The sequence below is a fragment of the Streptomyces sp. NPDC023723 genome (assembly GCF_040639815.1).
Classification (GTDB): Bacteria; Actinomycetota; Actinomycetes; order Streptomycetales; family Streptomycetaceae; genus Streptomyces.
The window spans coordinates 1-55,327 of the sequence record NZ_JBFAAP010000026.1 but is presented as its reverse complement, the minus strand read 5'-3'; the positions used below and the strand labels follow the sequence as shown (position 1 = coordinate 55,327).

At 74.1% G+C, this 55,327-nt stretch carries 55 protein-coding genes and 1 pseudogene (1 of these 56 cut by a window edge); 27 read left to right on the top strand and 29 right to left on the bottom strand.

Going from position 1 to position 55,327, the window contains the following annotated elements; genetic code table 11:
* The 3 genes from AB0G32_RS24810 to AB0G32_RS24800 form a co-directional block, all read left to right on the top strand.
* Positions 1-471 carry the 3' portion of an acyltransferase gene (locus AB0G32_RS24810; protein WP_361167223.1) on the top strand. Its footprint begins 294 nt before the window's first position, so the window shows 471 of its 765 coding nt (coding positions 295-765); its start codon lies beyond the left edge, outside the window; it ends in the stop codon at positions 469-471.
* Positions 472-538: 67 nt separating this feature from the next.
* A complete protein-coding gene (locus AB0G32_RS24805) occupies positions 539-1,111 on the top strand; it encodes an XRE family transcriptional regulator (protein WP_361167220.1) in 573 nt (190 codons plus the stop codon).
* Positions 1,112-1,131: 20 nt separating this feature from the next.
* Positions 1,132-1,689 carry a YbaK/EbsC family protein gene (locus AB0G32_RS24800; RefSeq protein WP_361167217.1) on the top strand — a complete coding sequence of 186 codons (558 nt, stop codon included), beginning with the start codon at positions 1,132-1,134 and terminating at the stop codon, positions 1,687-1,689.
* A gap of 7 nt (positions 1,690-1,696) precedes the next feature.
* Here AB0G32_RS24800 and AB0G32_RS24795 read toward each other — a convergent pair whose 3' ends face one another.
* Together AB0G32_RS24795 and AB0G32_RS24790 are read right to left on the bottom strand one after the other, a co-directional pair.
* Positions 1,697-2,908, bottom strand: a complete 1,212-nt coding sequence (locus tag AB0G32_RS24795) for a 4-hydroxybenzoate 3-monooxygenase (protein WP_361167214.1) — start codon at positions 2,906-2,908, stop codon at positions 1,697-1,699.
* Between the two features lie 7 nt (positions 2,909-2,915).
* Positions 2,916-3,338 carry a CoA-binding protein gene (locus AB0G32_RS24790; protein ID WP_361167364.1) on the bottom strand — a complete coding sequence of 141 codons (423 nt, stop codon included), beginning with the start codon at positions 3,336-3,338 and terminating at the stop codon, positions 2,916-2,918.
* A gap of 119 nt (positions 3,339-3,457) precedes the next feature.
* Here AB0G32_RS24790 and AB0G32_RS24785 point away from each other — a divergent pair, with 119 nt between their 5' ends.
* The 4 genes from AB0G32_RS24785 (at position 3,458) to AB0G32_RS24770 (ending at position 9,076) form a co-directional block, all read left to right on the top strand.
* A complete protein-coding gene (locus tag AB0G32_RS24785; protein WP_361167211.1) occupies positions 3,458-4,171 on the top strand; it encodes a hypothetical protein in 714 nt (237 codons plus the stop codon).
* Positions 4,172-4,201: 30 nt separating this feature from the next.
* Positions 4,202-4,828 (top strand): YigZ family protein, encoded by a 627-nt coding sequence (locus AB0G32_RS24780; protein WP_361167208.1) that lies wholly within the window; start codon positions 4,202-4,204, stop codon positions 4,826-4,828.
* Between the two features lie 97 nt (positions 4,829-4,925).
* Complete coding sequence (locus AB0G32_RS24775; RefSeq protein WP_361167205.1) at positions 4,926-6,089, top strand: exonuclease SbcCD subunit D; 1,164 nt, start codon at positions 4,926-4,928, stop codon at positions 6,087-6,089.
* On the top strand, positions 6,086-9,076 hold the full coding sequence (locus tag AB0G32_RS24770) for an SMC family ATPase (RefSeq protein ID WP_361167202.1): 2,991 nt from the start codon (positions 6,086-6,088) through the stop codon (positions 9,074-9,076). The genes AB0G32_RS24775 and AB0G32_RS24770 overlap by 4 nt, the downstream gene beginning before the upstream one ends.
* 12 nt (positions 9,077-9,088) lie before the next feature.
* Here the strand turns inward: AB0G32_RS24770 and AB0G32_RS24765 are convergent, their stop codons facing one another.
* Positions 9,089-9,535 carry an Lrp/AsnC family transcriptional regulator gene (locus tag AB0G32_RS24765; protein ID WP_361167199.1) on the bottom strand — a complete coding sequence of 149 codons (447 nt, stop codon included), beginning with the start codon at positions 9,533-9,535 and terminating at the stop codon, positions 9,089-9,091.
* Between the two features lie 120 nt (positions 9,536-9,655).
* Here AB0G32_RS24765 and AB0G32_RS24760 point away from each other — a divergent pair, with 120 nt between their 5' ends.
* From AB0G32_RS24760 to AB0G32_RS24750, 3 genes and pseudogenes are all read left to right on the top strand, one after another.
* Complete coding sequence (locus AB0G32_RS24760; protein ID WP_361167196.1) at positions 9,656-10,105, top strand: rhodanese-like domain-containing protein; 450 nt, start codon at positions 9,656-9,658, stop codon at positions 10,103-10,105.
* Positions 10,106-10,126: 21 nt separating this feature from the next.
* Positions 10,127-10,642: an immunity 21 family protein gene (locus AB0G32_RS24755; protein WP_361167193.1), complete on the top strand. Its 516-nt coding sequence runs from the start codon at positions 10,127-10,129 to the stop codon at positions 10,640-10,642.
* Positions 10,643-10,764: 122 nt separating this feature from the next.
* Positions 10,765-10,845: pseudogene (locus tag AB0G32_RS24750) on the top strand (3-ketoacyl-ACP reductase); the annotation flags it as partial.
* A gap of 10 nt (positions 10,846-10,855) precedes the next feature.
* On the opposite strand, the gene AB0G32_RS24745 reads toward AB0G32_RS24750, so the two are convergent.
* The 3 genes from AB0G32_RS24745 to AB0G32_RS24735 form a co-directional block, all read right to left on the bottom strand.
* The gene (locus tag AB0G32_RS24745; RefSeq protein WP_361167190.1) at positions 10,856-12,544 is read right to left on the bottom strand and encodes a DUF885 domain-containing protein; all 1,689 of its coding nucleotides are present in this window, start codon (positions 12,542-12,544) and stop codon (positions 10,856-10,858) included.
* 90 nt (positions 12,545-12,634) lie between these two features.
* Positions 12,635-13,897 (bottom strand): GNAT family N-acetyltransferase, encoded by a 1,263-nt coding sequence (locus AB0G32_RS24740; protein WP_361167187.1) that lies wholly within the window; start codon positions 13,895-13,897, stop codon positions 12,635-12,637.
* A gap of 170 nt (positions 13,898-14,067) precedes the next feature.
* Positions 14,068-15,648, bottom strand: a complete 1,581-nt coding sequence (locus tag AB0G32_RS24735; RefSeq protein ID WP_361167184.1) for an alkaline phosphatase D family protein — start codon at positions 15,646-15,648, stop codon at positions 14,068-14,070.
* A gap of 249 nt (positions 15,649-15,897) precedes the next feature.
* On the opposite strand from AB0G32_RS24735, the gene AB0G32_RS24730 reads away from it, so the two are divergent.
* The 9 genes from AB0G32_RS24730 to AB0G32_RS24690 all read left to right on the top strand — a co-directional run bounded on the left by AB0G32_RS24730 (position 15,898) and on the right by AB0G32_RS24690 (position 24,721).
* Entirely contained in the window at positions 15,898-16,407 is a 510-nt protein-coding gene (locus AB0G32_RS24730) for a hypothetical protein (protein ID WP_361167181.1), read from the top strand.
* Complete coding sequence (locus AB0G32_RS24725) at positions 16,391-17,359, top strand: DUF2156 domain-containing protein (RefSeq protein ID WP_361167178.1); 969 nt, start codon at positions 16,391-16,393, stop codon at positions 17,357-17,359. The genes AB0G32_RS24730 and AB0G32_RS24725 overlap by 17 nt, the downstream gene beginning before the upstream one ends.
* Before the next feature lie 56 nt (positions 17,360-17,415).
* Positions 17,416-18,552 carry an acyl-CoA dehydrogenase family protein gene (locus AB0G32_RS24720; RefSeq protein ID WP_361167175.1) on the top strand — a complete coding sequence of 379 codons (1,137 nt, stop codon included), beginning with the start codon at positions 17,416-17,418 and terminating at the stop codon, positions 18,550-18,552.
* Between the two features lie 57 nt (positions 18,553-18,609).
* The gene (locus AB0G32_RS24715; RefSeq protein WP_361167172.1) at positions 18,610-19,737 is read left to right on the top strand and encodes an SDR family oxidoreductase; all 1,128 of its coding nucleotides are present in this window, start codon (positions 18,610-18,612) and stop codon (positions 19,735-19,737) included.
* On the top strand, positions 19,734-21,008 hold the full coding sequence (locus AB0G32_RS24710; protein ID WP_361167169.1) for an aminotransferase class III-fold pyridoxal phosphate-dependent enzyme: 1,275 nt from the start codon (positions 19,734-19,736) through the stop codon (positions 21,006-21,008). The genes AB0G32_RS24715 and AB0G32_RS24710 overlap by 4 nt, the downstream gene beginning before the upstream one ends.
* Before the next feature lie 38 nt (positions 21,009-21,046).
* Positions 21,047-21,514 carry an aromatase/cyclase gene (locus tag AB0G32_RS24705; RefSeq protein WP_361167166.1) on the top strand — a complete coding sequence of 156 codons (468 nt, stop codon included), beginning with the start codon at positions 21,047-21,049 and terminating at the stop codon, positions 21,512-21,514.
* Positions 21,486-22,043 (top strand): flavin reductase family protein, encoded by a 558-nt coding sequence (locus AB0G32_RS24700; RefSeq protein WP_361167163.1) that lies wholly within the window; start codon positions 21,486-21,488, stop codon positions 22,041-22,043. The genes AB0G32_RS24705 and AB0G32_RS24700 overlap by 29 nt, the downstream gene beginning before the upstream one ends.
* Complete coding sequence (locus tag AB0G32_RS24695; protein ID WP_361167160.1) at positions 22,040-23,404, top strand: FAD-binding oxidoreductase; 1,365 nt, start codon at positions 22,040-22,042, stop codon at positions 23,402-23,404. The genes AB0G32_RS24700 and AB0G32_RS24695 overlap by 4 nt, the downstream gene beginning before the upstream one ends.
* A 66-nt stretch (positions 23,405-23,470) precedes the next feature.
* Positions 23,471-24,721, top strand: coding sequence for a wax ester/triacylglycerol synthase domain-containing protein (locus AB0G32_RS24690; RefSeq protein WP_361167157.1), 1,251 nt, complete (start codon positions 23,471-23,473; stop codon positions 24,719-24,721).
* Position 24,722: 1 nt separating this feature from the next.
* On the opposite strand, the gene AB0G32_RS24685 is transcribed toward AB0G32_RS24690, so the two are convergent.
* From AB0G32_RS24685 to AB0G32_RS24660, 6 genes are all read right to left on the bottom strand, one after another.
* On the bottom strand, positions 24,723-25,598 hold the full coding sequence (locus AB0G32_RS24685) for an SAM-dependent methyltransferase (protein ID WP_361167154.1): 876 nt from the start codon (positions 25,596-25,598) through the stop codon (positions 24,723-24,725).
* 35 nt (positions 25,599-25,633) lie between these two features.
* Positions 25,634-27,205, bottom strand: coding sequence for an AarF/UbiB family protein (locus AB0G32_RS24680; protein WP_361167151.1), 1,572 nt, complete (start codon positions 27,203-27,205; stop codon positions 25,634-25,636).
* Between the two features lie 108 nt (positions 27,206-27,313).
* A complete protein-coding gene (locus AB0G32_RS24675; RefSeq protein ID WP_361167148.1) occupies positions 27,314-27,964 on the bottom strand; it encodes a hypothetical protein in 651 nt (216 codons plus the stop codon).
* Between the two features lie 86 nt (positions 27,965-28,050).
* Entirely contained in the window at positions 28,051-28,647 is a 597-nt protein-coding gene (locus AB0G32_RS24670; RefSeq protein WP_361167145.1) for a sigma-70 family RNA polymerase sigma factor, read from the bottom strand.
* A gap of 87 nt (positions 28,648-28,734) precedes the next feature.
* Complete coding sequence (locus AB0G32_RS24665) at positions 28,735-30,555, bottom strand: tryptophan 7-halogenase (protein ID WP_361167142.1); 1,821 nt, start codon at positions 30,553-30,555, stop codon at positions 28,735-28,737.
* 47 nt (positions 30,556-30,602) lie between these two features.
* Positions 30,603-31,190, bottom strand: coding sequence for a hypothetical protein (locus tag AB0G32_RS24660; protein WP_361167139.1), 588 nt, complete (start codon positions 31,188-31,190; stop codon positions 30,603-30,605).
* A 337-nt stretch (positions 31,191-31,527) separates the two neighbouring features.
* Between AB0G32_RS24660 and AB0G32_RS24655 the strand changes: the two genes are divergently transcribed.
* Positions 31,528-32,070: an SRPBCC family protein gene (locus AB0G32_RS24655; RefSeq protein ID WP_361167136.1), complete on the top strand. Its 543-nt coding sequence runs from the start codon at positions 31,528-31,530 to the stop codon at positions 32,068-32,070.
* 135 nt (positions 32,071-32,205) lie between these two features.
* Positions 32,206-33,075: an alpha/beta fold hydrolase gene (locus tag AB0G32_RS24650; RefSeq protein WP_361167133.1), complete on the top strand. Its 870-nt coding sequence runs from the start codon at positions 32,206-32,208 to the stop codon at positions 33,073-33,075.
* Here the strand turns inward: AB0G32_RS24650 and AB0G32_RS24645 are convergent.
* On the bottom strand, positions 33,027-33,905 hold the full coding sequence (locus AB0G32_RS24645) for an alpha/beta fold hydrolase (RefSeq protein ID WP_361167130.1): 879 nt from the start codon (positions 33,903-33,905) through the stop codon (positions 33,027-33,029). The two genes, AB0G32_RS24650 and AB0G32_RS24645, sit on opposite strands and share 49 nt — an antisense overlap.
* Before the next feature lie 204 nt (positions 33,906-34,109).
* On the opposite strand from AB0G32_RS24645, the gene AB0G32_RS24640 reads away from it, so the two are divergent.
* Positions 34,110-34,871, top strand: a complete 762-nt coding sequence (locus tag AB0G32_RS24640) for a GntR family transcriptional regulator (protein ID WP_361167127.1) — start codon at positions 34,110-34,112, stop codon at positions 34,869-34,871.
* A 219-nt stretch (positions 34,872-35,090) separates the two neighbouring features.
* On the opposite strand, the gene AB0G32_RS24635 is transcribed toward AB0G32_RS24640, so the two are convergent.
* From AB0G32_RS24635 to AB0G32_RS24625, 3 genes are all read right to left on the bottom strand, one after another.
* Positions 35,091-36,245 (bottom strand): ROK family transcriptional regulator, encoded by a 1,155-nt coding sequence (locus tag AB0G32_RS24635; protein ID WP_361167124.1) that lies wholly within the window; start codon positions 36,243-36,245, stop codon positions 35,091-35,093.
* Between the two features lie 93 nt (positions 36,246-36,338).
* On the bottom strand, positions 36,339-37,001 hold the full coding sequence (locus tag AB0G32_RS24630) for a response regulator transcription factor (RefSeq protein WP_361167121.1): 663 nt from the start codon (positions 36,999-37,001) through the stop codon (positions 36,339-36,341).
* A 14-nt stretch (positions 37,002-37,015) separates the two neighbouring features.
* Positions 37,016-38,179, bottom strand: a complete 1,164-nt coding sequence (locus AB0G32_RS24625; RefSeq protein WP_361167118.1) for a histidine kinase — start codon at positions 38,177-38,179, stop codon at positions 37,016-37,018.
* A gap of 107 nt (positions 38,180-38,286) precedes the next feature.
* Between AB0G32_RS24625 and AB0G32_RS24620 the strand changes: the two genes are divergently transcribed.
* From AB0G32_RS24620 to AB0G32_RS24610, 3 genes are read left to right on the top strand one after another with little or no spacing between them, the layout of a single operon-like run.
* Complete coding sequence (locus tag AB0G32_RS24620) at positions 38,287-39,210, top strand: ATP-binding cassette domain-containing protein (RefSeq protein ID WP_361167115.1); 924 nt, start codon at positions 38,287-38,289, stop codon at positions 39,208-39,210.
* A 2-nt stretch (positions 39,211-39,212) separates the two neighbouring features.
* Positions 39,213-39,938 (top strand): ABC transporter permease, encoded by a 726-nt coding sequence (locus tag AB0G32_RS24615; protein WP_361167112.1) that lies wholly within the window; start codon positions 39,213-39,215, stop codon positions 39,936-39,938.
* A 40-nt stretch (positions 39,939-39,978) separates the two neighbouring features.
* The gene (locus AB0G32_RS24610; protein WP_361167109.1) at positions 39,979-40,395 is read left to right on the top strand and encodes a hypothetical protein; all 417 of its coding nucleotides are present in this window, start codon (positions 39,979-39,981) and stop codon (positions 40,393-40,395) included.
* Here AB0G32_RS24610 and mug read toward each other — a convergent pair.
* From mug to bioB, 11 genes are all read right to left on the bottom strand, one after another.
* The gene (gene mug, locus AB0G32_RS24605) at positions 40,373-40,945 is read right to left on the bottom strand and encodes a G/U mismatch-specific DNA glycosylase (protein WP_361167106.1); all 573 of its coding nucleotides are present in this window, start codon (positions 40,943-40,945) and stop codon (positions 40,373-40,375) included. The genes AB0G32_RS24610 and mug overlap by 23 nt on opposite strands.
* A gap of 13 nt (positions 40,946-40,958) precedes the next feature.
* On the bottom strand, positions 40,959-42,401 hold the full coding sequence (gene purB, locus AB0G32_RS24600; RefSeq protein WP_361167103.1) for an adenylosuccinate lyase: 1,443 nt from the start codon (positions 42,399-42,401) through the stop codon (positions 40,959-40,961).
* 78 nt (positions 42,402-42,479) lie between these two features.
* Positions 42,480-43,319, bottom strand: coding sequence for an SGNH/GDSL hydrolase family protein (locus AB0G32_RS24595; RefSeq protein ID WP_361167100.1), 840 nt, complete (start codon positions 43,317-43,319; stop codon positions 42,480-42,482).
* Between the two features lie 301 nt (positions 43,320-43,620).
* Positions 43,621-44,634 carry a hemolysin family protein gene (locus tag AB0G32_RS24590; protein WP_361167097.1) on the bottom strand — a complete coding sequence of 338 codons (1,014 nt, stop codon included), beginning with the start codon at positions 44,632-44,634 and terminating at the stop codon, positions 43,621-43,623.
* A complete protein-coding gene (locus AB0G32_RS24585; protein ID WP_361167095.1) occupies positions 44,631-45,980 on the bottom strand; it encodes a hemolysin family protein in 1,350 nt (449 codons plus the stop codon). Before AB0G32_RS24585 ends, AB0G32_RS24590 begins: the two co-directional genes overlap by 4 nt.
* A gap of 226 nt (positions 45,981-46,206) precedes the next feature.
* Positions 46,207-46,632 (bottom strand): GNAT family N-acetyltransferase, encoded by a 426-nt coding sequence (locus tag AB0G32_RS24580; protein ID WP_361167092.1) that lies wholly within the window; start codon positions 46,630-46,632, stop codon positions 46,207-46,209.
* Positions 46,633-46,815: 183 nt separating this feature from the next.
* Complete coding sequence (locus tag AB0G32_RS24575) at positions 46,816-47,619, bottom strand: ABC transporter ATP-binding protein (protein WP_361167089.1); 804 nt, start codon at positions 47,617-47,619, stop codon at positions 46,816-46,818.
* A gap of 315 nt (positions 47,620-47,934) precedes the next feature.
* Entirely contained in the window at positions 47,935-48,633 is a 699-nt protein-coding gene (locus AB0G32_RS24570; protein ID WP_361167086.1) for a class I SAM-dependent methyltransferase, read from the bottom strand.
* A gap of 227 nt (positions 48,634-48,860) precedes the next feature.
* Complete coding sequence (gene bioD / locus AB0G32_RS24565; protein ID WP_361167083.1) at positions 48,861-49,577, bottom strand: dethiobiotin synthase; 717 nt, start codon at positions 49,575-49,577, stop codon at positions 48,861-48,863.
* A 172-nt stretch (positions 49,578-49,749) separates the two neighbouring features.
* Entirely contained in the window at positions 49,750-51,030 is a 1,281-nt protein-coding gene (locus tag AB0G32_RS24560) for an adenosylmethionine--8-amino-7-oxononanoate transaminase (RefSeq protein WP_361167080.1), read from the bottom strand.
* Complete coding sequence (gene bioB / locus AB0G32_RS24555; protein ID WP_361167077.1) at positions 51,023-52,132, bottom strand: biotin synthase BioB; 1,110 nt, start codon at positions 52,130-52,132, stop codon at positions 51,023-51,025. The genes AB0G32_RS24560 and bioB overlap by 8 nt, the downstream gene beginning before the upstream one ends.
* A gap of 160 nt (positions 52,133-52,292) precedes the next feature.
* On the opposite strand from bioB, the gene AB0G32_RS24550 reads away from it, so the two are divergent.
* Complete coding sequence (locus AB0G32_RS24550; protein ID WP_361167074.1) at positions 52,293-53,420, top strand: 8-amino-7-oxononanoate synthase; 1,128 nt, start codon at positions 52,293-52,295, stop codon at positions 53,418-53,420.
* A 42-nt stretch (positions 53,421-53,462) separates the two neighbouring features.
* On the opposite strand, the gene AB0G32_RS24545 is transcribed toward AB0G32_RS24550, so the two are convergent.
* Both AB0G32_RS24545 and AB0G32_RS24540 read right to left on the bottom strand, forming a co-directional pair.
* Positions 53,463-53,693: a DUF397 domain-containing protein gene (locus AB0G32_RS24545; RefSeq protein ID WP_361167071.1), complete on the bottom strand. Its 231-nt coding sequence runs from the start codon at positions 53,691-53,693 to the stop codon at positions 53,463-53,465.
* 9 nt (positions 53,694-53,702) lie between these two features.
* A complete protein-coding gene (locus tag AB0G32_RS24540; RefSeq protein WP_361167068.1) occupies positions 53,703-54,563 on the bottom strand; it encodes a helix-turn-helix transcriptional regulator in 861 nt (286 codons plus the stop codon).
* Positions 54,564-54,777: 214 nt separating this feature from the next.
* Here AB0G32_RS24540 and AB0G32_RS24535 point away from each other — a divergent pair, with 214 nt between their 5' ends.
* On the top strand, positions 54,778-55,242 hold the full coding sequence (locus AB0G32_RS24535; RefSeq protein ID WP_361167065.1) for an ATP-binding protein: 465 nt from the start codon (positions 54,778-54,780) through the stop codon (positions 55,240-55,242).
* Positions 55,243-55,327 lie beyond the last annotated feature (85 nt).

Genomic DNA, 55,327 nt, shown 5'->3' with positions numbered 1-55,327 from the left:
GACGGCGTCGTCCTCGGCCGGGGCAGCCACGTCATCGCCGACACCACCGTCACCATCGGCAGCGACTGCTACTTCGGCCCGTACGTCTACGTCACCTCCACCAACCACTCCTACGACGATCCGCACCAGCCCATCGGCAAGCAGTGGCCCCGGATGGAGCCGGTCGAGATCGGCCCCGGCTGCTGGATCGGCACCGGCGCGGTGATCCTGCCGGGCGCGCGGATCGGCCGGAACGTGGTGGTGGCCGCCGGCGCCGTGGTCCGGGGCGCGGTGCCCGACCACGCCGTGGTGGCGGGCGCGCCCGCCCGCGTCGTACGGCGCTGGACGCCCGACGACGGCTGGCAGCCCCCGCTGCGCACGCCGGCCCCGGTGCCGATCCCGGACGGGGTGACGCCGGGCCAGTTGCGCGCGCTGTCGGACCTCGACGATGCGGCCGTCGCGCACCTCGCCCGGCTGGAGACGGAGTCCTGACCGGCCCCGCCCCGCAGTACAGTGCACTGAACGAACTGGTACAGCCACGCACCACCCTGGACGGAACGTGTCGGACCTCGACCTGCTGACCCAGTCGCTCGCGCGCAACGTCAGACGCTGGCGCACCGAGCGCGGCTTCACCCTGGACGCCCTGGCCGGCCGGGCCGGGGTCAGCCGCGGCATGCTGATCCAGATCGAACAGGCCCGGACCAACCCCAGCCTCGGCACCGTCGTCAAGATCGGCGACGCGCTCGGCGTCAGCATCCCCACCCTGCTCGACCACGAGCAGGCCGCCACGGTCCGGGTCGTCCCCGCCGGCGAGGCGGTACGGCTCTGGCACACCGAGGCCGGCAGCTACAGCCGGCTGCTGGCCGGCACCGAGGCGCCCGGCCCGCTGGAGATGTGGGACTGGCGGCTGATGCCGGGCGAGCACAGCCCCTCCGACCCGCACCCGGCCGGCACGGTCGAGCTGGTGCACGTCACGGCCGGCGAACTGACCATCACCGTGGACGGCACGGAGTACCGGGTGCCGGCCGGGGCGAGCGCCTCCTTCGCGGCCGACACCGCGCACACGTACGCCAACACGGGCGGCGTACCGATGGAGATGGTGATGGCGGTCTCGGTGCCACCGGTGCGCTGATCCCTTGTTACCGTGCGGGCATGCAGCCACCCATCGGAAACTTCGACCGGGCCACCCCCGCGCCCGACTGCCTCGACGACCTGACCCGCCCGGTCGCCGACGCGGTCCGCCACTGGCGCGGCGGCGTCCCCGCCGAGCAGATCCTCTACGTCGACACCGACCCGGAGTGGGCCGACACCGCCACCTTCGTCGAGCACTACGGCCGCGACCTGCTGGAGCAGTCCGCCAACTGCGTCGTCGTCAGCGGCAAGCGGGGCGGCGAGGCCACCCTGGCCGCGTGCCTGGTGCTCTCCACCACCCGGGTCGACGTCAACGGCGTGGTCCGCCGTCACCTCGGCGCCCGCAAGGCGTCCTTCGCCCCGATGGACACGGCCACCGGCGAGACCGGCATGGAGTACGGCGGCATCACGCCGGTCGGCCTGCCCGGCGACTGGCCGCTGCTGGTGGACTCCGCCGTCGTCGACCTGCCGTACGTCCTGGTCGGCAGCGGCCGGCGGCGCGGCAAACTGCTGGTGCCCGGCAAGGCGTTCGCGGAATTCCCGGGCGCGGTCGTCCTGGACGCGCTGGGCGTCGCCTGAGCGTGCCCTACTCGCCGGTGCGGGTGCCGAGGTACTGCTCGGCGAAGGCCGCCGCGGCGACCGGGGAGTCGAACAGCCGGCGCAGCCGGGCGAGCGCGCCGCCCGCCCGGTACGGGTCGCCCGACGCCGTGCCGTGGTACACCTCCGACAGCCAGCCGCTGAACTCCTGGTAGTCCCAGACGCGTTCCAGACAGCGGTCGGAGTACCCGTTGAGGACGCCGTCGTCCCCTCTGGTCAGCCGCGCGACCAGCCCGTCGGCCAGCAGGAAGGCGTCGTGCAGGGCGAGGTTCATGCCCTTCGCGGCGATCGGCGCGGTGAGATGGGCGGCGTCCCCGGCCAGGAACAGCCGCCCGGACACCATCGGCTCGACCACGTAGTTGTGCATGTCGAGGACGCGCTTCTCGATCAGCCGCCCCTCGTTCAGCGGCGGCGCGTCCGCCGCGCGCAGCCGCTCCCGCAACTCGTCCCACACCCGCTGGTGCGACCAGTTCGCCGGATCGTCGCCCGGCGGGCACTGGAGGTAGTACCGGGTGACGTCGGCGCTGCGCTGCATGTGCCCGGCGAACCCGCGCGGGTGCATCCCGAACACCACGCTGCTCGCCGACGGCGGCGCCTCGGCGAGCAGCGCCAGCCAGCCGATGCCGTAGTCGAACCGCGCGATCCGCAGCCGCCCGGCCGGCACCGCGGCCCGCGTCACCCCGCGCGCCCCGTCGCACCCGGCGACGAACGCGCACTCCACCACCCGGCGTTCACCGGTCCCGGCGCAGGTGTACGACACCGCGGGCCGCTCGCTGTCCAGGCCGCGCAGCCGCACGTCCCGCACCCCGAACCGCACCGCGCCGCCCCGCACGTCCACGTACTCCCGCACGAGGTCGGTCACGAGGAAGTGCTGCGGATACACCCAGTGGTGACGCCCCGTCAGCTCGCGGTACCGGAACCGGTACCGCTCCCCGCCGAACCGGAACTCGCACTCGGTGTGCCGCTGCGCCCGCTCCAGCAGCCGCCCGGCCAGCCCGCGCCGCTCCAGCCCGCGCACCGCCCACTCCTCGATCACCCCGGCCCGCGGCCGCTGCTCGACGGACCGCCGGCTCTCGGCCTCCAGCACCAGACAGTCCACCCCGGCGGCCCGCAGCACACAGCCCACGGTGAGCCCGGCGGGACCGGCGCCGACGACGACGACCGGGAAACGCTCGGCGGGGCGCGACGATGAGGTGGTCACCCGCGCATTATGACGGCGGGCGCTGTCCCAGGCGAGGTATCTCGATCGCCGGGCAGCGGTCCATCACCATGTCGAGCCCGGCGCCCCGGGTCCGCTCGTACGCCGCCTCGTCGACCACTCCGAGCTGGAACCACACCGCTCGTGCGCCCTTGGCGACCGCCTCGTCGGCGACCGCCCCGGCCAGCTCGCTGTTGACGAAGACATCGACCACGTCCACGTCGAAGGGAATGTCCGCGAGCGAGGCGTACCCCGGCTCGCCGTGCACCGTCTCGGCCTTCGGGTGCACCGGCACGATCCGCTTCCCGAACCGCTGGAGCACCGCCGCGACCCCGTGGGCGGCCCGCCGCTGGTTGGCGGAGAGTCCCACCACCGCCCAGGTGCCACCGGTCCCGGTGAGAATCCTGCGGACGGTTGCCTCGTCGCCGTACATGCCGCTCTCCTCGCACTCCCCGACTTCCTGGACCGGTTCCATACCGCACAACGGATCACGGCGGACGGAGATTCCCGTGCCGTCCGGCCGCGGCGGCGGACAGGCCCTAGGCTCGCACCGTGCTCCGCATCACCGACGCCCGGACCGGCGAAACGGTCGCAGCCGCCCCCGCCCGCCGGGGCCTGACCCGTGTGCACGCGCACGTGGCGCGGCGTGACGCCACCGCGCTGCGCGTGCTGCTCGTCACCGATCTGCTCGTGCGCGCGCTGGAACTCGGCGGTACGCCCGTGTGGGCGCTGCTGTCCGGCGGCCGTCAGGAGGCGGAGCTGCGGGCGGACGCCGCGGCCCTCGGCACGCACCCCCTGGAGGACGGCCGGGACGCCGGCGCCGGGCCGGGCGAGGCGCGGGCCGTCCAGGTCGTCGCCGAGGGCGGCACGGCTCCCGACGGCGTCCTGGTGAGCGTCGCCCCCGTCGACGACCTGGACAGCGGCGCCGCCGACCCCTACGCCCTGCGGCTGGCCCTGCTCGCCCGGCCCCGGGGCGAGGCGGTACGGCTCGACGCGGCGGCCCTGGACGACGCCCGGGAAACCCTGCGGCGGCATCGCCGCGCGGTGGCCGACTGGGCGCGGCAGCCTTCGCGCCCGGTCCCGGAGGACGTCCGCGCCGAGCTGCGCGCCGCGTGGGAGGACGACCTCGACGCGCCCGCCGTGCTGCGGGTGCTGCGCGAGGTGGCGACCGGTTCCGGACTGCCGGACGGCGCCCGCTTCGAGACGTACGCCTACGCCGACCGGTTCCTCGGCCTGCACCTCGTCCGGGACCTGGGCTCCGGGTAGGGCCGGACGGCGAGCACTTAGGCTGACCCGATGCAGGACCAGTACCGCACCGTCGCCCGCGCGGGTGTGCACGAGACCGAGATCAACCGCTCGCGCTTCCTGTGCGCGCTCGCCCCGGCCGGCGGCGAGCAGGAGGCCCAGGACTTCGTCGCGGCCGTGCGCAAGGAGCACGCGGACGCCACCCACAACTGCTGGGCGTACGTCATCGGCGCCGACGCCGCCGTGCAGCGCGCGAGCGACGACGGGGAGCCCGGGGGCACCGCCGGAATGCCCATGCTCCAGATGCTGCTGCGGCGCGACATGCGGTACGTCGTCGCCGTCGTCACCCGCTACTACGGCGGCGTCAAGCTGGGGGCCGGGGGGCTGATCCGGGCGTACGGGGGCGCGGTCGGGGAGGCGCTGGACGCCGTGGGGACGGTGACCCGGCGGCGGTTCCGGCTGGCCGTCGTCACCGTCGACCACCAGCGGGCCGGCAAACTCCAGCACGAGCTGCGCGCCACCGGACGCACGGTGCGCGACGTGCGCTACGGCGAGGCCGTCACCATCGAGATCGGACTGCCGGACGCCGACGTGCCCGCCTTCAGGGCCTGGCTGGCGGACGCGACCGCCGGGACGGCCGGGTTCGAACTCGGCGGCGAGTCCTATGGAGATACGTGAGGCAAAGCGGGCAAAGTTCGCTTAATGCCCGCCTCGGGCGGGGCGAAACGGGAGTAACCGAACGTGCTGTCAGACCCGGCCGTTAATGTCGGGGAGCATGAGACTGCTGCACACTTCCGACTGGCACCTCGGCCGGGCCTTTCACCGGGTGAACATGCTCGGTGCCCAGGCCGGGTTCATCGGCCACCTCGTCGACACCGTGCGCGAGCACGCCGTCGACGCCGTGGTCGTGTCGGGAGACGTGTACGACCGGGCGGTGCCGCCGCTGGCCGCGGTCGAGCTGTTCGACGACGCCCTGCACCGCCTCGCCGCCCTCGGGGTGCCCACGGTGATGATCTCCGGCAACCACGACTCCGCCCGGCGGCTCGGGGTCGGCGCCGGGCTCATCGACCGGGCCGGGATACATCTGCGGACCGCACCCGCCGAGTGCGGGACCCCGGTGCTGCTGGCGGACGCCGCCGGGCCGGTGGCCTTCTACGGGCTGCCGTACCTCGAACCGGCCTTGGTGCGGGACGAGTTCGGGGTGGCGCGGGCCGGGCACGAGGAGGTGCTCGGCGCCGCCATGGACCGGGTCCGCGCCGATCTCGCGGGCCGGGCGCCGGGCACCCGGTCCGTCGTCCTCGCGCACGCCTTCGTCACCGGGGGCAGCCCGAGCGACAGTGAACGGGACATCACGGTCGGCGGGGTCGCCGCCGTGCCCGCCGGGGTGTTCGACGGCGTCGACTACGTGGCGCTCGGCCATCTGCACGGCTGCCAGACCCTCACCGAGCGCGTCCGCTACTCCGGCTCCCCGCTGCCGTACTCCTTCTCCGAGGCGACGCACCGCAAGAGCATGTGGCTGATCGACCTGGACGGCGACGGGGCGGTCGCCGCCGAGCGGCTCGACTGTCCGGTGCCGCGGCCGCTGGCCCGGCTGCGCGGCCCGCTGGAGGAGCTGCTCGCCGACCCCGGGCTGACCCCGCACGAGGAGGCGTGGGTCGAGGCGACGCTGACCGACCCGGTCCGGCCCGCCGACCCCATGGCGCGGCTGAGCGAGCGGTTCCCGCACACGCTCAGCCTCGTCTTCGATCCCGAACGGCCGCCGGACGATCCGGACGTGTCGTACGCGCGGCGACTGGCCGGGCGCAACGACCAGGAGATCGCGGAGGACTTCGTCGCCCATGTGCGCGGCGCCGGACCCGACGCACCCGAACGGGCCGTCCTGCGGGACGCGTTCGACGCCGTACGCGCGGACGCGACCGTACGGGAGGTGGCGCGGTGAGGCTGCACCGGCTGGACATCACCGCGTTCGGACCCTTCGGCACCGCACAGCGCGTCGACTTCGACGCGCTGTCCGCGGCCGGCCTGTTCCTGCTGCACGGACCCACCGGCGCCGGCAAGACCTCCGTCCTGGACGCCGTGTGCTACGCCCTGTACGGCTCGGTGCCGGGCGCCCGGCAGAGCGGCCAGGGCATCGGGCTGCGCAGCGACCACGCCGCCCCCGGCACCCGTACCGAGGTCCGGCTCGACCTCACCGTGGCCGGCCGCCGCCTGGAGATCACCCGGCAGCCGCCCTGGCAGCGGGCCAAGAAGCGCGGCGCGGGCACCACGGTCGACAAGGCGCAGACCTGGCTGCGGGAGTACGACCCGGTGACCGGCGGCTGGAAGGACCTCAGCCGATCGCACCAGGAGATCGGTGAGGAGATCACCCAGCTGCTCGGGATGAGCCGGGAGCAGTTCTGCCAGGTGGTGCTGTTGCCGCAGGGCGACTTCGCGCGGTTCCTGCGCGCCGACGCCGAGGCGCGCGGCAAGCTGCTGGGCCGCCTCTTCGACACGCAGCGGTTCGCGGAGGCCGAGAAGCGGCTCGCCGAGCGGCGGCGGTCCACCGAGGCCCAGGTGCGCGACGGCGACAGCGCGCTGCTCGCCGACGCCCACCGCATGCAGCAGGCCGCCGGCGACGCCATGGAACTGCCCGATACGGCACCGGGGGAGCCGGGCCTGGCCGAAGCCGTACTCGGCGCCGCCGCCGTCGCCCGCGGCACCGCGCGGGAGCAGCTCGCCGTCGCCCGCTGCCGGCTCACGGCCGCCGAGTCCGCCCGGGCCGCCGCCGAACGGGAGCTGGCCGGCGCCCGGGAACACGACCGGTTGCAGCGCCGGTTCGCCGAGGCGCGGGCACGGGCGGCGCGGCTGGCCGAGCGGGCCGACGACCACCGCGAGGCCGAGGCCCGGATGGCGCGGGCCCGCAAGGCGGAGACGGTGGCCCCCGCGCTGGAGCTGCGGGACGCCGCCGAGGCCGAGCACCGCCGGGCGAGCGGGGCCGAGGCCCGCGCACGGGCCCTGCTGCCGGACGGCCACGCCGAGTCCGGCGCCGCCGGGCTGGCCGCCGCCGCCCGCCGGGCCGCCGAGGAACTGGGCCGGCTGGAGTCGGCCCGCCGCGCCGAACAGCGGCTGGACTCGCTCGTCGCCGAGCGCGCGGACCTCGACCGCGATGAGCGCGCCGACGACGACCTGCTGGCGGAGGCGGAGAGCTGGCTCGCGGGCTGGGACGACACCCGCGAGACGCTCAGGTCGGCTGTCGAGTCCGCGCAGGAGGCCGCCTCCCGCGCGGACCAGCTCGCCGAACGACGCGGGCACGCCCAGCGCCGGCTGCGCGCCGCCCGGCAGCGCGACCAGTTCGCCGGCGACACGGACGACGCCCAGCGGGCCGCCCTCGCCGCGACCGACCGGGCCGCCGTCGCCCGCGCCCACTGGCTCGACCTGAAGGAACAGCGCCTCGACGGCATCGCCGCCGAACTCGCCGCCCGTCTCACCGCCGGCGCCCCCTGCGCCGTCTGCGGCGCCACCGAACACCCCGCCCCCGCCCGCAAGGACGCCGGACACGTCGACCGGGCGGCCGAGGAGCGCGCCCTCACCGCCTACCAGCGGGCCGAGGAGGACCGCGCCGAGGCCGAACGGCGGCTCGGCACCGTACGGGAGGCGCTCGCCGCCGCCACCGCCGAGGCGGGCGACACCCCCACCGGGCGGCTGGCCGAGGAGACCGCGGAGATCGAGCGGGCGTACGCGCACGCCCGGGCCGCCGCCTCCGCAGTGCACGCCGCGCAGGAGCGGTTGCGCCGCGCGGAGGCGGAGCGCGAGCAGCGGATCACCGCGCAGCGCGAGGCCGCCGTCCGCGGCGCCGCCCGGGTCGGCCGCCGGGAGCGGCTGGAGCGTGAACGGGCGGTACTGGAGGAGGACGTCGCGCGGGTGCGCGGCGAGGCCGCCAGCGTGGCCGCGCGGGCCGCCCAGTGCGAGCGGCGGGCCGCCCTGCTCACCGACGCCGCCGACACCGCCCGGGCCGCCGAGGACGCGGCGCGGCGGCGGAAGGACGCCGACGCGCGCCTCGCCGACGCGGCCTTCCGCGCCGGGTTCGACACCCCGCGGGCGGCGGCCGCCGCGCTGCTGGACGACGCCGCCCACCGGGAACTGCAAGGGCGGCTCGACGCCTGGCAGGCGGAGCAGGCCGCGGTACGCGCGATGCTCGCCGAGGAGGACACGGCCGCCGCCGCGCACCTGCCCGCCGCCGACGTCGGGGCGGCGGAGGCGGCGGCCGAGGCGGCGGTCCGGCGGCTGCGCGAGGCCGCCTCCGCGCGGGACGCCGCCGCCCGGCGCTGCGCCGAACTCGACCGGCTCTCCGCGCGGGCCACCGCCGCGGCCCGCCGGCTCGCCCCGCTGCGCGAGGAGTACGACCGGGTGGCCCGGCTGGCCGGCCTGGCCGCGGGCACCTCGGCGGACAACGAACGCCGGATGCGGCTGGAGGCGTATGTCCTGGCGGCCCGCCTCGAGCAGGTCGCCGCCGCCGCGACGGTACGGCTGCGGCGGATGTCCGCCGGGCGCTACACCCTGGTGCACTCCGACGACCGGGCCGGGCGCGGCCGCAGCGGCCTCGGCCTGCACGTCGTGGACGCCTGGACCGGCCGGGAGCGGGACACGGCGACGCTGTCGGGCGGTGAGACCTTCTTCGCCTCCCTCGCCCTCGCCCTCGGCCTCGCCGACGTCGTCACCGACGAGACCGGCGGGGTCCGCCTGGACACGCTGTTCATCGACGAGGGCTTCGGCAGCCTCGACGACCAGACCCTCGACGAGGTCCTGGACGTCCTGGACTCGCTGCGCGAACGGGACCGCAGCGTCGGCATCGTCAGCCATGTCGCCGACCTCAGACGGCGCGTGCACGCCCAGCTGGAGGTGGTCAAGTCCCGTACCGGGTCGGGGCTGCGGCAGCGGGAGGTGTGACGGGCGGCGGCGTCAGCGGCCCACCGGGCGGCGGGGCAGCGGTGAGGAGTAGACGACGCTCGTGGTCACCGAGCCGAGCGCGCCGATCCGCCCGGACACCTCCTCCAGGTGCCGCATCGAACGGGCCGCGACCTTGATGACGAAGCAGTCGTCGCCGGTGACGTGGTGCGCCTCCAGGATCTCGGGGGTGACGGCGACCAGGTCGTGGAACGGCTTGTAGTTGCCGGTCGGGTAGCGCAGCCGGACGAAGGCCAGGATCGGCAGGCCCAGCCGGTCGGGGTCGACGACGGCCGCGTACCCCTGGATGACACCGGCCTCCTCCAGCCGGCGCACCCGCTCGGTCACCGCGCTCGCGGACATGGAGACGGCCCGGGCCAGCTCGGCGAAACTCGCCCGGCCCTCCCGCTGGAGGACGTCCAGAATGCGCCAGTCGGTGGCGTCCGGGGAATACACGGTCATGCGGCAGAAATAGCAGGGGAATCCCCGGCCGGGCAAGCCACAGGCCGGGGATCACGCCTTCTGGGAGGGGCCCGGCACCCGTAGATTTCCGGTCAGGAACTCATCGAGGAAGGCCGGATCATGACCGTCACCCCCGCCCCGCCCGCCGAGGCCGCCGCCTATTTCCGTTCGCGCCTCGCCTTCCACACCGACGTGGCCGACGTGGGCGCCGCGCTCGCGGCCGGCGGCGACCCGGGGTTCGTGGTGGTGGACTCCCGGTCCACCGCGTCCTGGGACCAGGGCCATGTGCCCGGCGCCGTCCACCTGCCGACCGCGCTGGTCGCCGAACAGGCCGAGCGGCTCCTCGACCGGAACGTCCCCGTCGTCACCTACTGCTGGGGCCCCGGCTGCGACGGCGCCACCCGCTCCGCCCTCGCCCTCGCCGAACTCGGCTACCGGGTCAAGGAGATGCTCGGCGGCTTCGAGTACTGGGTGCGGGAGGGGCCCGGGTACGAGACCTGGGAGGGCACCGAACGCCGCGCCGCGGACGGGCTCACCGCTCCCACGGACGCGGCGGACTGCGGCTGTTGACGGACGTGTAGGTTCTGCCGCATGGTGCGATACGCGGAGCCGGGCACGGTGAACTGGGTCGAGTCGGGCGGCGGGCCGCTCATAGCGGTACCGGAGACGGTCCTGCCGTTCTGGGCCGGCGCCGACGGCGAGGAGACCGCCTCCGACTACGACCGGGCCTGCGAGGTCGACGGACAGGCCGGGTTCCTCCCGGTCGGCGACAGCACGGCCCTGGTCCTCGGCGACGAACCCGCAGCGACCGCGTTCCTGCCCGAGCACGGCACCTTCGTCCGCTGGTGCGCGGGCAACGACGAACGGGAGCTCCTGGCCGGCGTGCCCGAGGCGCTCCGCACCGCCGAGTGGGGCCCGGAGACGAGCTGGCGGGTCCCCGGCCCGGTGGTGCTGTTCGACGCGGCCTGGCCGGGCGGCGCCTGCGAGCGCACCGACCACGTCCGCGTCCCCCTGGCACCCGGCCGGTACGCCGTCCGCACGGCCCACACCCGGCCCGGCCCGGAAACCTGGTTGGCCCTGGTGCAACTGCGTCAGCTGACGGCCTGAAGGTCCTCACCGATGGACTGACCGACCGGCTGCCCGACGGGCCGATCGGACCGGCACACCGATGGGACGGACCGACCGGCTGACCGACCGGCGCGGGGCGATGCCGCGAGATGTCCGTGTGCGACGACCCGGCCCGCCTCATCGCGTGGCCGGCCACGGACGAGGCGGACTGGATCACCGGTCAGGTCATCGACAGCGAGGGCGCCCCCGCCGTCACAGCCGTGCCAGTTCGTCCACCAGGTCGTCCAGGCCCAGCGAGCCCTGCGACAGCGCGGCCATGTGCCACGCCTTGAGGTCGAACGCGGCGCCGTGCCGCGCGCGGGCCTTCTCCCGGCCCAGCAGCCAGGCGCGCTCACCGAGCTTGTAGCCGATCGCCTGGCCCGGGATCGTCAGGTAGCGGGTCAGCTCGCTCTCCACGAAGTCGGCCGGCCGGCTGCTGTGCGCGCCGAAGAACTCCTGCGCCAGCTTCGGCGTCCACCGCTCACCCGGGTGGAACGGCGAGTCGGCCGGGATCTCCAGCTCCAGGTGCATGCCGATGTCGACGATGACCCGGGCCGCCCGCATCATCTGCGCGTCCAGGTACCCGAGCCGGGTCTCGGCGTCGGTGAGGAAGCCCAGCTCGTCCATCAGCCGCTCCGCGTACAGCGCCCAGCCCTCGGCGTTGGCGCTGACCATGCCCACCGACGCCTGGTAGCGGGAGAGGTCGCCGGCGACATGTGTCCACTGCGCGAGCTGGAGATGGTGGCCCGGCACGCCCTCGTGGTACCAGGTGGAGACCAGGTCGTAGACCGGGAAACGGGTCTGCCCCATCGTCGGCAGCCAGGTGCGGCCCGGCCGGGAGAAGTCCTCCGACGGCTCGGTGTAGTAGGGCGCCGCCGCGCTGCCGGGCGGCGCGATCCGCGACTCCACCCTGCGGACCCGCTCGGCCAGTTCGAAGTGCGTGCCGTCCAGCGACTCGATGGCCCGGTCCATCAGGCCCTGGAGCCACTCGCGGACCTCGTCGACGCCTTCGATGTGCCGTCCGTGCTCGTCGAGGTGGGCCAGCGCCTCCCACGGCGTCGCCGCCCCCGGCAGCACCTTCGCCGCCTCCGTCCGCATCTCGGCCAGCAGCCGGTGGTACTCGGCCCAGCCGTAGGCGTACGCCTCGTCCAGGTCCAGATCGGTGCCGTTGTAGTAGCGCGCCCAGCGGGCGTACCGCTCCCGGCCGACGGTGTCCGGCGCGCCCTCGACGGCGGGCGCGTACCCGTCCCGCATCCAGTCCCGCAGCTCCACCACGGCCCCGGTCGCCGCCCGGGCCGCCGCGTCCAGCTCCGCGCGCAGCGCCTCGGGCCCGGCGGCCGCGAAGTCCTCGAACCAGCCGCGGCCCGCGCCGGTGTCCGCCCACTCGCCGAGCTGTCCGACGAAGGTGGCGGTCGGCCGCGGCGCGGCGCGCAGCCCGCGCTCCAGGCCCAGCGCGAGGGAGGCGCGGTAACCGGCCAGCGCGTCCGGCACCGCGCGTAGCCGCTCGGCGATCCGCGCCCAGTCCTCCTCGGTCTCCGCCGGCGTCACCGTGAACACCTCCCGCACACTGTGCGCGGCGGTGCCCATGTTGCCGACCGAGCGCAGCCCTTCCTGGGCCTCGTGCACGGCCAGCTCCGCGGTCAGCCGCTCGCGCAGCAGCCGGGCGCAGCGCCGCTCCACGTCACTGTCCCCGCCGGGCCGCCGTTCCGCCGCGTCGAGCCGGACCAGCGTGGTCCGCGCCAGCTCGGCCAGGGCCTCCTGTCCCGCGGGCGAGAAGTCGGGCAGCCGGCTGGAACTCTCCGGTACGCCCAGATACGTACCGGTGACCGGGTCGAGGGCGATGAGCTCGTCGACGTAGGCGTCGGCGACCTCGCGGGGCAGCGGGCTCTGTGTGTCTGACATGCGGACATCCTCGTACGGATGCCGGTGCCGCGTCAGCCCGGTAAAACGGGCCGGGCGCGCCACCGGTCCGATTTCGCTCACGGCGTGGCGCTACTCCCGGCCGATCCGCTCCCCGCGGGGCCGCCGTCCCGCGACCGGGGCGCCGTCCAGGCGGGCCGTGATGACCAGGGTGCCCTCCTCGATCTGGTAGTCGAGGGGGAGGTCCAGGCCGCGCATGGCGGTGACCATGCCGGTGTTGGACGCCTGGGTCACGGCGTAGACGGACTCGCAGCCGGTCTCGGCGGCCATCGTCACGAGCCGGCCGAGGAGTTCGGCGCCGATGCCGCGGCGCTGCCAGGCGTCCTCGACGAGCAGGGCGACCTCGGTCTCGTCGCCGTCCCACAGCAGGTGGCCGAGGCCGACCATCCGGCCGGTGGCGGTGCGCACGGCGAGGGTGCGGCCGTAGCGGGGGCTGAGGAGGTGGTTGAGGTAGCGGTCCGCGTCGCCGACCGGGCCGTGGTAGCGCAGCCGGAGGGTTTCCGCGGAGCACCGGCCGTGCATCGCCTTCGCCGCTTCCAGGTCACCGGTGCCGGCCCGGCCGACGGTGATGTCGTCGCCCGCGGACAGCGTCAGTACGTCCTGGCCGCGCGGCACCCGGGGACCGAGCCGGGCGTCCAGCTCGACCAGGGCCCGGGCGCGGGCGAACTCGGTCGGGGTGAACGGCAGATACGGCCGCTCGATGCTGAGCACGCCGCCCTCCGGGGCGCGCAGCCGCATCCCCGTCTCCTCCAGGACACCTTCCGCGGGGACCTCGGCCGCGGCCGGGGCGGGCAGTGAGCGGATCGTGCAGCGGCCCAGCAGCTGACGTAGCGCCAGCGGGAGTTCGGCGGCGTCCACGGCGGTGCGGGTGGCCAGGCCCAGCACCCGGGTGGGGGCGTCGACCAGGTCGTGCGCGTCGGCCCGCTCGCACCAGGTGGCGCTGCCGCCGGCGGCCGTCACCGCCCCGCGCAGGTCGGCGACGGCCAGCGCGCCCGGCGCGCGCAGCAGGAACTCGTCCACCGTGCCGTCGGCCAGCGGGTGGGTCTGGAGGCTGAGGATGTCCACCCGCAGTCCGGCGAGGGCCGTGCACAGCGCGGCCAGTGACCCGGGCTCGTCGCGCACCGTGGTCCGCATCCGCCACAGCACGCTGTCCTCGATGCCGGGCGCGACCTCGGCGCCGGCTTCGGACGGCGGCCGGGCGCCGGCATCGTCCGGCGGCGGTGCGTGACCGTGGCGGCGTGACCAGCGTGTCCACAGGTTGGCCACCGCTTTGCGGCGGGGGGCGGGCGGGTTCTGCTCGGTGTGGTGTGCCGCGTGGGACATGTCTCGACTCATGCAGCCACTGTGAAGGAACGGTGTTGCGTGATCACGAACGCCTTGTGTCCGATGGGTAAAGAGTGCTTTTGCCCGGTTTTTGCGGGACGCTCTCTTGCTCCGGTCCCGACCTGCGGGGTCGCGCACCGGGGGATGACTCCAGTGCGCGACACCCCTACAGAGTACGGGAGTTACTGCCCCACCCGGCCCGGCTGGAGCACCTTGGTGAACAGCACGGTGCCGTCCTGCTCCCGCAGCCGCACCGTCATCTCGGCGCTGTCGCCGTCGATGTCGACCTCGCCGAAGAACTGGTAGCCCTCGGCGGGCGAGACGTTCGACGCGGTCGGCGCCTTCACGAAGACCCGCTCCGGGCCGAAGGTGCCGTCCAGCGCGCTGGCCGGGAACGCGCCCGCGTTCAGCGGCCCGGAGACGAACTCCCAGAACGGCTCGAAGTCGGTGAACGCGGCCTTCGACGGCTGGTAGTGCTGGGCCGAGGTGTGGTGCACGTCGGCGGTCAGCCACACCGTGCCGGTGATCCGCCGGTGCTTGACGAACCGCAGCAGCTCGGCGATCTGGAGCTCACGGCCGAGCGGAGCGCCCGGGTCGCCCTGCGCGACGGCCTCGAAGTTGGCCTTCCCCTCGGTGGCGTCCGGCACCACCAGACCGATCGGCATGTCGGCCGCGATCACCTTCCACACCGCGCGCGAGCGGGACAGCTCCCGCTTGAGCCACTCCAGCTGCTCGCGGCCCAGGATGCCCTGCGGGTCGGTGGTCTGGTCGTCGGCGGAGTTGGCGTTGCGGTAGGTCCGCATGTCCAGGACGAAGACGTCGAGCAGCGGGCCCTGGCGCAGCACGCGCTGCACTCGCCCCTGTCGGGCGCCCGGCTTCAGGGTGGAGACCGGGAAGTACTCGGCGAACGCGCGCCGGGCCCGGGCGGCGAGCACGTCCACGTCCTTGACCGTGTACGCGCTGTCCGTGATGACCTCGCCCGGGTACCAGTTGTTGCGCACCTCGTGGTCGTCCCACTGGATGATCGACGGGACCTGGGCGTTGAACCGGCGCAGGTTGTCGTCGAGCAGGTTGTAGCGGAAGGCGCCGCGGAACTCGTTCAGCGTCTCGGCCACCTTGGACTTCTCCACGGTGGTGAGGTTGCGGTAGGTGCTGCCGTCGGGCAGCGCCTGGGTCGACGGTATGGGTCCGTCGGCGTAGATGTTGTCGCCGCTGCACAGGAAGAAGTCGGGGTCGAGCCGGCCCATCGCGTCGTAGATGCGGTAGCCGCCGATGTCCGGGTTGATGCCCCAGCCCTGGCCCGCCTGGTCGCCGGACCACACGAAGCGCACCCCGTCGCGGCGGCTGGCGGAGGTGGTCCGGAAGGTGCCGGCGACCGGCTCGCCGGTGCGCCGCGGGTCGTCCGGGTCGGCCAGCAGCACCCGGTAGTGGATCTGCTCACCGGCGGGCAGCCCGCGCACCCGGGTGGTGCCGGTGAAGTCGGTGCCGGAGCCCAGCAGCGGGCCCTGCCAGCGGCGCGGGTTGCGGAACGACTCGGTCGCGGAGGTCTCCACGATCATGCGGGCCGGCCGGTCGGACCGTACCCAGACCAGGCCCGAGTCCGCGGTCACGTCGCCCGCCTGCACGCCCCAGCCGGCGCCCGGCCGCCCGGAGCGGGCGAAGGCCGGTGCCGCGCCGAGCGCGGTGGGCAGGGTGAGCGCCGCCGAGGCGGCCAGGGAACCGCGCAGCACGCTGCGGCGGCCGGGAAGCGGACGGGGTGACATGGATACGGCCTCCAGGCGAAGGGACTGATCGGGCACCGCCAGACCTACTGGGACGCGACGGCGCGCACGCAAACCCGAGATGAACAGCGGACACGCTTGCGGCGGGTGACAGCACCCAAGTCACCTGTGCGGTACGAGGGGTTGGCGCCGAAAGCGCGTAAACAGAAGTGACAGACCACAGCGAGGGGGCAGGCTGTTGCCCGGCCCCGGAATTCGTACGCGCCATCTCCGCGCAATCCTGGAGCGCCCGTGGACGCCAAGAACCGGTTCGAGACGAAAACCACCTTCGCCCTCTCCCGACTCGAATGGCTGGCCTTTCTGGCAGTCTCGCTCGTACTCGCCTTCCAGCACCGCACGGACATCAGATGGGCTGTTTTCGTGCTGCTGTTCGCGGTGATCGACGTCATCGGCTACCTGCCCGGCGCGATCGCCTACCGGCGCAGCCCCGACCAGCGCGTCGCGCGCGGCTACTACGTCGCCTACAACACGATGCACAGCCTGGTCACGGCCGGTGTCATCGCCGGTGCCTGGGCGCTGTTCGTGCGGCCCGAGTGGGCCCTGCTGGCCCTGCCGATCCACCTCATGGGCGACCGCGCCCTCTTCGGGAACTCCCTGAAAACCTTCGGCGTCTCCTTCGAACCGGCCGCCGACCCGGAATTCGCGGAATTCGAGAAACGGCGCCGCCCGGTGTTCCCCGGCCATTCGTCCGAGTCCGCCTCCGACCCGTCCGAGGAGGGCACGCATGCCGTCCGTGCTTGACACCCTCGCCGCGCACAGCGACAACCCGAGTTCCTTCCTGGCTCTCAACAGCGGAAACGAGTACTTCCGCGACGACCGGTTCGACGGCGCCTGCGCCTACCGGAAGTCGGGCCGGTACGTCCTGCAGTTCGGCGGGCCCTTCACGGCGCCCGAGCACCGGGCCCGGCTGCTGGAGGCGTTCGTGGCGCACGCCGGGCGGCGGCTGGTCGCCATCCAGTTGCAGCGGGCGGACGCCGAGCTGTACGCGGCGGGCGGCTTCACGGTCAACCAGATCGGCGCCTCCTACGCCGTCGACCTGTCCCGCTTCACCCTGCGCGGCTCCCGTTTCGTCCGGCTGCGGAACAAGATCTCCCGGGCCCGGCGGGCCGGTCTGGAGGTCGTCGAGGTCAAGGCCGGCGACGACCGCGTCGAAGCCGAGCTGGACCGCATCGACGGGATCTGGCTGCGGCAGAAGGGCCGGCACGTCAAGGAACTGCGGTTCCTCGTCGGCCAGCGCACCGGCGGGCTGCAACGCCACCGGCGGCTCTTCGCCGGCCGGATCGACGGCGAGGTGGTCGGCTACATCAACTACTCCCCGGTCTACGGCAGCCGCCCCGGCTGGCTGCACGACCTCAGCAGACGGCGGCCGGACGCGCCGCCCGGGGTGATGGAGGCCGTCAACGCCACCGTCATGGAACGGCTGGTCGAGGAGGGCGCCGCCTGGCTGCACTTCGGCTTCACCCCGTTCACCGGACTCGACCCGAGTCACGAACTGCCCGCCGCCGGCCCGCTGTTCACCCGCTTCGCGCACTGGCTGGCGCAGCACGGCGAGGTCATCTACCCCGCCGCCTCCCAGCTCGAATACAAGCAGAAGTGGGCTCCGCACGAGGTCCTCCCGGAGTACATCGCCTTCCGCGGCCGGCCCCGCCCCGGTGCGGTCTGGCAACTGCTGCGCGCCACCAACGCCGTCTGAGCCGCATCCACCGATCCGGCCAACGATCCTGAACGATCCTGGAGGACCGCACGTCCATGCGATTCCTAGAGCGCGAACGCACCACCCTCGCCAAACTGCTGCCGGACCTCGACCCGGCGCTGCGCGAGACACCGCTGATGGAGCTGGAGCGGCCGGGCAGCCCGGGCATCGGGCTGTTCCGGGACAGCGGCGGCCCGGGACTGCTGGTCCCCGAGTCCCACCGGGGGCGCGGCGCCACCGCCCTGGACGCGCTGCGCGTCCAGCGGGCCATCGGCAGCCGCTCGCCGTCCCTGGCGGTGGCCACCACCATGCACCACTTCTCCATGGCCACGCTGGTCGGCCTCGGCGGCCTCGGCGACGGCCTGGAGTGGATGCTCATCGAGGGCGTCGCGGCCGACAACCGGATCATGGCCTCCGGGTTCGCCGAGGGCCGGGCCGGCACCGGCATCCTGGACCCGTCGATGACCGCCGAGGTCACCCCGGACGGCATCCGGGTCAACGGCGTCAAACGCCCGTGCAGCCTGGCCCACTCGATGGACATCCTCACCGCCAGCGTGCTGATCCCGCGCGAGGACGGCAAGGGCGACGAACTCGCCATCGCGCTGGTGCCCGCCGAGAGCGCCGGGCTGTCCGTCAGCGGCTTCTGGTCCAGCGCCTTCCTGGCCGGCGCGGAGAGCGAACAGGTCACCCTCACCGACGTGCTGGTCCCGCCGGAGCTCATGCTGCGCACCGCCGCCACGGCCGCGGGGGAGAACCTCGACGAACTCCAGACCGCCGGACTGATCTGGTTCCAGGTACTGATGACCGGCAGCTACCTCGGCGCGGCCAGCGCGCTGGTGGAGCGGGTGCTGCTCAACGACCGCATCCCGGAGCACGAGCGGGTCCGGCTGTTCGTCGAGACGGAGGCGGCGATGGCCACCGCCGAGGGCGTCGCCCGCCGGATCGACTCCGGAGACCTCGGCGAATCGGCGCTCGCCCAGGCGCTGTACACCCGCTACGGCGTGCAGGACGCCCTCGGCCGGATCGTGCCGCGCGCGGTCGAACTGCTCGGCGGCCTCAACTTCATGACCTCCGACGAGGTGGGCCACCTGGCGGCCAGCGCCAACGGCCTGGCCCTGCACCCGCCGGCCCGCACCCGGATGACCGGCCCGTTCTCGGCGTACCTCGCGGACCGGCCGCTGACCATCGCCTGACCGGCCGCGGCCCGGCCCGTCGCGAGCGCCCGACCGACCCGACCTTGGAGCCCGACCATGCCGCGAGACCTCTCGCGTCCCACTCCCTCGCTCAGCGCCCTGCCCAGCCCGCGCGGCACCCGCCCCACCCTGCTGCTCACCGGCGGCTCCGGCGTGCTCGGACGAGCGCTGATCGACGAACTCGCGCCCGACTACGACCTGCTCTGCCTGCGCCGCAACCGCTCGCTCGGCGACCCGCGGATCCGGCAGATCGAGGGCGACCTGCGCGCCCCGCGCCTCGGCCTCAGCCCCCGCGCCTGGTACGAACTCGCCCTCCGGGTCGACGTGGTGATCCACTCGGGCGCCGCCACCAACTGGCACCTGCCGCCCGAGGAGATCGTCCGCACCAACACCCTCGGCACCGACAGCATGCTGGACCTCGCCGCCCGCGCCGACGCCCCGTTCTACCTGGTGAGCACCGCGTTCGTGGCGAACACGCCGTCCGAGGAGGACCGGCGGCGCTTCCCGGGCGCCGCCGCCTACCTCGACTCCAAGGCCCGCGCCGAGCAGCTGACCCGGGACTCCGGCGTGCCCGGCGCCATCGTCCGCCCCTCCGTCGTCATGGGCGACTCGGTCACCGGCCGGATCGCCGACGAGCAGGGCCTGACCAAGACGATCGGCGCGATGGTGCTCGGCCAGGTCCCGGTACTGCCCGGCGCCCCCGAGGCACGGATCGACATGGTGCCGCAGGACTACGTCTCACGCGCCATCGGCGCCCTGGTGCGCGGCGGCGTCGGCAGCGGCGAGTACTGGCTCACGGCCGGCAAGGAAGCGGTCGAACTGCGGGAGATCGCCGACACCTGCGCCGAGTTCGCCGTCCGCCTCGGCCTGCCCCGGCCGCCGCGCCCCCGGCTGATCCCGGTCGAGACGGTGCACCGGCTGCTGCTGCCGATGCTGGCGGGCACCGCGCTGTCCGGCTCGGTCCGCCAGCGCTTCCGGTACTACGCCGAGATGCTGCTGGTCTTCCAGCGCGAACTGCCCTTCGACAGCTCCCTCGGCGAGCCGGACTGCGGCAGCCGCCCGACCCACGCCGACATCCGCGCGGCCCTGGTCCGCAACCTGGAGCGCTGGTCCGACGACCGGTCCGCCCGCTCCACCGCGCGCCGCCGGCCCACCGCGCAGACCCCCACGGAGGTGGCCTCATGACCGTATCGCCCCCTGCTCCCGTCCTCCCGGCCGACACCGACGAGGACGTCGTCGACCTCTACCTCAAGCACATCGGCTCCGGCCGCGCCGTCATGGGCCGGGTGATGGGCGGCATGGCCGAGATCCGCTCCGAGGGCCCCTGGATCCACGCCGACGACGGCCGCCGCTTCCTCAACTTCGGCGGCTACGGCGTCTTCCTGCTCGGCCACCGCCACCCCGCCGTCACCGAGGCCGTCCACCGGCAGATCGACAGCCACCCGCTGTCCAGCCGGGTCTTCCTGGAACCGGTGGCCGCCCGCGCCGCCCGGGCGCTGGCCGCGCACACCCCGCCCGGCCTCGACTACGTCCACTTCGTCAACTCCGGCGCCGAGGCCACCGAGGCCGCCCTCAAACTGGCCCGCGCGAACGGCCGCAACTCCGTGATCACCATGCGCAAGGGCTTCCACGGCAAGACCCTCGGCGCCCTCAGCGTCACCGCCAACGACACCTACCAGACCCCGTTCCAGCCGCTGATCCCCGACGTCACCCAGGTCGCCTACGACGATCCCGCCGACCTCGAACAGGCCCTCGCCGCCCGCCGCGACACCGCCTGCGTGATCCTCGAACCCGTCCAGGGCGAGGGCGGCGTCCGCATCCCGGGCCCCGGCTACCTCACCCGCGTCGCCGACCTGTGCCGGACCTACGGCGCCCTGCTGATCGTCGACGAGATCCAGACCGGCATGGGCCGCCTCGGCACCTGGTGGGGCATCGACGCCGAGGGCGTCCGCCCGGACATCATGCTGGTCGGCAAGGGCCTCAGCGGCGGCGTCGTGCCGGTCGCCGCGATGGTCGCCACCGCCGAGGCGTACGGCCCGTTCAGCCGCGACCCCTACCTGCACACCTCCACCTTCGGCGCCTCGCCGCTGGCCTGCGCGGCCGCGCTCGCCACCGTCGAGACGATGGACCGGGAGGACACCGTGGCCCGGGCCGCCGCGCTCGGCCGGCGCCTGCTGGCCGGCGTCCGCCAGGTGTGCGCGCCCTACCAGGACGCCCTGGTGCGCGAGGTGCGCGGCCGGGGCCTGCTGATCGGCATCGAGTTCGACCGCGAACAGGCGGTCGGCGAACTGCTGCTGGAGCTGATCGGCCGCGGCGTGCTCATCAACCACTCCCTCAACTCCACCCACGTCCTGCGGCTGACCCCGCCCGCCGTGGTGGACGACACCGCGCTCGACCTGTTCCTCACCACCCTCGCCGACGCCCTCGGCAGCACCGCCGCCCGCATGGCCGGCTGACCACCAGCCACGAGAAACACACCGGAGAGGACCCCCTCATGCCCCAAGTACAGCTGCACGCGCTCACCGACGCCGTGGCACCCGCCGAGGCATACCGCCGGATCAGCGACTTCCGCCGCTACCCCGAGTTCACCGACACCGTCCGCGAGGTCCGGGTCGAGGAGCCAATGCCGGACGGCTCCACCGTCTCCGACTGGGCCGTGGTCTTCCGCGGCGGCCTGATGCGCTGGCGCGAACGCGACACCTATCACCCGGACACCCACTCCATCGTCTTCGAGCAGACCAGCGGCGACTTCCAGAGCTTCTCCGGCAGCTGGCGCTGCGAGCCGCACGGCCCCGGCACCCGGGTCGTCTTCACCGCCGAGTTCGACCTGGGCATCCCGAGCCTCGCCGAGATGCTCGACCCGGTCGCCGAAGCCACCCTGCGCCAGCTCATCGGGGAGATCGTCAAGGGCCTGCTGGGAGCGGAGGTGACCGATGAGCGCGCCGCCACAGGCCGTGGCTGACCGCGCCGACCCGCTGCTGCGCACCGAACCGGGCCCGGGCGCCGCCCGCTGCCTGGGGCTGTACGCCAAACTGGCCGCGGGCGTGACCGTGGTGACCGCGCGCGGCGAGGCCGGCCCGCTCGGCATGACCGTCTCCGCCGTCACCTCGCTCTCCGCCCGCCCCCCGATGCTGCTGGCCTGTCTGCGCGACGGCTCCCGCACGCTGGCCGCGGTCCGCTCCCGGCGCGCCTTCGCCGTGCACCTGCTGCGCGAGGAACAGCAGGAGCTGGCCGCCCGGTTCGCCTCCCCCAGCACCACCGCCGCCGAACGGTTCGCGGGCACCGACACCCGCCAGGTGCTCGGCGTGCCGGTGCTGGCCGGCGCGCTCGCCTGGTCGGTCTGCCTGACCGAGGACGTGCGCCGTTACGGCGACCACCACCTGGTCGTCGGCCGGGTCGCGGCCGTGCACGTGGGCGGCGGCCGGCCGCTGCTGTGGCACGACCGGCGCTTCGGGGCGCTGACCGAACCGGCTCCGGACGGCACCGCGTGAACGAGCCCCGCTCCGCCCCCTCGGCGAGTCGGCTCCGGACCACCGGCCCGCCGTCCGGCACCCCCTGCTGGGACCTGGCCGAACTGCCCGCGCAGCCCCAGCTGCACGGCGTGGTCACCGCGGACGTGGCCGTGGTCGGAGCCGGCCTGGCGGGCCTGGCCTGCGCCTACCACCTGGCCGAACGCGCCCCCGGCCTGGACATCGCGGTGGTCGACGCGCGCGGCCCGGCCGCCGGGGCCAGCGGCCGGGGCACCGGCCTGCTCGGCCCCCGCGCCGGGCCGGCCGTCGACCGCGCGGTGCGCCGGTTCGGCCCCGACACCGCGCGCCGGATGCACCAGGCCAGCGTCCGCGCCGTACAGGACGTCCTCGACCTGTGCGGCCGGCTCGACGTGCCCTGCGGACTGCGGCCCGGCGAGCAGATCGTGGCCGCCCGCTCCCCGGCCGGCCTGGTGGCGCTCGCCCGCCAGGCCCGCGCCTGCCGGGCGCTCGGCCTGGACGTACCGGTGCTGTCCGCGGCCGGCCTGCGCGACCGGGTCGGCGTCCCCTACACCGCCGGCCTCCTGCACCGCCCCGCCGCCACCCTCGACCCGGCCGCGCTGACCTGCGCCCTGGCCCGCGCCTGCGCCGCCAAGGGCGTCCGGTTCTACGGCGACAGCCCGCTGCTCGCCGTCCACCCCGGCGAACTGGTCGGCCCCGAGCTGGTCTTCCCGCAGGGCCGCCTCTACGCCGGTCAGGCGGTCCTCGCGGTCAACTCCGCCGCCCAGTCGGTGGGCCTGCCGGTCGGCACCGTCCTGCCGCTGGAGGTGTACGCGGTGGCCACCGCGCCGCTGAGCGCCCCGGCGTACGAGGCACTGGGCGGGCGCGCGGGGTACGCCGTGATCGACGCGGTGCCCATGGCGCCGTACTTCCGGCTGCTGCCCGACCGGGGCGTGGTGGCCGGCGGCGGCACCGTGACCGTCCCGGCCGGGCTCGGCGAACCCCGGCTGCGGGCCCGCGGGGAGCGCGCCTGGGCCTGGCTGGAGGGGTGGCTGCGCTCCCTCCACCCCGAGCTGGCCCAGGTCCGCGTCACCCACCGCTGGTCCGGCCGGATCGGCATGACCGGCGACGACCTGCCGGTGGTCGGGCCGGTCGACGGCTTCCCCGACGTCTGGTACATCGGCGGCTGCTGCGGCCACGGCCTCGCCCTGTCCGTCGCGCACGGCGCGCACGTGGCCGGCGCCCTGCTCGGCGACCCGGACCCCGGCGACCCGTTGCCCTGGCACCGCTCCCGCGCCCCCCGCCTGCCGGTGCGCGGCCCGGCCCGGAGCCTGCTGCGCACCTACGTGGACACGCAGGGGCTCGTCACGCGCCGCGCGTGCTGACGCCACCGCGCACGGCAGGCTGATCCCCGTATGTCATGGTTCTCCGTCCCCAGAGGAAGGTTCCCGATGCGACCGCTGCGTTCCGGCCGAGGCACCGACGGCCCCCTGCCCCCGACCCTGCCGCTGGGGACCGTGGACCTCGCCTACCGCCTGGCCGCGCGCGGCCGGCCGCTGCCGCTGCCGCTGGTGTTCGCGTTCGACGGCCCCGCGCCGCCCCTGGACTCGGTGCGCGCCAGGATCGCCGAACGCGCCCCGCGCATCCCGGCGCTCAACTACCGCCCCGCGCCGGGCGCCAAGACGTTCCGGCGGGTCGCCGGCCTCGCCGTCGAGCGGCACGTGCGGGAACTGCGGCTGCCGGAGGACACCGACGGCACGGCGGCCGGGCGGCTGCTGCTGTCCCGCCCGATGACCACCGGCGACGGCCCGCTGTGGGACGTATGGCTGGTGCACGGCGCGGCGGGCGGCCATCTGCTGTGCTACCGCACCGACCACACCGTCCAGGACGGCATGGGCGCCGTCTACGCGGCCCGCGCCCTGCTCGACGACCGCCCCGACGCACAGCCCGCCGGGCAGCCGCACGCCCGCCCGGCGCCGAGCGGCCTGGCCGGTGTGCTCGGCGACATCGCGGCCGGTTTCCGCGCCCCCACCCCGAAGCCGGGCTTCGACGGACCGGTCGGCGGCCGCACCGGCGTCTGCCACGTCACCGTCCCGGTGGCCCGGCTGCGCGGCCTCGGCCGGGAGCACGGCGCCGGCGTCAACGACGTGTACCTCGCGGCCCTCTCGCATGCCGTGCGCACCTGGCACCTGAAGGCCACCGGCACGGTCCACCCGCCGCTGCCGGTGGCGGTGCCGATGTCGGTGCGGGCACCGGGGGAGGAGCACGCCCCCGGCAACCGGATGGTCACCGCCCGGGTAGTGCTGCCCTGCGACGAGCCGTCGCCGGCCCAAGCGGTCCGGCTGGTGGCGGCGCGACTGCGGCACCTGAAGGAGAGCCGCCGGCGCGACGCCTTCCGGGTACTGATGGCCACCAGCCCGCGAGAGATCGGCGCCCGGATCGGAGTACGCCTGGTCAACGGCTCGGTGGTGGCCGGCCCCGCGAGCAGCGTGGCCCTCGGCGCCCCGCTGCTCCACCAGGGGAGGCCGGCGCGCTGGGCGGCCGCCTACTCCGGGCTGGCCAACGGGGTGCGCTGGCTGGCCACCCTGACCAGCCAGCACGACACCGCCTGCCTGACCGTGGTGCACGACGAGAACCTGCCCACCGCCGACGAACTGCCCGACCTGTGGCTGTCGGCGCTGCTCGAACTGGAGCGGGCGTGACTCACCTCGGCGGGCCGAGCGTCCCGGTGGTCAGGAACACCGTCCGCGCGGCGGCCTCGCCGATCAGCGGCAGGTAGGGCGCCAGCCGCTGCACCGCGTACGGCAGCGTGAACAGGTCGGCGACCGCCGCGTGCCAGCCGTGCTCCGCCCACCAGCGTTCCGGCTCGGCGAGCTGCCACGGCCAGGAGAGCCCGGTGGTGGACAGCGCCTGGAGGAACGGGGTCACGAACGATGAGGAGGTGGCCTCGGCGTTCACGCACTCCGCGCCGAAGGTGCTGCCCGGCGCGGAGAGCTCCGTCATGGTGGTGACGACGGACTCCGCCTCGCGCGGCGGCAGGTGGTACAGGAGCGTCTCCGCCAGCCAGGCGGTGGGCTGCCCGGGATCGAAGCCGACCGCGCACAGCTCCCCGGTCCAGGCGCCGGTGGGGTCCACACCGACGGTGCTGCGCCGGCCGCAGGTCGGCGCGGCCCAGTCGAGCACGTGTTCCTTGAAGGCCAGCAGCGCCGGGTCCTCCACCTCGAAGACGTGCACCCCGCGCGGCCAGTCCAGACGGAACGCCCGGGTGTCCAGACCGGCGCCCAGCAGCACCACCTGGCGGCAGCCCGAGCCGGCCGCGGTCAGCAGGTGCTCGTCGAAGAACCGGCTGCGCACCACCGCCCAGTCGGGCAGCAGCCGCTGCAGCGGGCCGTCGCCCGGCGGTCCGCCCGGCGGGAAGCCGGCCGCGTGCAGGAAGTCACCGGCCCACGGATCAAGGACGTACGGCGCCTCGCGGCGGTGCTCCGCGGCGTGCGCCGCCGCCGTCCAGACGGCGACCTTGGAGAGCCCGTCGGGCAGCGGCACACCTCTGGAAGGCGTGGGCCCTGCGGTGTCCGTCATGGGTACCTCCGAATCGCTGGGTGTACGTGTGCTGTTCAGCGGGAGCGGCTGCGGCCGAGCAGATAGGCCATCGCGCCCAGCGCCAGCAGCCCGCCGGAGGGGCGGACGGAGCGCTGGCCGCCCTGGGCGGCGGTGGTGCGCGGTTCGTGCACGTTGAGCGCGAACTGGCGGTTGGCGACGTCGGTCAGCACCCCGCGCACCTGCTCGGGGCTGGTGACGGCGGTGAGCAGCAGCTCCATCGAGTTGCGGGCGAACTGGTGCCGGCCGAGGAACTCCCGGCCCACCGCCAGCAGGATCCGCGGCACCTCCCCCTGGAACACCTCGGGCAGGGTGATCTCCGGCGCCAGGTGCCGGACCGAACCGTCCAGGTTGGCGAAGGACTTGCCGAGCAGCGAGACGGCCGGCGGCGAACCGATGCCGCGCCGGGTCGCCTTGGCCAGCACGGTGGTCAGCGCCGTCCCGAAGTTCATGTCCTCCAGGGACAGATGGGAGACCTTCGGCACGAAGGCGGCCATGTCGGCGGCGAACGCCGGCATGTTGGCCCAGGACGTGACCCGGCCCATCTCCGCCCAGTGCTGGGCCAGCCCGGCGCCGTCGTTCTGGGCGATGGTCATGAACAGCGGCAGCAGTTGCAGGCTGGTACGGCGGTCGAGGCGGCCGACCATGCCCCAGTCGATCAGCGTCGCGGGCGCCCCGGGCGCGGCGAAGACGTTGCCCGCGTGCGGATCGGCGTGGAAGAAGCGGTGCACGAAGTACCCGTGGTACATGAACCGCAGCAGGTCCTTGCCGAGTTCGACGCGCTCGCCGTCGGTGAAGTGCGCCGGGTCGAGGTGGCGCACCGAGACGCCCGCGGCCAGCGACTGGACCAGCACCCGGGGCGTGGCGTGCAGCACCCGGGGCACCTCCAGGGTGCGGAACGCCCGGACGTGTTCCCGGGCCTCGTCCATGTTGCGGGCCTCGCCGGTGAAGTCCAGCTCCGGTTCCATCGCGTCGAACACCGAGCCGAGCATCGCCTCGACGTCGATGACCTCGTTGAAGCGGGGCGCGACCCGGGCGACGATCTTGGCCGCCTTGCGCATCAGCGCCATGTCGGCGAGGACGCCCTCGCGGATGCCGGGCCGCTGGATCTTGACCACGGCCGGCCGGCCGCCGGGCAGGGTCACCCGGTAGACCTGGGCCAGGGAGGCGGCACCGAGCGGTTTGACGGTCTCGATGTCGTCGAAGCGCAGCTTCCAGTCCGCCCCCAGGTCGCGCGCGAGGACCGGCTCGAACTCGGAGAACGGCTGTACGTCGACCTGGTCGTGCAGGTTCTGCAACTCGTCCCGGATCGACTGCGGGACCATGTCGGGCCGGGTGGAGAGCATCTGGCCGAGCTTCACGTAGAAGGGGCCGAGGTTCTCCAAGGCCTGGCGCACCGCCTTGGCACGCCGCTGTTCGCCCGCGGCGACGTCCGCCGAGACCCCGTGCGGGGATTCGGCGGACGCCGCCGGGGGCTGGGTGTCCCGCTTGCGGCGTCTGAGGCGGGTGGCCTGGCCGACCTCGTCGGCGACGAGGCTTCCCAGGACCTTGACCACGAGACGCAGCCGGTCGCCGACGGCAGACGGCATGGTGAGCGTTCCTCCTCGATCGGCACGGCGGGATCGGTACGGCGGAGGCCGCGACCGTCGGCCGGAGGGTTCCGGCACGACCGGCGGAGCGGGACGGCGGGGCGCCGGTCAGACCCGGGGCACGAGGGTGCCCAGGCCCTGGAAGCCGGGCACGCCGGAGCCGGCACTCCCGGTGGCGCCCTTGGCGGCGTCACCCGCCGCCTTCGCGGCGCCGGTCGCCGCGGAGGCCGCCTGGCCGGCCGTCGAGGCCAGCTGACTGGCGGGGTTGTTCTGGAGCACCTGCACCAACTGCGTGATCATCTGGCCGAGCTGGTTGATCTGGTTCGGCAGCGCGGCCATGGACGACATCACGTCACCGGCGCCCGACGCGGCGTTCCCGACCCCGCCGGCCAGCTGGTTCAGGCCCTGGAGGGTGGCCAGCGGGTTGCCGCCGCCCGCCGCTGCCAGCGCGGCGAGCGGGTTGCCGGCGGCCCCGGCACCAGCCAGTCCGGCCAGCGGGTTGCCGCCCGCCCCGGCACCGGCCAGTCCGGCCAGCGGGTTGCCCGGCCCGGCCAGGGCGGCCAGCGCGTTCTGGGGCAGTCCGGCCAGATTCTGGACCGGGTTCGCGGCCCGGGCCCGGGCCCGCCTGCCCCAGTCGTCCCAGTCGTCGTCCCGGTCGTCGCGGTCGTCGCGGTCGAGGAGGTCGTCGAACGCTTCCTTCCCGCTGTCGGCCATATCGCCGATCAAGTCCTTGATGATGTCCTGGATGCTCTTGGACATGAGAGGAGCTTCCTTTCCTTTTCTGCGGTGTACGCAGACGGGATGGCAGACCCACGGCCGCGAAGGTTTTCCGGGACGTGGGACAGTTATCGTGCGCAGCCCTCCAGGGCCCTGGCACACGCCGTTTTCAGACGTGCCCGACCTCGGGTGAAGGCGGCTTCCGCCGCTTTCACGGAGATGTTGTGAATTCGGGCGAACTCCGCCGTGGAGATTCCCGCGGCCCGGGCGAGTATGACCTCCTGCTCCCGGCCGCGCAATTTGTCCACCTGGCTCAGCAGCCATCTGCCGAAATCCTCGTCGCACACGTCTTCCTCGGTGGTGCCGGGGAAGTCCAACAGCGCCGCACGCTGCAACAGTCTGCTGCGGCGCTCTATGTCACGGTAGAAGTCGATGCAGAGCCGAAGCGCCACGGAGGTCAGGAAAGGACCCAGTCGATTTCTGTCCAGTGTGGCGTGCGAGGCCGCTCGGGCCATGGTTTCCTGAACACAGTCTTCGGCGTCCTGAAAACTTGGCAGTCGTCGTCGAACCAACCGCATGAGGCGGTCCTGGTGCTGAAAAATGTCTTCCCAGGAGCATGCAGCGGGCGATTGGCAGGTGGAATGTAGCGCCATTGTGGATTGCAGCCCGTTGTCTCTCGGTTTCAGGCAGGGGAATCGGTGGCCGGATTTCTTTCCGGCGGCCACAGGCTTTTCCTACCCGACCCCTTGGAGCCGCAAACCGGAATGTGCAGGTCCGGTGTTCCGGTCGTCCGCAGAAATGATTTTCCTGGGTCAGTCCCGGGCCGGCTCCGCCCCCGGGGACCGGTCGGCCGCCGGGCGCGGGGACCGGTCGGCCGCCGTGCGCGGCGCGGGCCGCCGGGTCCAGTCCCGGTTCCAGTTGATCCACATGTCGCGCAGTGTCTGGTGCACCTGGGTGGCGCCCGAGCGCAGCTCGGTGGCGTACGTCTGGACGGCCTCCTTGCCGACCAGCCGCGCGCCCCCGGTGAAGTACGCGCCCCGCACGTGCCGCGGCGAGCGGAACTTGCCCCACAGCAGGATCTTCGTCAGCGGCCAGAGGGTGAACGACCCGGCCGGGCAGCGGTTCTCGGGGTCGAGCGTGCCCCACACCTGCGGGCTCAGCTCGCTCTCGCGCAGCAGCTCGTAGATCCGCTCGATGGTCCGCTCCTTGGTCTGCGCACCGTCCCGGTAGGCCAGCACGGCGTCCCGGGACTGGTTGAACAGCCGCTCCACCCAGGGGTTGTCGGCGCCCTGGAGCCCCCGGTAGGGCGGCTGTTCCAGCGCGTCGAAGCAGGCGGTGTCGTGGGTCTTCTCGAAGGTGACGGCGGCCTGGTTCAGCGCGTTGGTGCCGTAGAGGGTGTTGATGACCCACACCCGGGTCCAGGCGTTCCACAGGTCGAAGTCGTCGAAGGCGATGTAGCTGCACGAGACCAGGTCGTCGAAGTACCGGAACATGCGCTTGGTCCAGTGCTCCAGGTACTGGAAGCGGGCGGTGTCGAAGTCGTCCCGGCGCACCGCGTCGATGAGCCGGTGGCCGAGCGCGTTCAGCGACATCACCGTGACCGACAGACCGCTGGAGAACAGCGGGTCGATGAAGTCACTGGCGTGCGGCAGCAGGCACCAGCGGTCGCCGACCACCTGCTGGGACGAGAACTGCGTCCGGTCGGTCGACACGTACGGCCGCACCGACCGGGCCCGCTCGAACTGCCGGGCCACGCTGGGGAACCGGCCCACGTGCTGCCAGAACTCCTCCTCCGCCGACCTGTCCTCGGGGCGCGGGTACAGGTCGAGGTCGAGGTTGACACCGACACTGCACAGCCCGCTCGTTCCGGCGGAGTGGTTGTCGAACGGAATGACCCAGAACCAGCCGCCCTTGAACACGTGGTGCAGCGTGCCCTGGCTGAACGGGCTGGGCATCTTGTGCTGTTCGCGCGGCGGCGCCACGGTGTCGAACGGCCGCACGTCCACCATGTGCGTGAAGATCGTGCGCGACCGGGTCCGGTACGGCGGGTCCTGCCGCAGCCCGAGCCGCTCGGGCAGCATCGCCCGCATCCCGCCGGCGTCCACCACGTAGGAGGCGCGGAAACTGCCCTTGTCCCGGGTGACCAAAGTGGCGTGGTCCTCCTCGAACTTGACGTCCTCGACCATCGTGTGGGTGTACGCGGTGACGCCGTAGGAGACGGCGACCTGGAACATGTAGGCGTCCACGTCCTGGCGGAAGTAGTGCGAGTCGGGACCGAGCGGCGGGCCCCAGGTGGGGTTCTGGGTGCACTCCTCGGCCCGGGTGGACTCGCCCTCCCGGTGGTAGACGAAGCTGAAGTTGCGCTTGACCCCGCAGTTCGAGGAGACGTGCCGGCGCAGTGTTCCGTAGGTGGCCAGGTGCTCGAGCTCGGGGACGTCGTAGCGGCGGGCCAGCACCCGCAGGCCGAACGTGGTCTCGGGGACGGTCGACTCCCCGATGGCGAACCGCGGATGCCCGCTGCCCTCCAGCAGCAGCGTGCGGACGCCGTGCCGGGCGAGGATCGCCCCGAGCATCGTCCCGCCGATGCCGCCGCCGACGATGGCGACATCGAATTCCCGCTGGTCCTCTTGCATGTCTACGGTCCTTTCGCGACGGGTGGAGCGAGTCGCCGGCCCAGTGGTCACCGCGGGGCGGCGGGCCGGGCCGGCAGCACCCGGCGCGGCCCGCAGGCCGCCACCCGGGCGCAGAAGGAGAGGGCGAACCAGGGAGTCGGGGCCAGTTCGGCCAGCAGCCGCCGCTCACCGGGCACCAGGCGGCCACCGCGACCGGTGACGTCCAGCCAGGCCCCGAAGTGCAGCAGCCGCGCCTCCGGCCCCGCGTCCGGCGCGGGGAACGGCCGCATGTGCTCACGCACCGCCCGGACCAGCGTCCGGCGACGGTCGCCGGCCACCCGATGCCCGGCCAGGAACCGGCCGAGCAACTCGGCGGAACGCGCGGTGAATCCGCCCCGGCCCAGCGGGGCGCGGCCCACCAGCCCGGTGTCGTGGAACGCGGCGGCGGCCAGCAGCCCGGCCCGGTCGTAAGCGGTCCCGGCGGCCCGGGCCCGCGCGTCGGCCAGCAGGAACACCCGCAGGGAGTGCAGTGCCACCCGGGCCGGCAGCAGCCGGGACATCTCCCGCAGCGCCGCGTCCGCCACCGGATCGCCGCGCAGCCCGGTCAGCGGCGGCCGGGCGAGCAGCGCGTGCCACGCGCCGGGCAGTGCGGCCATGACCAACCCCCTTCACCGGCGGCCCGCTGGTGCCTTCCTCACCTGTCTTTACGCTCGGTTCCGCCCGCTCCCGCGTTCTTCCGGCCTTTGGCCGGTCTTCGCCCCCGGGACTCGAACGGGGATCCGTACCGCCCCGACTTCCCGACCCGGCAGACGAGTCGGGGCACGGCCGGGCCGCCGTCCGCCACTCCCGCGCGACGACGTGATCCGGCCATCCGCCGGCCGGGCCGTGCGCTCGGCGACGGCGCGCGCGGTGCTGCGCGCGCTCGGGGAGTGCGTCCGTGTTCCCCTTTCGGGGAATGGCCGCCGTCCCTTCGCGACCGGCATGCTCCTCCGCGTGATCGCCGTGCTCAACGTCCATGAACGCGCACTGCCCGCCGCGCCGGAGACCGTGGGCGCCCTGCTCGACGGCCTCGGCTCCCCGGACGACCGCCTCTGGCCGCCCAACTGGCCGCCCATCCGCTTCGAGGGGCCGTTGGCCGTCGGCACCCACGGCCGGCACGGAGTCGTGCGCTACACCGTGAGCCACCACGTGCCCGGCCGCTGGGTGCGGTTCCGGTTCACCGGCCCCCGGGGCTTCGCGGGCTTCCACGAATTCGCTGTCGAGCGCGTCGACGACCGGTGGACCATGCTCACTCACACACTGGTGGTCCGTCCCCGCGCCCCGCTGTGGCCGCTCTGGGCGCTGTTCTTCCGGCCGCTGCACGACGCGGTGTTCCGGGGTGTCCTGGACCGCGCCGAACGCGAGCTGACCGGCACGGTGGCCCGCCCGGCCCGGTGGAACCCGTACGTCGGACTGCTCCGCGCCGCGACCGCCCGGCTGGCGCCGCGGCTGGCCGAGGAAGCGCGTCCGGTGTCCCGTACGAACGCGAAGGTCTGATCCCTACGTGCCCGATGGGATGAATTCTTTCCCTCGCACGAGGGATCGTGGGGGACATTCCGGAACGGGAGACTGAAAGCTGAACAATTCGCCGGTTCGGGCCGGCCGGAATCCTCGTTGAAACGGAGCAGCACCGTGGGCTTTTCGATCCCCCGTCCGTCCGGACTGAACACCGACGACATCACCAAGGACATCACCGAGCTGCCCCACCGGGTGACCGCCCTCAAGGAGGTGGCCGGCGCCACGGTCATCGCCGCTGTCGACGTCGAGGCGGACGAGGACGACTGGGACCTGCCGCTTACCGAGGAGCACCCCCGCCCGGTGGTGCTCGTGCACGGCACCTTCGGCAACCGCGGCTACACGTGGTCCACCGCGGCGCCGGTGCTGCGCGAGCGCGGCTACCGGATCTTCCGCCCCGACTACGGCAAGTACCTGAATCCGGTGATCTTCGGCCTCGGCGACATCAGGAAGTCGGCGGAGCAGCTGCGGGACTTCGTCGACGAGGTGCTGCGCCGCACCCGGGCCGACCAGGTCGACATCGTCGGCTTCTCGCAGGGCGGCATGATGCCGCGCTACTACCTGAACAAGCTGGGCGGCGGGGCGAAGGTGCACAACTTCGTCGGCATCAGTCCGAGCAATCACGGCATCACCGCCCAGGGTCTGATGAACCTCGCGCGGCAGATCCCCGGCGCGGTCCAACTGGTCGAACAGGGCGTGGTCGCGATGACCGTGCCGGCCTGGCCGCAGCTCCAGCACGACCACGAGTTCCAGCGTGAACTCGCGGAGCTGGGCGAGACCACCGACGGCGTCCGGCACACCGTCATCGCCACCTCCTACGACGACGTGGTCACCCCGTACACCTCCTGCGCCCTGGCGGAGACCGAGGGCCACTACGTCCGCAACATCGTCCTCCAGGACATCGCCCCGAACGACCACACGCCGCACGTGAGCATGCCCTACAACGCGACCGTGCTGAGCGAGGTGCTCGCGGCCCTGGCGGACTGAGACCGGCTGCCGTCGAGGAGGACGCGGGCCACCAGCGCGGGGTCGTCGTTCATCGGCACATGACCGCAGCCGGGCAGCCGTATCAGCCGGGCCCGCGGGATCACCGTCTTGGCGCGGACGCCCTGCCGGGGCACGAGCAGCCGGTCCCGGGTGCCCCACGCGACGGTGACGGGTATGCGGTCGATGTCGTCGGTGAAGCGGACCTCGCGGCCGGCCCGTAGGGTCGCGGCGAAGCTCTCGGCGTGGGCCAGCGCCAGCGTCTCGGCGACCACCGCGGCGGGCGAACGGCGGCCGGGACGGGCGTATATCGTGCTGGTCAGAGCGGTGCGGCCGGCCGCGGTGCGGGACAGCCGCCGGACCAGCGGGAGCGGCAGACGGCGGGCGGCGGCCCGCATGCCCGCCAGGACGCCGAAGGCGTAGCGCCGTTCGGCCTCGGTCCAGAAGCCCGCCGGGGACAGGGCCGTCACCGACCGTACCCGGTTCTCGCGGCCCAGTTCCAGGGCCAGCAGGCCGCCCAGTGAGTTGCCCGCCACGTGCGGCCGGTCCAGGCCCAGTTCCGCGCAGAACGCGGTGAGCACGGCGGCCGTGGTCGCCAGGTCGTGCGGCAGTCCGGCCGGCAGCGCCGGGGAGGCGCCGAATCCGGGCAGGTCGAGGGCGATGACGTCGCGCTCGGTCGCCAGGATGTGCAGCACCGGGTCCCAGGCCTGCCGGTGGTGGCCGATGCCGTGCAGCAGGAGCAGCGGTTCACCGCTGCCCACGCGGGTGCAGGAGACGGTGACGGGGTGCGGGCCGTGCGGGGTGGGGGCGGTGAAGGAGACGGTCGAGGACATGGGCACTCCTGGTCGTGGCGCGTCCGGGAAACGTGCGTAGACAGAGTGTCAGCAAAAGCTACCGACGGGTAGACCCGGGGCGCGCTTCCGGTATTGGTCTTGACCAAGGGTGAGGGCCGCCCTATGGTCGCAGAGAAGTGCAACAACCTTTAATAAACAAGGGCGTTAAAACGCCGCCGGACCACGGCGAGTGCGGAGGACAGGGTGGGGACCACGCAGCTGGAACCGGTACAGGAACCGAAGTACTGGCACTTGAGGACCGTACTGAGCGAGGCGCTGGACTCGGAGTTCTCCGTCGGCGAGGTCCTCCCCAACGAGCGGGACCTCGCCGCCCGGTTCGGCGTCGCCCGTGCCACCCTCCGCCAGGCCCTGGAGCAGCTCGAACTGGAGGGCCGGCTCCAGCGCCGCCGCGGTGTCGGCACGACCGTGGCGCCGCCGCGGGTGGGCGTGGCCGTCGGCACCCGGGAGCACGTCTGGCCCGGTGTGGCCGACGACGCCTGGCAGCCGGTGGACAGCACCCTGGCGGTGCCGCCGGCGGCCGTCGCCGACGCCCTGGGCACCGACCGCGCCGCGCCCGTGCACACGGTGCGCCGCTCCCGCGTCTCGCACGGCCGGCCGGTCGCGGCGGAACTGCTCCACGTCCCGCCGGCGGCCGTGCCCGGCCTGACCGACGCCCCTTCCGGGGCGGCACGCGCGCGTGCGGTCCTGTGCGAACTGCACCGCCTGGAGCTCGCGCACCAGGAGAGCGCCGTGGAACTGGGTTCCGCCCGGGCCGACGAGGCCAGGGAGCTGGACCGCCTGCCGGGCGCCCCGGTGCTGGTCGTCACCACCCGCTACCTCACCGGGACCGGCACGGCCGCCCTCAGCGTCGCCACCTACCGGGCGGACACCTGCCGCCTGACCTTCGGCGACACGGGCGACGTGGAGATCCATGACGGCGTGGCGGCGACGAGCGCGGTCTGCTGAGCCGGACCGCCGGGCGGGGCGGTGCGCCGTGCCCGGCCGCCCGGCGGAAGGCTGGGGGAAGCCGGGCAGGCCGCGGCCTGCGGGGCACGGGCGCGCGTCCGCCGACGCTGACAGGACTCTCGGCGCTGGCAGGACTGCCGGCACTGACAGTGCTGTCGGCGCTGTCGGCGCTGTCGGCGCTGTCGGTGCTGTCGGCACGGCGACCGGCCGTGCGGGCGGTCAGCGGCGGGCCGTCGTGCCCTCGACCGCGAAGAGCTGTTCCTCCACGTGGTCCAGGGCCAGCCGGAGCGCGCCCGTCGGGACGGCGGCCTCGCCCAGGAGGGACAGGGCGACCCTCGGAGGGCGCAGGCAGTAGCGGGACAGCTCACGGCGCAGCGGTGCCAGGACGCCGTCGAGGCCGGCCGCCCAGCCGCCGATCACCACCAGCTCCGGATCGAGGGCCAGCACCAGCGCCGCCACGTCGTGCACCAGCCGCCGGATGAACCGGTCCATCGCCGCGCGGGCCCGCTCGTCACCGTCCCGGGCCTGGGCGAACACCTTCGCGACCGCCTGCTCGTCGAGCGGGTGCAGGGGCTCGTCGGTGGTGGACAGCAGCGTCTCCGGCGTCACCTCGCGGCCCAGCAGATGCAGCGCCCCGATCTCCCCGGCCGCCCCGCCGTACCCCCGGTGCAGCCGCCCGCCGATCAGCGCGCCCGCCCCCGGACTCAGCCCGGCCAGCACGAACACCACGTCGTCGGAGTCGGTGGCGGCACCCTGCCAGTGCTCGGCGACCGCCGCCGCGTTGGCGTCGTTCTCCACCAGCACCGGGCACTTGAAGGAACGGCTCAGCCGCTCGCCCAGCCGCAGCCCCGTCCAGCCGGGCAGCGCGGTACCGAGCCGCACCGTGCCGTCCGCCTCGACGATCCCCGGTGTCGCCGCCCCCACCGCGCGCAGCGACCCGCGGGCCACTCCGGCCCGGCGCAGCACCTCGGCGACGGCGCCCCGCAGCCGCTCCAGCCGCTCGTCGGCCGGCGCGCTCTCCTCGACCTCCTTGGCCTGTGCGCCGATCACCGTGCCGTCCAGGTCGGCCAGGACCGCGGAGACCCGGTGCGGGCCGATCTCCAGCCCCAGCAGATGCCCTGCCTCCGCCCGGAACCGGAACCGGCGGGCGGGCCGTCCCTGCCGTCGGGCCGAGCCCTCCTCGGCCGCCGTCTCGACGACCAGCCCGGCCTCGATCAGGCCGTCCACCACGCCCTCCACGGTCGGCCGGGACAGCCCGGTCACCCGGGTGATCTCGGTCAGCGTCGCGCAGTCCGTCGCGCGCAGCGCGTGCAGCACCACCGCGGAGTTGATCCTCCGCAGCAGCGAGGGGTCCCCGCCGGTCAGCCGCCCCACCGTCCGTCCTCCCAGCTCGTGCGCGTGTTGGCCGGATCGTACTCGGCACGCCGCACCCCGGCGAGTGCCGCCCGTGCCCGGCCCGGGTACGGCTCAGCCCGGCGTCACGAACCCCGACTCGTACGCCGCGATCACCGCCTGCGTGCGGTCCCGCGCGCCGAGCTTGGCCAGCACGGCGCTCACGTGCGACTTCACCGTCTCCGTCCCGACCACCAGCCGGGCGGCGATCTCCGCGTTCGACAGCCCGCGCGCCATCAGCCGCAGCACCTCGCCCTCCCGCTCGGTCAGCCGGGCACGCTCCAGTGCCGCGCGGGCCGCGCGGTTCCCGCCGTCGTCGCCGTACCGGGCCGCCAACTGCCGCACCGACGCCGGGAAGAGCAGCGACTCGCCCGCCGCGACCAGCCGCACCGCGTGCACGATCTCCGCCGGCCGGGCCCGCTTCAGCAGAAACCCGTCGGCCCCGGCGCGCAGCGCCTCGTACACGTACTCGTCGTTCTCGAAGGTGGTCACCACCAGGATCTTCGGCGGGTCGGCGACCGTCCGCAGCACGGCGCGGGTGGCCTCGATGCCGTCCAGCAGCGGCATCCGGACGTCCATGGCGACCACGTCCGGCCGCAGCCCGCGCACCAGCGGGATCACCGCCGCCCCGTCGGCCGCCTCCCCGACCACCTCGATGTCGGGCTGCGCCTCCAGCACCGCCCGCAGACCCGCGCGCACCAGAGGTTCGTCGTCGACGAGGAGAACGGTGACCGGCATCCGGCCAGCGTAGATCAGCCCACCGGCAGCACCACCTGGACCTGCCAGTCACCGGCGTCGGGGCCGGTACGGGCCTGTCCGCCGAGGAGGGCGGCCCGCTCCCGTATGCCGCGCAGTCCGCTGCCGCGGCCCGGGCCGGGCGCGGCGGCCGTGAGCGGGTTGCGTATCTCCAGGCCGAGGCTGCCGTCCGCGACCCGGATCCGGACCCGGACGGGCACCGCCCCCGCGTGCCGCAGCACGTTGGTCAGCGCCTCCTGGAGGATCCGGTACCCCTCCCTGGACACCGGCCCCGGCACGGTCCCCAGCGGCCCGGTCACCTCCGTGTCGAGCTTCGCCCCGGAGGACCGCGCGGACTCCAGCAGCCGGTCGGCGTCCGCCAGCGTCGGCCGGGCGCTCACCGGCCGCCGCGCCTCCCGCAACACACCCAGTACCCGTTCCAGGTCCTCCAGGGCGGCCCGGCCGGTGTCCTCGATGGCCGACAGCGCCCGGTCGGTGAAGTCCGGGTCTCCGGCCGCCCGGGCCGCGCCGGCCTGGACCACGGCGACGGTCAGCGCGTGCCCGATGGAGTCGTGCAGCTCGCGGGCTATCCGGGTGCGTTCCAGCAGCTGTTCGGTGCGCTCCTCCAGCGCGGCGAGCCGCTCGGCGGGGGAGGGGCCGAGCAGCTTCGGCGCGAGCCGGGTGATCAGTACGCCCGAACCCACGACGACGGCGGCCAGCAGGACCAGCGGCAGCGGTGCCAGCAGCGCGTACCACCAGTGCTGCCCGGGGACGGGGACGAGGGCACCGTCGCCCAGCGGCACCCCTCGGGCGCCGGCCACCAGGTTGTCGGTGGTGATCGGCAGCTGGATCGTGACCACCGCGACCAGGCATCCCAGGAGCAGCCGGGCCTGCAGCCACACCACCGTCCGCGCGCGGTCGGCCCAGGTGACGGACGGTGCGAGGACGATCTCGTGGCCGTCGCCGGCCTGCTGCTGACCGGTCAGCAGCAGCCGCGCCTGGAACCCCTCGACCACCCGCATCGCCGGCACCAGGCCGGCCGGCGCCAGCAGCACGGGCGAGAGGTACATCCAGACGTCGTCGACGTACATCAGCACAGCCGGCAGCACCGCGGCGACGAAGAGATGCAGCCACCGCGTGTACGTCACCGCCCGGGTGAACGGGCGCAGCATGCGGACCATTTCGCCATCGTGCCAGCCGCCACTGACAACGGGCCTCCCCCGGGCGGGGGAGCCGCTCGCCACTCACGGGGGAGGCCGGGCCTGGCCCGACCGGCCAGGCTGGCGCCATGACCAGCATCGAACTGCGGGCCCTCACCAAGGAGTACGGTTCCCGACGCGCCGTGGACGACGTGACCTGCACCGTGCGCCCCGGCCGCGTCACCGGCTTCCTCGGTCCCAACGGCGCCGGGAAGTCCACCACCATGCGGCTCGTCCTCGGCCTGGACCGGCCCACCGCCGGCACCGCCACCCTCGGCGGACGCCCCTACGCCACCTTCGACGAACCCCTGCGGCACGTCGGCGCCCTGCTCGACGTACACGCCGCGCACGGCTCGCGCACCGCCCGGGACCATCTGCGCGTCCTGGCGGCGAGCAACCGGCTGCCCGGCCGCCGGGTGGCAGAGGTACTGGCGGAGACGGGCATCGCGCCGGTGGCCCGCCGCCGGGTGCGGACGTACTCCCTGGGCATGCGGCAGCGGCTCGGCATCGCCGCCGCGCTGCTCGGCGACCCCGGCGTCGTGCTGCTGGACGAGCCCTCCAACGGGCTCGACCCGGAAGGCATCGTCTGGATCCGGGAACTGCTGCGCCGTCTGGCGGCCGAGGGCCGTACGGTGCTGGTCTCCAGCCATCTGATGAACGAGACCGCGTCCTTCGCCGACCACCTCGTGGTCCTCGGCCGGGGCCGCTTGCTCGCCGACACCCCGATGCGGGAGTTCATCCGCGCGCGCGTGCGGCCACGGGTCCGCGTCCGCACCTCGGACCCCACCGCCCTCACCGGCGTCCTCGCCCGCCATGGCCTCGACGCCGTCCGGCACGAGGAGGGGCACTGGACCGTGTCCGACGCGCGCGTGGCGGACATCGGCCGCCTCCTGTCGGGAGCCGGGGTGCCGATCCTCGAACTCGCCGCCGAGGAAGGCACCTTGGAGCAGGCATATCTGGACCTGACGTCTGCCGAGACCGAGTTCGCCGCCCAGCGCCGGCAGGAGGTCTGACCATGCCGTTCATCCCCGTGCTCCGCTCCGAGTGGCTGAAGATCCGGACCCTGCGGCCGCTGTACGGGGCGCTGGCGGCGGTGTTCGCCGCCACCGCCGGGTTTTCCGCGCTCGCCGGCCTCGACGACGGCACCGACCCGGAGTTCGACCCCCTGTTCACGTCCCTCTCCGGGGTCGTGCTCGGCCAGGTCGCCGCCATCGCCTTCGGGGCGCTCGCCGTGTCCTGCGAGTACCACGGCGGGGCGATCCGTCTCACCCTGGCGGCGGTGCCGCGCCGTGGCCGGTGGTTCGCGGCCAAGCTGACGGCGATCGCCGTACCGGCCCTGGTGGTGGGCCTGGTCACCGCCCTGGCCGCGCTGGCGGCGGCCCGCGCCGGCCTGGGCTCCGCCGCGCGTGGGCCGACCGTGGCCGAGCAGGCCCGGGGTGTCGTGGGCTGCGGTCTCTACCTGATGCTGATGGCACTGTTCGCGGCCGGCCTCACCGCGCTGCTGCGCAGCGGCGTCGCCGCCCTCTCGGTGCTGATCCCGTTCGTCCTGACCGTCTCCTTCGTGATCGGCGACGCGGCCGGCGGCGCCACCGACTTCCTGCCGGACCGGGCGGGGCAGGTGATCCTGCACCAGACGTCCGACGCGAGCACCGGGCCCTGGACGGGACTCGCGGTGACGGCGCTGTGGACGGCCGCCGCCGTGCTGGCAGGCGGGTGGCGGCTGCGTCGCCGGGACGCCTGACGCACAGCCAGTTGTCAGTGCCGCCCGCTTTACTGGAGCCATGGACATCGCACGGCACATCGCCCTCATCGACGAGCTGTGCTTCCGCCCGTTCCCGGCGGGGCTCGGCCACCACCTCGTGGTGCTGAGCGGCAGTCACGGCCTGCGCGGCGGCGGCGAACCGGCGGAGCGTGCGGTGGCGGTCGACCAGTACGAGAAGGAGCGGGACGCCGTCGACGCGCTGCTGGCCGAGCGGTGGGGCGAGTCGGAGATCCTCAGTCTGCTCACGGTCCTGCTGCGCACCGAGCGGGCGGGGGAGATACCGGAGCCGTGGGCCGAGCTGAGCGCCCGCGCCCGCGTGGCCTACCTGTGGGAGGTGGCGGGCACCGGCCGCTGGGTCGCGCTCGCCGTCGCCGACCGGGACGCGGCGGACGAGGTGCGGCTGCTGGCCGCGGTCACGCGGGAGGCCCCGCCGTGAGCCCCTGCGCGTCGGCCGCGGCCCGCAGCCGGGCGAACTCCTCGGCCATGGTCTGCGCCGTCCAGTGCGCGTTCAGCCCGCTCGGGTTGGGCAGCACCCACACCCGGGTGTCCCCGATCAGCCGCTCCTGCGGGCCCACTTGGGCCTTCTTGTCGTCGAAGGCGGCGCGGTACGCGGTGACCCCGACCACGGCCAGCCAGCGGGGCCGCAGCCGCGTCACCTTCAGGGCCAGCTCCCGGCCGCCCGCCCGGTACTCCTCGGCGGTCAGCTCGTCGGCCCGGGCACTGGCCCGCGCGACCACATTGGTGATGCCGAGCCCGTACGAGAGGAGTTCCTGCTGCTCGGCGGGTGCGAGCCGCCTCGGGGTGAATCCGGACAGGTGCAGCACCGGCCAGAACCGGTTGCCGGGGCGGGCGAAGTGGTGGCCCGTCGCGGCTGTCATCAGGCCGGGGTTGATGCCGCAGAACAGCACCCGGAGACCGGCCGCGACGACGTCCGGTACGAGACGGTCGCGGGCGGCCTCCAGCTCGGCGGGCGTGAAGCGGGGCATGTCCGTGCGACGGTCAGAGGATCGCGCCGGGCGTGTAGCCGGCCGCATCGGGGTGCTGCTTGACGATCTCCTCGATCCGGGCGGCGACGGCGGCCACCTGGCCGGCGGCGGCGCCCGTGAAGGACAGCTTGTCGGCCATCAGCGCGGCCAGCTGCTCACGGTCCAGCGGCAGCCGGTCGTCGGCGGCGAGCTTGTCCAGCAGGTCGTTGCGCTCGGCGCCCTGCTCGCGCATGGCCAGCGCGGTGGCGACGGCGTTCTCCTTGATCGCCTCGTGCGCCACCTCCCGCCCGACACCGGCGCGCACCGCGCCCATCAGCACCTTGGTGGTGGCCAGGAACGGCAGGTAGCGGTCCAGCTCCCGGGCGACCACGGCCGGGAACGCGCCGAACTCGTCGAGCACGGTCAGGAACGTCTCCAGCAGTCCGTCGAGCGCGAAGAACGCGTCGGGGAGGGCCACCCGGCGCACCACCGAGCAGGACACGTCGCCCTCGTTCCACTGGTCGCCCGCCAGCTCACCCGTCATCGAGGCGTAGCCGCGCAGGATGACCATCAGGCCGTTGACGCGCTCGCAGGAGCGGGTGTTCATCTTGTGCGGCATCGCCGACGAGCCGACCTGGCCCGGCTTGAAGCCTTCGGTGACCAGCTCGTGCCCGGCCATCAGCCGGATCGTCTTCGCCAGCGAGGACGGCGCCGCCGCCAGCTGCACCAGCGCGGTGACGACCTCGTAGTCCAGCGAGCGCGGGTAGACCTGGCCGACCGAGGTGAAGGCCTGGCCGAAGCCGAGGTGCCCGGCGATCCGCTGCTCCAGCTCCGCCAGCTTGCCCGCGTCGCCGCCGAGCAGGTCCAGCATGTCCTGGGCGGTGCCGACCGGGCCCTTGATACCGCGCAGCGGGTAGCGGCCGAGCAACTCCTCCACCCGGCCACAGGCCACGAGCAGCTCGTCGGCGGCGGTGGCGAACCGCTTGCCCAGCGTCGTCGCCTGCGCCGCCACGTTGTGCGAGCGCCCGGCCATGACCAGCTCGCCGTACTCGCCGGCCAGCTTGCCCAGCCGTGCCAGCACCGCCACGGTCCGGTCCCGCACCAGTTCCAGGGAGAGCCGGATCTGGAGCTGCTCGACGTTCTCCGTCAGGTCCCGGGAGGTCATGCCCTTGTGCACCTGCTCGTGCCCGGCGAGGTCGTTGAACTCCTCGATCCGTGCCTTCACATCGTGCCGGGTGACCTTCTCGCGCTCGGCGATCGAGGCGAGGTCCACCTGGTCCAGGACGGCCTCGTAGGCACCGATCGCCTCGTCGGGCACCTCGATGCCGAGGTCCTTCTGCGCCCGCAGCACGGCGAGCCAGAGCTGCCGCTCCAGCCTCACCTTCTGCTCGGGCGACCAGAGCGTGGCGAGCTCGGCGGAGGCGTAGCGTCCGGCGAGGACGTTGGGGATGCGGGGCTTGGCGGGAGCGGAAGTCACGTAACCGGATTCTACTGGCGATTCGTGCAGGTCGGCGCCGAGGGGTGGTCTGGAGGATCGTACGAGGCGGAGCTCCGGTCAGAGTTCCGTCCGTCGCCAGTCCGTCACCGGGCCGGGATTCGTCGGGTCCGCGGGGGTGACCCAGAAGGCTCTGCCCAGCTCGGCGCTGAACTGGGCGCCGGTCCGGCCGTCCCCGGAGGAGCGGCCGGTCAGCCGGCGGCCGATCCACGGCAGCAGGTGCACCCGGGCGAACCGGAGGTCGGCGGTCCGGCGCGGCAGCCAGCCCAGCGGCGGCGTCGCCGCCATCGGCGTGTGCCACGCGGGATCCTCGGCCTCGTGCCCCAGCGTCTGCCACACCGCCTCGGCGACCCGGCGGTGCCCCTCCGCGGTCAGGTGCAGCCGGTCCACGTCCCACAGCCGCGGGTCGGCCAGCGACGGCGCCCCGTACAGGTCGGCGACGACGGCGCCGTGCCGGGCGGCCAGGTCGTCCACGACGGCGAAGAGCGCCTCCATGCGCGGCCGGAACCGTTCCAGGACCGGGCCCTGGCGGCCGGGGCTGCGCATCAGCACCAGCTGCTTGCAGTTGGGGGCCAGCCGCTCCACGGCCTCCGTCAGCAGGGCCCGCACCCGTCCCATGTCGCACTTGGGGCGCAGGGTGTCGTTGAGGCCGCCGACCAGGGTGATCACGTCCGCGCCCATCGCGGCGGCGACGGGCACCTGCTCGTCGACGATCTGCCCGATGAGCTTGCCGCGCACGGCGAGATTGGCGTACCGGAAGCCGGGGGTGCGGGCCGCCATCCGGGCGGCCAGGAGATCGGCCCAGCCCCGGTAGGAGCCATCGGGCAGCAGGTCCGACATGCCCTCGGTGAAGGAGTCGCCGACCGCGACCAGGCTGGTGAAGGTGGGGTTCGTCTGCATGGCGACGAAAATGGTATCCCGAGGCACCCATCGACGCTCCCGACGGCCACCCGCCTTCCGGCCATCCGGTGCCCGCCTTCCGGTGCCGGCCTTCCGGTGCCGGCCTTCCGGCACCCGCCCACCCGGCACCGCCTCCCTCCCACCCCCTCCCTTCCGGCGCCTCGCCCCCCGGCCCCGTCCATCCGCCATCCGCCGCCCGGCCTCCGCGCACCCTTCCCGCCCGCCGCCCGCCAGGCGCCGCCCGGCCTCTCAGCAGCCGTCCCCCCCCGCCACCCGCCGGCCGGTCCCCGCGGCCGGTGTCTCAGGTCCGTTGCCCGAAGAGTTCCCGCAGCACGTCCTCCATGGTCACCAGCCCCGCCAGCCGGCCGTCGGCGCCCAGGACGGCCGCCAGGTGGGTCCGGCTCGCGCGCATCGCCGTCAGGACGTCGTCCAGCGGCGTGCTCTCCCGCACCCGGGCGATGGGACGCATGTCACCCGGCCGGAACGGCCGGTCCCGGGGAGCGGCGTCCAAGGCGTCCTTCACATGCAGGTACCCGACGATCCGGCGTCCGTCGTCCACCACCGGGAACCGGGAGAACCCGGACTCGGCCGACAACCGCTCCACCTGCTCGGGGGTGACACCCACCCGCGCGTGCACGACCCGTTCCAACGGCAGGACGACATCGCGCACCGGGCGCCGGCCCAGTTCCAGCGCGTCGTTCAGCCGCTCCTGCGCCCGGTCGTCGATGAGTCCCGCCTCGCCCGCGTCCTTGACGATCTCGGCCAGCTCGGCGTCGGTGAAGGTCGCCGACACCTCGTCGCGCGCCTCGACCCGCAGCAGCTTGAGCAGACCGTTGGCGAACGCGTTGACCGTGAAGATCACCGGACGCAGCGCCCGGGACAGCGCCACCAGCGGCGGGCCGAGCAGCAGCGCGCTGCGCACCGGCTCCGCCAGCGCGATGTTCTTCGGCACCATCTCGCCCAGCAGCATGTGCAGATAGGTCGCCAGCGCCAGCGCCAGCACGAAGGACACCAGATGTCCGGCCCCGGACGGCACCCCCATCGCGTGGAACACCGGCTCCAGCAGATGCGCGATCGCCGGTTCCGCGACGATGCCGAGGACCAGCGTGCACAGCGTGATGCCGAGCTGGGCCGCCGCCATCAGCGCCGACACGTGCTCCAGCCCCCACAGCACCCGCTTCGCCCGCCGGTCGCCCGCCTCGGCGTGCGGCTCCACCTGGCTGCGGCGCACCGAGATCAGCGCGAACTCGGCGCCCACGAAGAAGGCGTTGACGACCAGTGTCAGCAGCCCGATCAGCAGTTGTACGGCGGTCACCGTCCGGCCTCCCCTGCTCCGCCGCCGTCGGCCCGCTCGTCGTCCAGCGGCGCGCGCAGCAGGACGGCGGCGGCCCGGCGGCCCGTGGCGTCCACGACCTCCAGGCGCCAGCCCGCCACCTCCACCCGGTCGCCGAGGGCCGGGATGCGGCCCAGTTCCGCCGCCACCAGCCCGGCCACCGTCTCGTAAGGCCCCTCCGGCACCCTGAGCCCGACCCGCTTCAGCCGGTCCACCCGGGCCGAGCCGTCCGCTCGGAACAGCGGGTGCCCCTGCTCGTCGGCACCGGCCGGAGCCAGCTCGGACGTCTCGTACGGGTCGTGCTCGTCGCGCACCTCGCCGACCACCTCCTCGACGATGTCCTCCAGCGTCGCCACCCCCGCCGTGCCGCCGTACTCGTCGATCACCACGGCCATGGTGCGCCGCCCGGAGAGCCGGTCGAGCAGCCGGTCGACGGTGAGGGTCTCCGGCACCAGGAGCGGGTCGCGCATCAGCTCGGAGACGGGTACCTGGGAGCGCCGCTCGGCGGGTACCGCGAGGACGTCCTTGATGTGCGCGGTGCCCACCACCGCGTCCAGGCTGTCCCGGTAGACGGGGAACCGGGACAGCCCGGTCGCCCGCGTCGCGTTCGCCACGTCCGCGCAGGTCGCGCCGGACTCCAGGGCGATCACCTGGACCCGCGGCGTCATCACGTGCTCGGCGGTGAGGTCGGCGAGGTTCAGGGTCCGCACGAACAGCTCGGCGGTGTCCGCCTCGAGCGCGCCCGCCTTGGCCGAGTGCCGGGCGAGCGCCGCCAGCTCCTGTGGTCCGCGCGCGGACGCCAGCTCCTCGGCCGGCTCCACGCCGAACAGCCGTACGACGCGGTTGGCGGTGTTGTTCAGATGGGTGATGAACGGCCGGAACGCGGCGCTGAACCAGCGCTGCGGGGTCGCCACCCGTTTGGCCACGGCGACCGGCGAGGAGATCGCCCAGTTCTTCGGCACCAGCTCGCCGACGACCATCAGGACCACCGTCGACAGTGCCGTACCGATCACCAGCGCGATCGAGGAGGCGGTCGACGGTGAGGCGCCCAGATCCCGCAGCGGGCCCGCGAGCAGCGCGGCCACCGACGGTTCGGCGAGCATGCCGACCACCAGATTGGTGACCGTGATGCCGAGCTGCGCGCCGGACAGCTGGAACGTCAGATTCCGTACGGCCTTCAGGGCGCCCGCCGCGCCGCGCTCCCCGCGTGCCGCGGCCCGCTCCAGCGCGCCGCGTTCGACGGTGGTCAGGGAGAACTCGGCCGCGACGAAGGCGCCACAGGCCAGCGCGAGCAGGACGGCCAGCAACAGGAGGAGCACTTCGGTCATCGGTTCACCTCCGTCGCGTGATCGTCTGTTTCGCGATCTTCCGTCTCGTGATCGTCCGTTTCGTGATCGTCCGGCTCGGCATCGTGCGTTCCATGATCGGGCAGGGCGGGGCGGCTCGCGCGCTGTCGGGTGCCGGCGGGCCGGTCCGTGGGCGGGTGCTCGGGGTCCGTCATGGTCGCGCGAGTGCCCGCGCAGGGCGATGCGAAGGCACGGAGCCGGGAGCGGCTCAGGAGACGAGGTGCTTCACCCAGCGCCGCCACTGCTCCTCGGGCCGGTAACCGGCGGCCCGCCAGGCGTGCTGGGCACGCTCGTTGCGTACCAGCACCATCGCGTCGCCGCGTCGCCCGCCGAGGGCCGTGAACCGCTCCTCGGCGGCGGTGAGCAGCGCCGTGGCGATGCCCCGGCGGCGCCGGTCCGGATGCACCGCGAGCCGGTACAGATGGCACCGCCAGCCGTCGAAGCCCGCGATCAGCGTGCCGACCAGTTCGCCGTCGAGCTCGCCCAGGACCAGTGCCTCGGGGTCGCGGGCGACCAGCCGTTCGACGCCTGCCCGGTCGTCGCTGATGCTGGTGCCCTCGGCGGCCACTTTCCAGAAGGCCAGCACGGTGTCCAGGTCCTGGGGCCCGGCGGCCCGTATACGAAGATCGGTCATGGGGCGATCCCATCAGCCCCCCGGCCGCCCGGTCACGGGTTTCCGGTATGTGGACGGGGACGGGGGGAGGGCGCCCCCTCCTCGCGGCGCACGCCGGGAACGGCGGCACGGTGCGCCGGCCCGGCGTCCACGTGCGTGGCGGCCATCGCGTCGGTCCCGGCCACCCGGCCGGCGAGCGCGCCGTCAGTCCTTGCTGACCGGGTGCCGGCCCGGGCCGCCGGCGGCGAACAGCCGCATCCGTTCCAGTACGGCCTCCGCCGTGGGCCGCTCCCGCTGGTCCACGAGGCGGCCGTCTGCGAGGAAGAGCGCCAGGTCGGCGTGGGCGGCGGCGCCCGGGTCGTGGGTGACCATCACGACGGTCTGCCCGAGACCGTCGACCGCCTCGCGCAGGAAACCGAGCACCTCCGCGCCGGCCCGCGAGTCGAGGTTGCCGGTCGGCTCGTCCGCGAAGATCAGTTCCGGGCGGGAGACCAGCGCGCGGGCGCAGGCGACGCGTTGCTGCTGGCCGCCGGAGAGCTGGGCGGGCCGGTGCTTCAGCCGGTCCCGCAGGCCCAGGGTGTCGATGACCTGGTCGAGCCACGGCTCGTCGGGGCGGCGCCCCGCGATGCTCATGGGCAGGGTGATGTTCTCCAGCGCGTTCAGCGTCGGGATCAGGTTGAACGACTGGAACATGAACCCGATCCGGTCCCGGCGCAGCCGGGTCAGCTCGCGCTCCCTCAGCCCGGTGATCTCGGTGTCGCCGAGCCACACCTGACCGGCCGACACGTTGTCCAGCCCGGCGAGGCAGTGCATCAGCGTGGATTTCCCCGAGCCCGACGGACCCATGACCGCGGTGAACCGGCCGCGCACGATGTCGACGTCGACCGCGTCCAGGGCGAGCACCGTCGTCTCGCCGGAGCCGTACGCCTTGGTCAGGCCCCGGGCCCGGGCCGCGATCCGGTCCGCGGGCGCCAGGCCCGGGGCGTGCTCGGCGGCGGGAGTGGACAAGACGGCCTCCTCGGTGGTCCCGCGCGGGTGCGGGCATCGGCGTTCCTTGTCCCGGCCGAGGGTAATGTGACCCGCCCCACCCGCGGTATCCCCCTGGGGTGCCGGGGCGGGGTCCGCCTCAGGTCGGGCCCCGGGTACGGGTGTAAGGGGCAACGTCCTGCCGGTGGGTACGGTGCGCGGGGCGCCGGCCTCGAAAAGCCGACGTATGGCAGGCCGACGTTGGGCAAGCCGGTGCGGAGAAGGCCGGTGCGGAGAAGGCCGGACGGAGAAGGCCGGACGGAGAAGGCCGGACGGAGAAGGCCGGCGCGGGGCGGGTCAGTGCGGTGTGGTCGCCGGGCCCGGCCGCCAGGCGGTGCCCAGGACGCAGTACGACATGGGCAGGCGCGGGCCCTTCGGCGGCATCAGGGTCCGCCGGTAGGGGCCCAGCGTGAAACCGGCCTCGCGCAGCGCGGCGAGCGGGTCCCGGGCCACATGGCAGCCGCCGGCCAGCGACGGCCACACCGTCCGGTCCAGGGCCCGCTGGGTGAGGGTCATCAGCCGGCCGCCGCCGCGCCCGTGCTCGAAGAACCGCACCTCGCCGCCGGGCCGCAGCACCCGGCGCAGCTCGCCGAGGGCCCGCGGCACGTCGCGCACGCTGCACAGCACCAGGGAGACGACGGCCGCGTCGAACGCCTCGCTCTTGACCGGCAGCGCCTCGGCGGTGCCCGGCGCCACGTCGACGGGGGTCTCCGCGCGCAGGGCCGCCTCCACCGCCAACTGCCGCAGCAGCCGCTCGGGTTCGATGGCGACGACCTCGGAGACGGTGCGGGGGTAGTGGGTGAAGTTGAGGCCGTTGCCCGCGCCGATCTCGATCACCCGCCCGGAGAGCCCGGCGAGCAGCCGGTCGCGGACGGCTCCCATGCCCATCCGGGTCTCGGCACTCACACTGAGCCGGGCGTAGCGGCGCGCGAACCACGGGTGATGCACGGCGTCCCGCGGTGTGGCCGGGTGACGGGTGGTCCGGAGCGGCGACATGGGGCCTCCCTCGCCAGGGTGCGGTGCGTTATCCCGATTGTCCCCCGTGCGGGGGCGGCGCACCCCTGCTGACGGTGGCTGTTCACCCGAGGCGCGGGGCGAACTCGGTCGGCTGGTGCCGGGGTGCCGGGGTGCTCGGTCGCTCCTTCCCGGCAAGGCAAGGGTCGGCCCGGCGGCCTCTCGTCCCTACGTGGCTGCCGAAACCGCCCTCACCCCGGAGCCCCCATTCAGCCCCCTTCCCCCCTCCGGAACCCCTCCGCGTCCCAGGTCCCGCCCAGTTCCGCCGCCAGCCACCCCGGCGCCGCCGACCGGAAGGCGGCCGGGGTGCGGGTGGCGGCGCCGGCGGGCAGGGCGCCCAGCAGGGGAGCGCCGGTGACGTCCGGCAGGTCCGTGAGGTTGCAGCGGGCGGCGAGGTCCGGACGCCCGGGCCAGCTGCCGATCACCACGCCCAGCGGAGCCGGCCCGCGCGAACGCAGTTCACGCGCCGTCAGCTCCGTCGCGTTCAGGGTGCCGAGCCCGGCCGGCGCCACGATCAGCACCGGCGCGCCCAGCAGCCCGGCGACGTCCGCCAGCGTGCCGCCCGCCGCGTCGAACCGTACGAGCAGCCCGCCCGCCCCCTCGACCAGCACCAGGTCGTGGGCGGCGGCCAGCTTCGCCGCGGCGTCGGCCACGTCCGCCGGCCGCACCGGCGCGAGACCCGCGCGCCGCGCGGCCGTGGCGGGCGCCAACGGGTCGGGATAGCGGGCCACTTCGGCGGTGATGACCGGGCCCGCCAGCCGCGCGACCTCCTCGGCGTCCCCGGGTTCGCCGGGCGCCACCCCTGTCTGCGCGGCCTTCAGCACCGCCACCGACCGGCCGGCCGCCGCGGCCGTCGCGGCGACGGCCGCGGTCACCACCGTCTTGCCGACCTCCGTGCCGGTCCCGGTGACCACGAGCACGGTCATGTCCGGCCTCCCGCGCCGCGGCGCCCACGCGCCCCCGTCCAGGCGGACTCGGTGTTCCGCGCCGGGCCCGTCCCGCCGACCGTCAGCACGGTCATGTCCCGCCTCCCCACGAGTACGCCCATGTCATCGCCTCATCGCCTCACCGCGCCCGCGCGCCCCGGGTACGTCCACGTCACCCCTCCCGTGCCGCCGCGCACACCGCGCGGCCGATCCGGGCCACGTCCGTGTCGTCCGTGACGTACGGCGGCATCGTGTAGACCAGGTCACGGAACGGCCGCAGCCACACGCCCTCGCGCACCGCCGCCCGGGTCGCGGCCGCCATGTCGACGGGGTGGTCGAGCTGCACCACGCCGATCGCGCCGAGGACCCGTACGTCCCGCACCCCCGGCAGCGACGCGGCCGGTGCCAGCCCGTCCCGCAGCCCGGCCTCGATCCGCTTGACCTCGGCGCGCCAGTCCTGCCCGAGGAGCAGTCCGATCGAGGCGCAGGCCACGGCCGCCGCCAGCGGGTTGCCCATGAACGTCGGCCCGTGGGCGAGCACGGGGACCTCGCCGCGCGAGATGCCCGCGGCCACCCGGGGCGTGCACAGCGTCGCCGCCATCGTCAGACAACCGCCGGTCAGCGCCTTGCCCACGCACATCACATCCGGCGTCACCGCCGCGTGCTCGGCCGCGAACATCGCCCCGGTACGTCCGAAGCCGGTCGCGATCTCGTCGAACACCAGCAGCACGTCGTGCGCGTCGCACGCCTCGCGCAGCACCCGCAGATACGCGGGGGAGTGGAACCGCATCCCGCCCGCCCCCTGCACCACCGGCTCGACGATCACCGCGGCCAGTTCGTCGGCGTGCCGCTCGACCAGTGTCCGCAGCTGATCGGCGTAGGTCTCGTCGTACTCCGCCGGCGGGGCGTCCGCGAACACCTGGCGCGGCAGCAGTCCCGCCCACAGTCCGTGCATACCGCCCTCGGGATCGCACACCGACATCGGCTGCCAGGTGTCGCCGTGGTAACCGCCGCGCCAGGTCAGCAGCCGCCGTTTGGCCGGCCGGCCGAGCGAACGCCAGTACTGGAGGCACATCTTGACCGCGACCTCCACCGACACCGACCCGGAGTCGGCCAGGAACACGTGCTCCAGCCCGTCCGGCGACAGGTCGACAAGGAGTTTGGCCAGCCGTACGGCGGGTTCGTGGGTGAGCCCGCCGAACATCACATGGCTCATCCGCCCCAGCTGCGCGCGCGCCGCCTCGTTGAGCACCGGGTGGTTGTAGCCGTGGATCGCCGACCACCAGGAGGACATCCCGTCCACCAACTCGCCGCCGTCGTCGGCCAGCCGCAGCCGTACCCCGTCGGCCGAGGCGACGACCAGCGGGTCGGACCGGCCGGGCATGGGGCCGTACGGATGCCACACGTGCCGCCGGTCCAGCTCCAGCAGTTCCGCCACCGTCAGGTCAGGCATTGGGCGCCAGGTCCGTGCCGGCCCCGCGGCGCCGCACCGCGACCAGGTCGGTACGGGCCTGCCCGGCGCCGTCCGCCCGGTGCGCCGGCAGCGTCACCTCGTCGGCGCCCTCCACCTCGAACCCGGCGTCCGCGATCATCTCCAGGTCGGCCCGGCCCGCCTGGCCCTCACTGGTCAGGTAGTCGCCGAGGAAGACCGAGTTGGCCAGATGCAGGGCGAGCGGCTGGAGCGTGCGCAGATGGACCTCGCGGCCGCCCGCGATCCGCACCTCCGCGTCCGGGCAGACGAACCGGGTCATCGCCAGGATGCGCAGGCAGCGCTGCGGCGTGAGGTGCCACTCGGCGGCCAGCGGTGTGCCGGCCATCGGGATCAGGAAGTTCACCGGCACCGAGTCCGGGTCCAGCTCGCGCAGCGCGAACACCACGTCGACCAGGTCCTCGTCGCTCTCGCCCATCCCCGCGATCAGCCCGGAACAGGCCGACAGACCGGCGGCGTGCGCCTTGCGCACCGTGTCCACCCGGTCGGCGTACGTGTGCGTGGTCGTGATCTCCCCGTAGGTCGCCTCGGAGGTGTTGAGGTTGTGGTTGTAGGCGTCCGTGCCCGCCGCCCGCAGCCGCTCCGCCTGACCGTCGGAGAGCAGGCCCAGACAGGCACAGACCTCCACGCCCGTGTGCCGCTCCTTGATGGCCGCGACGGTCTCCGAGACCCGGTCCACGTCCCGGTCGGTCGGGCCGCGCCCGCTCGCCACCAGGCACACCCGCTTGGCGCCCCCGGCGACCCCCGCGGCGGCGGCCTCGGACGCCTGGTCCGGCTTGAGCCAGGTGTACTTGAGGATCTCGGCCCGCGAGCCCAGCCGCTGCGAGCAGTAGGAGCAGTCCTCCGGGCACAGGCCCGACTTCAGGTTGACGAGGTAGTTGAGCTTCACCCGGCGGCCGAACCAGTGCCGGCGCACCTTGCCGGCCGCGGCCACCACGTCGAGCAGATCGTCGTCCGACGCCGTGAGGACGGCCAGCGCCTCCTCACGGGTTGGCGGCTCGCGCCGCAGTCCCTTGTCCACCAGCGTGTCCAGCAACGTGTTCAGCGGTGTGCTCTCCAGGTCCATGGCAGGCGATCCTGGCCCATGAACGGCCCTCGGCGAAAGGAGGATCCGTACAACAGGTCCGGTTCGACCTGTGGTGATTGCCACACAGTGCACGGCTTGCCGCGCCGCTAGGGTCTGTTCACTGTCCACAACCGTCTGCGAACCTGTGAGGTACCGTCCCATGGCGTTCGGCTGGATCGATCCGCAGCGCGAACTGCGCCGCCGCGCCGGGCTGCTGCGCGTGCTGCGCCCCCGCCCGGCCGGCTCGCCGCTCCTCGACCTGGCGAGCAACGACTACCTCGGCCTGGCCCGGCACCCCGAGGTGACCGAGGCGGCGGCCCGGGCGGCGCGGACCTGGGGCGGCGGCGCGACCGGCTCCCGGCTGGTCACGGGGTCGACCGAACTGCACGCGGAACTCGAGGCGGAACTCGCCGCCTTCTGCGGCTTCGAGGCCGCCCTGGTCTTCTCCTCCGGCTACGCGGCCAACCTGGCCGCCGTCACCGTGCTGGCGCCGCACGGCTCGCTGCTGGTCTCCGACGCCGGCAACCACGCCTCCCTGATCGACGGCTGCCGGCTGGCCCGCGGCACCACCCAGGTGGTGCCGCACGCCGACCCGGCGGCGGTGCGCAAGGCGCTGGCGACGCACGACGGGCCCGCGCTCGTCGTCTGTGACGCGGTGTTCTCGGTCGACGGCGACGCCGCCCCGCTGACCGCGCTGGCCGCGGCGGGCCGGGAGCGCGGCGCCGGACTGCTCGTCGACGACGCGCACGGCCTCGGCGTACTCGGTGCCGGCGGCCGGGGCGCGCCGCACGCCGCCGGACTCGCGGGCGCGGACGACGTGGTCGCTACGGTCACGCTGTCGAAGTCGCTGGGCAGCCAGGGCGGGGCGGTGCTCGGCCCGGCGCGGGTGATCGCGCATCTGGTCGACACCGCCCGGACGTTCATCTTCGACACCGGACTGGCGCCGGCGGCGGCGGGCGCCGCGCTGGCGGCACTGCGGCTGCTGCGCCGCGAGCCGGAACGGGCCGCGCGCTGCCGCGCGGTGGCGACGGACCTGCACACCGGGCTGACGGCCGCGGGCCTGGCGGCGGTGCGCCCGGACGCCGCGGTGGTCTCGGTGCGCGCGCCGTCCCCGGCGGCGGCCGTGCGGTGGGCGGCCGACTGCCGTACGGCCGGCCTGGCCGTGGGATGCTTCCGTCCTCCTTCCGTGCCCGACGGCATCTCACGGCTCAGGCTGACCGCCCGTGCGGACCTCACCGAGGGTCAGATCGAACGCGCCGTGCGGTGGATCGGCGAGACGCGGCCATGAGTCGGCGTGACACGGCCGTGCGTCGCTCGACGCCGCACGGGGCTACTGGAGACGGAACCCGGCGGTGAAGCCGGCCCAGCTCCCGGGGGAGAAGAGCAGCGCCGGTCCGGCCGGATCCTTGGAGTCGCGCACGGCGAGCAGTCCGGCCCCGGGGCCGGTCGACGGACGGGCCGTCTCCACGCAGTTGTTCGCTCCCGTGCTGTAGCTGCTGCGCAGCCACCGCACGCCGTGCAGTCGGGTACTGGAAGGGACGTGCCGAGGAGGTGCGGACATGGTGCCTCCTTACGCGCCGGCCGCTGTCGCGGCGATGAGATCCAATGAGTCGTCGGGCGAAAGGGCGTGGACTTGCAGGGCATTGAAGGCTTCGGTGTAGGCCTCCAGGTCTTCTTTCCGTTCCAGATAGAGGCTACTCGTCAAGTGGTCGAGAACAACCACGTCCAGATCAGAAGTGCTCGAAAAGGAGAAGATAACGAAAGGCCCGGTGACCCCGATGTGCGCCCCGGCGGCGAACGGCAATACCTGGAGCCGCACATGGGGCAGCCGCGCCGCGTCGACCAGCCGTTCCAGTTGATGCGCCAGCACGTCCCGGTCGCCGACCGTCCGGTGCAGTACCGCCTCGTCCAGGACGGCGCTCAGGCGCAGGGGCGCGGGGGAGCGCAATACGTCCTGCCGGGCCAGCCGCACCTCGACCAGTGCGTCGATGCGCTCCTCCGGCAACCTGTCCATCGCGGCACGAGTCACCGCGCGGGCGTACTCCGGCGTCTGGAGCAGGCCGGGGACCACGGTGGTCTCCAAGGTGCGCATCGTGCTCGCCTGGTTCTCCAGGCTGATGAAGTCGCGGTAGGCCGGGGGCAGTACGCCGCGGTAGGGGTGCCACCAGTGCTGCCGGCCGCCGTCGTCCTCGGACCCGGCCAGGGCGAGGATGACCTCGCGCAGCTGGGTGTCGGCCACGCCGTAGACGTCCAGGAGTAACCGCACGTCACCGGGTTTCGCGCCGCTCGTCCCGGTCTCGATCCGGCTCACCTTCGACTGGTGCCAGCCCGCCAGCCGGGCCGCCTCGCCGCTGGTGATCCCCGCGTCCGTGCGCAACGCGCGCAGTTCGGCGCCCAGTTTCCGGCGGCGCACCACGGGACCGTGCCGCATGGGCCAACTCCTTTACTCCTTATGAGTCGCCCAAAAAGGGTCTGCCGTCGCAGAGTTCACCGCTTCGAGCGACAGATATATGCATATCTTGGTGGATCGCCACCCTTCACCGGTGCGGTGATGGCAATCTGGCGACCAAGCACAGTCCGGGACCGTACTCGAACCGTCCGCTCCGTGTCGGGCCGCGGTCCCAGCGGAAAGGGACGACGACGCCATGGCAGACCACCTGGAAGCATCCGTCACTCTGCCGAGCGATCCCGCCTCGGTGTCCGCCGCCCGGACCTACGTCGTCGGCACCCTCGCGGAGTGGGGGCTGTCCGCGGACACGGACGTCTCCGACACCATTCGGCTCATCGTGTCCGAGCTGGCGACCAACGTCGTGCAGCACACCCTGGGCCAGTCGCCCACCTTCACGGTGGACCTGGCGCTGGACCGTGACGAGCACCTGCGCATCGGTGTCACCGACAGTCATCCGCGGTTTCCCAAGCGGCTGCCCGCCGCCGTCCAGCAGGACAACGGCCGAGGCATGGTCATCATCCGCTGGCTCGCCGCGGAGTGCGGCGGGCGGCTGGAGGTCCGCCCCACCCGGGAGGGCGGCAAGACCGTCTCCGTCGAACTGCCCTGGACGCCCCGGACCGAGCAGCACCCGGCGACACCCCGGCCGAAGGGCCGGCGGTGACGCGCCGGCGGTACGGGACGCGGCGGGGCGCGCACCGGGGTCCCGGCACGTGCCTCAGGGGCGCCGGCCGGTCCGTACGGGCGCG

Coding starts and splice junctions, on each gene's coding strand:
- AB0G32_RS24800 (WP_361167217.1), top strand. CDS start 1,132: ATGCAGCCACCCATCGGAAACTTCGACCGGGCCACCCCCGCGCCCGAC.
- AB0G32_RS24790 (WP_361167364.1), bottom strand. CDS start 3,338: ATGTACGGCGACGAGGCAACCGTCCGCAGGATTCTCACCGGGACCGGT.
- AB0G32_RS24780 (WP_361167208.1), top strand. CDS start 4,202: ATGCAGGACCAGTACCGCACCGTCGCCCGCGCGGGTGTGCACGAGACC.
- AB0G32_RS24775 (WP_361167205.1), top strand. CDS start 4,926: ATGAGACTGCTGCACACTTCCGACTGGCACCTCGGCCGGGCCTTTCAC.
- AB0G32_RS24765 (WP_361167199.1), bottom strand. CDS start 9,535: ATGACCGTGTATTCCCCGGACGCCACCGACTGGCGCATTCTGGACGTC.
- AB0G32_RS24760 (WP_361167196.1), top strand. CDS start 9,656: ATGACCGTCACCCCCGCCCCGCCCGCCGAGGCCGCCGCCTATTTCCGT.
- AB0G32_RS24755 (WP_361167193.1), top strand. CDS start 10,127: ATGGTGCGATACGCGGAGCCGGGCACGGTGAACTGGGTCGAGTCGGGC.
- AB0G32_RS24745 (WP_361167190.1), bottom strand. CDS start 12,544: ATGTCAGACACACAGAGCCCGCTGCCCCGCGAGGTCGCCGACGCCTAC.
- AB0G32_RS24740 (WP_361167187.1), bottom strand. CDS start 13,897: ATGAGTCGAGACATGTCCCACGCGGCACACCACACCGAGCAGAACCCG.
- AB0G32_RS24735 (WP_361167184.1), bottom strand. CDS start 15,648: ATGTCACCCCGTCCGCTTCCCGGCCGCCGCAGCGTGCTGCGCGGTTCC.
- AB0G32_RS24725 (WP_361167178.1), top strand. CDS start 16,391: ATGCCGTCCGTGCTTGACACCCTCGCCGCGCACAGCGACAACCCGAGT.
- AB0G32_RS24720 (WP_361167175.1), top strand. CDS start 17,416: ATGCGATTCCTAGAGCGCGAACGCACCACCCTCGCCAAACTGCTGCCG.
- AB0G32_RS24715 (WP_361167172.1), top strand. CDS start 18,610: ATGCCGCGAGACCTCTCGCGTCCCACTCCCTCGCTCAGCGCCCTGCCC.
- AB0G32_RS24710 (WP_361167169.1), top strand. CDS start 19,734: ATGACCGTATCGCCCCCTGCTCCCGTCCTCCCGGCCGACACCGACGAG.
- AB0G32_RS24705 (WP_361167166.1), top strand. CDS start 21,047: ATGCCCCAAGTACAGCTGCACGCGCTCACCGACGCCGTGGCACCCGCC.
- AB0G32_RS24700 (WP_361167163.1), top strand. CDS start 21,486: ATGAGCGCGCCGCCACAGGCCGTGGCTGACCGCGCCGACCCGCTGCTG.
- AB0G32_RS24690 (WP_361167157.1), top strand. CDS start 23,471: ATGCGACCGCTGCGTTCCGGCCGAGGCACCGACGGCCCCCTGCCCCCG.
- AB0G32_RS24685 (WP_361167154.1), bottom strand. CDS start 25,598: ATGACGGACACCGCAGGGCCCACGCCTTCCAGAGGTGTGCCGCTGCCC.
- AB0G32_RS24680 (WP_361167151.1), bottom strand. CDS start 27,205: ATGCCGTCTGCCGTCGGCGACCGGCTGCGTCTCGTGGTCAAGGTCCTG.
- AB0G32_RS24675 (WP_361167148.1), bottom strand. CDS start 27,964: ATGTCCAAGAGCATCCAGGACATCATCAAGGACTTGATCGGCGATATG.
- AB0G32_RS24665 (WP_361167142.1), bottom strand. CDS start 30,555: ATGCAAGAGGACCAGCGGGAATTCGATGTCGCCATCGTCGGCGGCGGC.
- AB0G32_RS24660 (WP_361167139.1), bottom strand. CDS start 31,190: ATGGCCGCACTGCCCGGCGCGTGGCACGCGCTGCTCGCCCGGCCGCCG.
- AB0G32_RS24645 (WP_361167130.1), bottom strand. CDS start 33,905: ATGTCCTCGACCGTCTCCTTCACCGCCCCCACCCCGCACGGCCCGCAC.
- AB0G32_RS24630 (WP_361167121.1), bottom strand. CDS start 37,001: ATGCCGGTCACCGTTCTCCTCGTCGACGACGAACCTCTGGTGCGCGCG.
- AB0G32_RS24625 (WP_361167118.1), bottom strand. CDS start 38,179: ATGGTCCGCATGCTGCGCCCGTTCACCCGGGCGGTGACGTACACGCGG.
- AB0G32_RS24620 (WP_361167115.1), top strand. CDS start 38,287: ATGACCAGCATCGAACTGCGGGCCCTCACCAAGGAGTACGGTTCCCGA.
- AB0G32_RS24615 (WP_361167112.1), top strand. CDS start 39,213: ATGCCGTTCATCCCCGTGCTCCGCTCCGAGTGGCTGAAGATCCGGACC.
- AB0G32_RS24610 (WP_361167109.1), top strand. CDS start 39,979: ATGGACATCGCACGGCACATCGCCCTCATCGACGAGCTGTGCTTCCGC.
- mug (WP_361167106.1), bottom strand. CDS start 40,945: ATGCCCCGCTTCACGCCCGCCGAGCTGGAGGCCGCCCGCGACCGTCTC.
- AB0G32_RS24595 (WP_361167100.1), bottom strand. CDS start 43,319: ATGCAGACGAACCCCACCTTCACCAGCCTGGTCGCGGTCGGCGACTCC.
- AB0G32_RS24585 (WP_361167095.1), bottom strand. CDS start 45,980: ATGACCGAAGTGCTCCTCCTGTTGCTGGCCGTCCTGCTCGCGCTGGCC.
- AB0G32_RS24580 (WP_361167092.1), bottom strand. CDS start 46,632: ATGACCGATCTTCGTATACGGGCCGCCGGGCCCCAGGACCTGGACACC.
- AB0G32_RS24570 (WP_361167086.1), bottom strand. CDS start 48,633: ATGTCGCCGCTCCGGACCACCCGTCACCCGGCCACACCGCGGGACGCC.
- bioD (WP_361167083.1), bottom strand. CDS start 49,577: ATGACCGTGCTCGTGGTCACCGGGACCGGCACGGAGGTCGGCAAGACG.
- AB0G32_RS24560 (WP_361167080.1), bottom strand. CDS start 51,030: ATGCCTGACCTGACGGTGGCGGAACTGCTGGAGCTGGACCGGCGGCAC.
- bioB (WP_361167077.1), bottom strand. CDS start 52,132: ATGGACCTGGAGAGCACACCGCTGAACACGTTGCTGGACACGCTGGTG.
- AB0G32_RS24550 (WP_361167074.1), top strand. CDS start 52,293: ATGGCGTTCGGCTGGATCGATCCGCAGCGCGAACTGCGCCGCCGCGCC.
- AB0G32_RS24545 (WP_361167071.1), bottom strand. CDS start 53,693: ATGTCCGCACCTCCTCGGCACGTCCCTTCCAGTACCCGACTGCACGGC.
- AB0G32_RS24540 (WP_361167068.1), bottom strand. CDS start 54,563: ATGCGGCACGGTCCCGTGGTGCGCCGCCGGAAACTGGGCGCCGAACTG.
- AB0G32_RS24535 (WP_361167065.1), top strand. CDS start 54,778: ATGGCAGACCACCTGGAAGCATCCGTCACTCTGCCGAGCGATCCCGCC.